The 43,539-nt window shown below is 73.9% G+C and carries 28 protein-coding genes (1 of these 28 cut by a window edge); 14 read left to right on the top strand and 14 right to left on the bottom strand.

What is annotated here, in order from left to right:
- The 5 genes in view from ACF059_RS12090 to ACF059_RS12110 are tightly spaced (at most 6 nt apart) and all read right to left on the bottom strand, a layout consistent with a single transcriptional unit that may run on beyond the window.
- On the bottom strand, positions 1-13 hold the 5' portion of the coding sequence (locus ACF059_RS12090) for a glycosyltransferase (protein ID WP_392054970.1). It extends 1,157 nt beyond the left edge of the window; only the first 13 of its 1,170 coding nucleotides appear in the window; the start codon lies at positions 11-13; its stop codon lies beyond the left edge, outside the window.
- Positions 10-876: an alpha/beta fold hydrolase gene (locus ACF059_RS12095; protein ID WP_392054973.1), complete on the bottom strand. Its 867-nt coding sequence runs from the start codon at positions 874-876 to the stop codon at positions 10-12. Before ACF059_RS12095 ends, ACF059_RS12090 begins: the two co-directional genes overlap by 4 nt.
- Positions 877-882: 6 nt before the next feature.
- A complete protein-coding gene (locus tag ACF059_RS12100) occupies positions 883-1,206 on the bottom strand; it encodes an acyl carrier protein (RefSeq protein WP_361952739.1) in 324 nt (107 codons plus the stop codon).
- Positions 1,196-5,893, bottom strand: coding sequence for a beta-ketoacyl synthase N-terminal-like domain-containing protein (locus ACF059_RS12105; protein WP_392054977.1), 4,698 nt, complete (start codon positions 5,891-5,893; stop codon positions 1,196-1,198). The genes ACF059_RS12100 and ACF059_RS12105 overlap by 11 nt, the downstream gene beginning before the upstream one ends.
- On the bottom strand, positions 5,886-12,782 hold the full coding sequence (locus ACF059_RS12110; RefSeq protein ID WP_392054980.1) for an SDR family NAD(P)-dependent oxidoreductase: 6,897 nt from the start codon (positions 12,780-12,782) through the stop codon (positions 5,886-5,888). Before ACF059_RS12110 ends, ACF059_RS12105 begins: the two co-directional genes overlap by 8 nt.
- Before the next feature lie 551 nt (positions 12,783-13,333).
- Here ACF059_RS12110 and ACF059_RS12115 point away from each other — a divergent pair.
- From ACF059_RS12115 to ACF059_RS12130, 4 genes are all read left to right on the top strand, one after another.
- Entirely contained in the window at positions 13,334-14,227 is an 894-nt protein-coding gene (locus tag ACF059_RS12115) for a LysR family transcriptional regulator (RefSeq protein ID WP_392054982.1), read from the top strand.
- Positions 14,228-14,317: 90 nt separating this feature from the next.
- Entirely contained in the window at positions 14,318-15,604 is a 1,287-nt protein-coding gene (locus ACF059_RS12120) for a putative Ig domain-containing protein (RefSeq protein ID WP_392054984.1), read from the top strand.
- Between the two features lie 92 nt (positions 15,605-15,696).
- Complete coding sequence (locus ACF059_RS12125; protein WP_392054987.1) at positions 15,697-16,941, top strand: cytochrome P450; 1,245 nt, start codon at positions 15,697-15,699, stop codon at positions 16,939-16,941.
- A 190-nt stretch (positions 16,942-17,131) separates the two neighbouring features.
- On the top strand, positions 17,132-20,095 hold the full coding sequence (locus ACF059_RS12130) for a tetratricopeptide repeat protein (protein ID WP_392054990.1): 2,964 nt from the start codon (positions 17,132-17,134) through the stop codon (positions 20,093-20,095).
- A 28-nt stretch (positions 20,096-20,123) separates the two neighbouring features.
- Here ACF059_RS12130 and ACF059_RS12135 read toward each other — a convergent pair whose 3' ends face one another.
- The gene (locus ACF059_RS12135; protein WP_392054993.1) at positions 20,124-20,543 is read right to left on the bottom strand and encodes a hypothetical protein; all 420 of its coding nucleotides are present in this window, start codon (positions 20,541-20,543) and stop codon (positions 20,124-20,126) included.
- A 143-nt stretch (positions 20,544-20,686) separates the two neighbouring features.
- On the opposite strand from ACF059_RS12135, the gene ACF059_RS12140 reads away from it, so the two are divergent.
- Entirely contained in the window at positions 20,687-21,277 is a 591-nt protein-coding gene (locus tag ACF059_RS12140; RefSeq protein WP_392054996.1) for a TetR/AcrR family transcriptional regulator, read from the top strand.
- Between the two features lie 56 nt (positions 21,278-21,333).
- On the opposite strand, the gene ACF059_RS12145 is transcribed toward ACF059_RS12140, so the two are convergent.
- From ACF059_RS12145 to ACF059_RS12160, 4 genes are all read right to left on the bottom strand, one after another.
- Positions 21,334-22,404, bottom strand: a complete 1,071-nt coding sequence (locus ACF059_RS12145; protein ID WP_392054999.1) for an alpha/beta hydrolase — start codon at positions 22,402-22,404, stop codon at positions 21,334-21,336.
- A complete protein-coding gene (locus tag ACF059_RS12150; protein WP_392055002.1) occupies positions 22,395-24,029 on the bottom strand; it encodes a molybdopterin-dependent oxidoreductase in 1,635 nt (544 codons plus the stop codon). Before ACF059_RS12150 ends, ACF059_RS12145 begins: the two co-directional genes overlap by 10 nt.
- The gene (locus ACF059_RS12155) at positions 24,026-26,308 is read right to left on the bottom strand and encodes an alpha-N-acetylglucosaminidase (protein WP_392055005.1); all 2,283 of its coding nucleotides are present in this window, start codon (positions 26,306-26,308) and stop codon (positions 24,026-24,028) included. Before ACF059_RS12155 ends, ACF059_RS12150 begins: the two co-directional genes overlap by 4 nt.
- A gap of 137 nt (positions 26,309-26,445) precedes the next feature.
- The gene (locus tag ACF059_RS12160; protein ID WP_392055008.1) at positions 26,446-28,137 is read right to left on the bottom strand and encodes a ricin-type beta-trefoil lectin domain protein; all 1,692 of its coding nucleotides are present in this window, start codon (positions 28,135-28,137) and stop codon (positions 26,446-26,448) included.
- 168 nt (positions 28,138-28,305) lie between these two features.
- Here ACF059_RS12160 and ACF059_RS12165 point away from each other — a divergent pair, with 168 nt between their 5' ends.
- Complete coding sequence (locus tag ACF059_RS12165) at positions 28,306-28,959, top strand: TetR/AcrR family transcriptional regulator (RefSeq protein ID WP_392055011.1); 654 nt, start codon at positions 28,306-28,308, stop codon at positions 28,957-28,959.
- 80 nt (positions 28,960-29,039) lie between these two features.
- The gene (locus ACF059_RS12170; protein WP_392055014.1) at positions 29,040-29,966 is read left to right on the top strand and encodes a serine/threonine dehydratase; all 927 of its coding nucleotides are present in this window, start codon (positions 29,040-29,042) and stop codon (positions 29,964-29,966) included.
- Positions 29,967-30,034: 68 nt separating this feature from the next.
- On the opposite strand, the gene ACF059_RS12175 is transcribed toward ACF059_RS12170, so the two are convergent.
- On the bottom strand, positions 30,035-30,505 hold the full coding sequence (locus ACF059_RS12175) for a universal stress protein (protein WP_361951288.1): 471 nt from the start codon (positions 30,503-30,505) through the stop codon (positions 30,035-30,037).
- Between the two features lie 190 nt (positions 30,506-30,695).
- On the opposite strand from ACF059_RS12175, the gene ACF059_RS12180 reads away from it, so the two are divergent.
- Positions 30,696-31,061: a hypothetical protein gene (locus tag ACF059_RS12180; protein WP_392055017.1), complete on the top strand. Its 366-nt coding sequence runs from the start codon at positions 30,696-30,698 to the stop codon at positions 31,059-31,061.
- 12 nt (positions 31,062-31,073) lie between these two features.
- Here the strand turns inward: ACF059_RS12180 and ACF059_RS12185 are convergent, their stop codons facing one another.
- Complete coding sequence (locus tag ACF059_RS12185; protein ID WP_392055020.1) at positions 31,074-31,766, bottom strand: hypothetical protein; 693 nt, start codon at positions 31,764-31,766, stop codon at positions 31,074-31,076.
- Between the two features lie 428 nt (positions 31,767-32,194).
- Here ACF059_RS12185 and ACF059_RS12190 point away from each other — a divergent pair, with 428 nt between their 5' ends.
- From ACF059_RS12190 to ACF059_RS12215, 6 genes are all read left to right on the top strand, one after another.
- Complete coding sequence (locus ACF059_RS12190) at positions 32,195-33,529, top strand: ABC transporter substrate-binding protein (RefSeq protein WP_392055023.1); 1,335 nt, start codon at positions 32,195-32,197, stop codon at positions 33,527-33,529.
- Positions 33,526-34,539, top strand: coding sequence for a carbohydrate ABC transporter permease (locus ACF059_RS12195; protein ID WP_392055026.1), 1,014 nt, complete (start codon positions 33,526-33,528; stop codon positions 34,537-34,539). The genes ACF059_RS12190 and ACF059_RS12195 overlap by 4 nt, the downstream gene beginning before the upstream one ends.
- Before the next feature lie 47 nt (positions 34,540-34,586).
- Positions 34,587-35,357: a carbohydrate ABC transporter permease gene (locus ACF059_RS12200; RefSeq protein ID WP_392056643.1), complete on the top strand. Its 771-nt coding sequence runs from the start codon at positions 34,587-34,589 to the stop codon at positions 35,355-35,357.
- A gap of 55 nt (positions 35,358-35,412) precedes the next feature.
- Positions 35,413-38,436, top strand: a complete 3,024-nt coding sequence (locus ACF059_RS12205; RefSeq protein ID WP_392055029.1) for an alpha-mannosidase — start codon at positions 35,413-35,415, stop codon at positions 38,434-38,436.
- A gap of 187 nt (positions 38,437-38,623) precedes the next feature.
- On the top strand, positions 38,624-40,657 hold the full coding sequence (locus ACF059_RS12210) for an FAD-dependent oxidoreductase (RefSeq protein ID WP_392055032.1): 2,034 nt from the start codon (positions 38,624-38,626) through the stop codon (positions 40,655-40,657).
- A gap of 58 nt (positions 40,658-40,715) precedes the next feature.
- A complete protein-coding gene (locus tag ACF059_RS12215; protein ID WP_392055035.1) occupies positions 40,716-41,129 on the top strand; it encodes a PaaI family thioesterase in 414 nt (137 codons plus the stop codon).
- Between the two features lie 70 nt (positions 41,130-41,199).
- Here ACF059_RS12215 and ACF059_RS12220 read toward each other — a convergent pair whose 3' ends face one another.
- A complete protein-coding gene (locus ACF059_RS12220) occupies positions 41,200-42,777 on the bottom strand; it encodes an alpha/beta hydrolase (protein ID WP_392055038.1) in 1,578 nt (525 codons plus the stop codon).
- A 147-nt stretch (positions 42,778-42,924) separates the two neighbouring features.
- The gene (locus tag ACF059_RS12225) at positions 42,925-43,383 is read right to left on the bottom strand and encodes a hypothetical protein (RefSeq protein WP_392055041.1); all 459 of its coding nucleotides are present in this window, start codon (positions 43,381-43,383) and stop codon (positions 42,925-42,927) included.
- Positions 43,384-43,539: the final 156 nt, after the last annotated feature.

Below are 43,539 nucleotides of genomic sequence, written 5' to 3' on the forward strand. Positions count from 1 at the left end.
ACAGCACCCTCATGGGACCAGCGCTCCCTTCCGCGCCGGGGCTCCCCTGCGCGGCGGAGCGCCCGCCCGCGGCCGCGCCGCCGCCCCGGCCGCCCGGTCGAGATGGGCGAGTACGGCCTCCCGCAGGGCCCCGCTGCTCTCCTTCAGGACGTCGTGCCCCAGCCCCGGCAGGATCCGCAGCTCGCCGTGCGGGGCGTGGTGGGCCAGCTCCCGGGCGCCGGGGACCAGTTCGGAGTGTTCGCCGCAGATGATCAGCGCCGGGCAGCGCAGCCGCGCATAGTCGGCCGGGGTGAAGGTGCGGCTCCCGGCGATGTCGTCGATGAGCGAGGTGCGGTTGAGGAGGTCGTCGGCGATCGAGGTGAGGTGGGCGGCCTTGCGCAGGCGCAGGGTGAGCAGCTCGGCGGGTACCGGACTGTCCTCCAGGCTCAGCGCGGCGGCCGACAGGGTGTCGAGCATGTTCTCCACCCAGGCTCCGCCGAGCGGGGGTTCGAGGAGCGTGAGCCCGGTGACGAGGTCGGGCCGGGCCAGGGCGGCGTGCAGGGCGAGGGTCCCGCCGTAGCTGTTGCCGACCAGGTGGACCGGGCGCTGCCCGAGGCCCAGCGCGCCGAGCAGGGAGAGGAGGTCCCGTACGGCGCTGCGGCTGTCGTAGCCGGTGGCCGGACGCTCGCTGCGGCCGTGGCCGCGCAGGTCGTAGAGGACGGCCTCGTGCCCGGCCCGGGCCACCGGGACGGCCAGGGGGCAGTAGAAGGAGGACAGGTTGTCGACGACCAGACCGTGCAGGAAGACGACCACGGGCCGGTCGGGGGCGTCGGCGCCGGCGGTGGCCGGGAGCCGCTGGACGTGGAAGCGCAGGGAGGAGGCGCGCACGAAGGCCATGGCGGATCAGCCGACGGTGGCGGTGCTGGAGGAGGGGGCCGCCGTGCGGGCCAGGGAGGCGTGCGTGATCCGGCCGATGTGCGTGACGAGTTCACCGACGGACATGGCCAGGATGGCGTCCATGTCCTTCTCGGCCAGGAAGCCCATCAGGTCCACCTCGGCGCCGTAGCGGTGGTGGAGGAGCTCGGCGAGGGCGACGAACTCGATGCTCTCCAGGGCGAGGTCCTCGTTGAACGTCGTCTTCATCGTGACCTCCTGCGCGAGCAGGTACTCGTCGCCGACGATCTCCACGAGCATGCCGGTGATCTCGGCGAGGATGTCAGGTGCCATGACGGGTCTCCGTGAGGGGGAAGGGAACGGGGGAGGGGGCCGGGGCCGCCGGGTGCGCGGTCCAGGCGACGACGTGGTCGAGTGGCGCGTCCCCGGTCCCGGCGCCGGTGGACAGGGCGGTGAGCCGGGTCGTACGGACGGGGTACGGCTGTCCGCCCGGGGACGTCACCAGCAGGGTGCCGGCCTCCGCGTCGCCGGTCACCCGCCAGTCCCGCGGCCGGCCGCGCAACCCGCCGCCCTCCGCCTTGGCGGCGGCCTCCTTGGCACACCACAGGGCGGTGAGCGCGGCCGGCAGACCGGTGCCCGCCCGGGCCGCCAGGCGCCCCGCGAGGCGCAGTTCGTCCGGCCCGAGCGCGATGCGGATCAGCGCGTCCGGGTCGCCGGTCACCGGCTCCACGTCGATGCCGACCGCCAGGCGCGGGTGGGCCAGAGCGACGGCGATACGGTCCTTGTGGGCGATCGACAGCCGGAAACCGCCGGTCAGCGGACCTTCGGCCAGCGGCCGGCCCTCCCGGTCGTTGCCGACCGGCACCTCGGCCGGGAACACCGGCCCCGCCCCGGCGTCCCACAGGAGCCCGCGCAGCGCGTCCTTGGCGGCGATCCGGCCCAGCAGCCAGGGCGCCCGGGCGCGCGGCGACAGCCGCTCGTAGACCGCGCGTTCGGCCGCGCCCAGGTAGCGGCGCATCACCAGCTCCTGCGAGGCGGGATCGCTCCAGCGGCGCCGGGCCAGGTACCAGCCCTCCGGGCGGGGCTCGCCGATCCCGCAGACCTCCGGGGTGAACTTCATCGGCCAGACCCGCTCGTCGGCACCGAACCGGCGGTACGTCCACCCCTCGATCCGCGCCCACACCTCTCCGGTGGCGCGGCGCAGTTCGAGATCGCCGCGCACGGTGACCTCCTGCACCTCGCGGATCCGGGCCGTGGCGCCGACCAGCTCCTGCGGTTCCGGCGCGGGACCGTGGAAGCGGATGCGGTCCACGGTGGCCGGGAACACCAGGCGGTCCACCGGGAGCCGCAGCTGCATCCAGTGGCCGAACAGCTGCCCGGCGGCGTCGAGCAGCGCGCCCGGGTCGGGCAGGGCCCGCAGGACGCCCTCGATGCCGTCCGAACCGACGGTCCGCACCTCGTGGACCCCCGCGAACCGCGGCCCGTGGAACATCCAGCGGTCCCGGTAGAGCGCCGCGGCGCTCACGGGCGCGGGCCCGGGGTCGCGCAGCGGAGCGCCGTCGGGCGCGGGCGGCCGCGCGTACCGCTCGCCGAGCAGCACGACCACGGAGGCGTACTCCCCGAGGCGGACGCGCATCCGGCGGGGCGGCCCGTCGCCCAGGGCCGTGACCTCGACGTCGACGTCGACGGCCGGCTCGACGGCGAGCCACCGCAGGGCCCGGACGTCCTCGTAGCCGACGACGGCGAAGCCGGGCGGGGCGTGGCGCCGGGCCGCGTCAGCGGCCAGTTCCAGCATGGTCGTCATGGGGACGACGGGAAACCGGTCGGAGTCCTGCGGCCAGCCGTCGGGCTGGAGGTAGACGCAGTGGTCCCGTACGTACGGCAGCGCGGCGAGCGAGAGCCGCAGGCGCTCCCTGGCCGGGGCGCTGCGAGCCGGGGGTCCCGCCGCCGACCAGGCCTCCGTGACGCTGCGGGCGGCCGCGGCGGTGTCGGCGAGCACCGCGTCCAGTGCGGACAGGAGGACCGGGCGGGGGCCGGGTGGCTCCGCCGGTGCGGGCGGTGTCGGCGGCGTCAGGAGGGCGCCCAGGGAGGCCCGGGCCGCCTCACCGAGCCGGACCAGCGGAGAGCCCAGGTCCAGCGGAACGGTACGGCCCGGACGTGCGGTACGTGCGGTACGTCCGGGGCCGGGTCCGCTACCGGTGGGGGCGTGGCCGGGGTTCGGGCCGTCCGCCGCGCCGCCCCCGGCACCGGCCTCGGCATCGGCCTCGGTCAGGCGGTCCCAGCGAGGGGCGTGTCCCTCCACCCACAGCGCGGCGCAGGTGCGGCTCAGCGCCGCCAGGCCGGTGAGGCGCGGGGACGAGGTGGACACCGAGAGGTGGGGGCGTTCGCGCAGGGTGTCCTCGACGAAGCCCGGCAGGCTGCCGGGGCCCAGCGTGACGAAGCAGCGCACGCCCTCGTCCTCGTACAACCGCAGGGTCAACGCGCGGAAACGGACCGGTTCGAGGAGGTGGCGCACCACCAACGCCCGTACCTCCTCGGGCGCGGAGGGGAACGGCGCACACGTGGTCGCCGACCAGACCGGCAGGGTGCCGGGCCGCAGCGGCAGCCGTCCGAAGGCGGCACGGACCTGACCCAGGTACGGCTCCCACATCGGCGTGTGGAAGCCGGAACGGAACGGCAGTTCCTGGCCGAGCACGCCGTCGGCCCGCAACCGCGCGACCACGGCCGCCACTTGCTCCGGATCGCCGCAGATCACCGACTGGTGCGGGCAGTTGTCATGGCTGACCACCACCCGGTCCATGCCGTGCAGCGCCGCCTCCGCACGCCGCGCTCCGCAGCCCAGCGCCGCGTACACGAGGTCCGGAACCCTCAGGTCGCCGGGGCGCAGCGAGTCCAGAAAGGCGTCGGCGGCCTCCTGCGGATACATCCCGGCGGCCACCATCGCCGCCCACTCACCCAGGCTGTGGCCGGCCAGTACGTCCGGCTCGATGCCGAGCCGCGGCAGGACCCGGGCGAAGAAGCGCCCCGTCGCCATCGCGTCCACGGCCCGCTCCACCAGCGACGCACCGCGGGTGAGCCGGGGCGCCGGCCATGCGAGGCGCTGCGCCACGTCGTCCACCACGGGTGCGAACTCCGGCTCCAGGCCGGGGAACAGGAAGGCCACCCGGCCACCCAGTGGCTCCGGCGCGAACCACACGTCGCCGCGGCCCCGCCACGGCCGGCCGCGCGCCACGGCCTTGGCGGCCAGTGCGAGCCGCTGCGGGGTCGGCCCGACCACCGCGACCCGGCAGGGACCGTCGCCGCCGGACACCGGGGCACCGGCGGCCAGCCTGGCCGACAGCTCCGCCGGCGTGTCCGCGGCCATCAGGAGTACGCCGTGCCCCGCGGCCGGCCCGGCCCCGCTCCTCAGCCCGACAGCCCCGATCGGCCGCGCCGGTCCCGGCCTCGGCTCCGGCCCGACCGGTGTGCCCGCGGCCGCGAGCGGCAGGAAGCGCCGCACCGGAGCGGCCGGGCCCCGCGCCGCCCCGGGCCGGGCGCGGGTCCCCGGAGCCTCCTCCAGCACCACGTGCGCGTTGATCCCGCCGAAGCCGAAGGCGTTGACCCCGGCCCGACGGGGCTCCCGCCCGAAGCGTTCCCACGGTTCCGCCGCCGTCAGGGGCCGCATCCGGGTCGCGGCCAGGTCCGGGTGCGGCTCCTCAAGGTGCAGGGTCGGCGGCAACACCCCCTCGTGCACCGCGAGCGCGGCCTTGATCAGCCCCGCCATGCCCGAGGCCTGCATGGTGTGACCGAGCATGGACTTCACCGAGCCGAAGCCGATCCCCGGGCCGTTCCCTGACCGGTTCCCCGGCCCGTTCCCCGGCCCGCGCCCCGGCTCGGGACGCCCGAACACCTCGGCCAGCGTGACTAGTTCGGCCACGTCCCCGACCGGCGTGCCGGTGCCGTGCGCCTCCAGCAGCCCCAGGGCGCCCGGGGCGCGCGGATCCAGACCGGCCTCCCGCCAGGCCCGCTCCAGTGCCCGTACCTGTCCCGCGACGAGAGGGCTCATCAGGCTCGCCGCGCGGCCGTCCCCGGCCACGCCCGTCCCGCGGATCACCGCGTACACGCGGTCGCCGTCCCGCTCCGCGTCCGCCAGCCGCTTCAGCAGCACCACCCCGGTGCCCTCGGACAGCAGGGTCCCGTCGGCCCGGCGGTCGAAGGGCCGGATCCGTTCGCTCGGGCTGAGCGCCCGCAGCTGGGTGAACACGCTCCACAGCGTCGCGATGTGGCAGTGGTGGACCGCCCCGGCGACCACCGCGTCGCAGCGCCCCGAGGCCAGCAGCCCCACGGCCTGGTCCACCGCCAGGAGCGAGGAGGCGCAGGCCGCGTCCAGGGTGTAGGCGGGCCCGCGGAAGTCCAGCCTGTTCGCCGTCCGGGCCGCGGTGAAGCTCGGCACCAGCCCGATCGACGCGTCCGGCCGCTCCGGACCGAGCGCCTCCTGGAACGCCGACCGCACCGCCGCGATCCGCCGCTCGCCCAGCTCCGGCGCCAGCTCCCGCAGGGTCTGCGCCAACTGGTGGGCCGTCCGCACGCGTTGGTCCAGACGCGCGGTGGCCACGCCCATGAACCCGCCGCGCCCCAGCACCACCCCGATCCGCGAGCGGTCGCACGGCAGGCGTTCCTCACCGCCCGCGTCGGCGATGGCCTCGGCCGTCGCGTGCAGGGCCAGCATCTGGTCCGGCTCGGCCCCCTCCACGGCGGCTGGCATGATCCCGAACCGGGTCGGGTCGAAGGCGGCGAGGCCGTCGACGAAGCCGCCGCGCCGGCAGTAGAACCGGTCGCCGGTGGCCGGTCCGGTAGCGCCGTCCGGGTCGTAGTACACCTCCGGATCCCAGCGCCCCGGCGGGACGTCACCGATGCAGTCCTTGCCCGCGAGGAGGTTGCGCCGGTACCCGGCCAGATCGCCGGCCCCCGGGAAGACGGCGCCCATCCCGACGATCGCCGCGTCGGTGGGGCGCGGTCCGCGCCGCCGTGACTCACTCATCGCCGCAGCCCTCCTGCGCCATCAGGACCACCTGTACGTCGTTGCCGTGGGCGAGCTCGTCGAGGAACGCGGCCGTGCCGGCCTCCGGGGCGATGAGGGGGATGCCGCGTCGGGCGTACGCGCGCTCCAGCTCGGGGGTGACCATCCCGCCCGACTGCGCCGCCCAGGGGCCCCAGTCGACGGACAGCACCCGGCCGGGGAAGGACTCCGCCCAGGTGTGGGCCAGGGCGTCGAGGGCGTCGTTGGCCGCGGCGTAGTCGCTCTGGCCGCGGTTGCCGTACACCCCCGCGACACTGCCGAACAGCGCCAGGAACCGGGGCGCGGGCGCCGTACCGTGCTCGGCCGCCGCGGAGGCCAGGTGGCGGGCGCCGGCCACCTTGGTGGTGAACACCGCGGCGAAGTCGGCCGGTTGCTTGTCGCTCAGCAGTCCGTCACGCAGGATCCCGGCGCCGTGCACGATGCCGTCGAGCCGGCCGTGCCGGGCCCGTACGTCGGCCACCACCGCCCGTACGGCCCGCTCGTCGGTGACGTCCGCGCAGTGGTAGCGGACCGAGGCCGCCGCCGTGGCGAGGGCGGACAGGGTGGCCCGTACCTCGCGCCCGGCGAGGATCCGCGAGGCCGTCGCCTCGATCTCGGCGGGCGTACGGAGCCCTGCTGCGATCAGGGCCGCGCGCAGCGCGACCCGGTCATGGGCCTGCGCGAAGTCGTCCGCCGCGGCGGAGGGTTCGGGCGTACGGCCGATCAACTCGATGTGGCATCCGGTGGCGCGGGCCAGCGCCACGGCGGTGCGGGCGGTGATCCCGCGGGCCCCGCCGGTGAGCAGGACCACGGCGTCACGGTCGAGCGGCGGTTCGCCCGCGGCCCGGCGGGTGAGCGGTGCGGGTACCGGGGTGCGGGTGGTGCGGGTTCCCTCGGGCGTGTACCCGACGGAGGCGGGGCCGTCGGGCGAGTCGTGGCTCAACTCGGCGAGGAGCTGCGCGGCGAGATGCTCGGGGGCCTCCTTGGGCTGGATCTGCACCGCGCGGATCAGGGTGCCGGGGAATTCGAGGGCCGCGCTGCGGGCGAAGCCGTGCAGGCCGGCGCCTTGTACGCCCGCGCTGGGGGTGCCGGGGGCGGTGACGAGGAGCAGGCGGTGCGTCCCGCCGGTCAGTGTGCGCCGCAGGCCCGTAAAGGCGTCGGGCAGCACGGGCTCGGGTCCCGGCCGCAGCGCGGTCAGGTCGACGATGCCGTCGAACCCGGGCTCGGGGGCGGGCAGGAGCTTCGCCTCGGCGCCTTGCGCGTCCAGGGCCGCGAGGAGGGCGGGGGCGAGGGCTTGGCCGTCGTCGACGATGCCGATGCGGAGGCCGTGGAGGCCGTGGAGGCTGCGCAGGCTGGGCGGGTGGGGTAGGTCGCGCGGGTCGCCTGGGGTCGGTGGGTTCGGGGCCGGTAGTGGGGCGGGGAGTGTGTCCACCCGGAGCCGGGTTACGGGGGGTGTCGGGGGTGTCGGGGGTGCGGAGGGGGCGGGGGCCGCGGTGGGGGGTGCGGAGGCTGGTGTGTGGGTGGTGAGCCAGTCGACTATGCCGCGCAGGGTCTTGATGCGGGACAGCTCCTCCACCGCGGACTCCGTGGAGCCGCCCGGGTCGCGGGGGAGGCCGATGCGGTCGGCCAGGGCTCCGATGATCTCCACGCGTTTGATGGAGTCGATGGAGAGGTCGGCTTCGAGGTCGAGTGCGGGGTCGAGCATGTCCCGGGGGTAGCCGGTCCGGGTGTGGACGAGCTCCAGGACGGCCTCCATGAGCTGTTCGGCGGTGCGGGGGGTCGGAGGGGGCGGGGCGGGGGTGGTTCCGACGGGGCCGGGCGCGCGCCGGGGCGTCTCCTCGGGCGCCGAACGTGGCGAGGGGTCGGGGGGTGCGGCGGCGGTGTGTTCGGCGCCCTGCGGGGATCGCCCCGGCACACTCCCGGCCCCGCCGGAACCACCCGGGGTGACGGGCCGGGGCTGCTCACCTGCGGGCGTGCCCAGATAGCCGAGCATGACGTGCCGCTGGGCCTCGACCAGTTCGCGGGTGCTGCGGAGGTATTCAAGGATCGTCGCCTCACGGCCGTCCGCCGACATGGCCGGGCTCGTTGTCGGAGCCGCGCCCGTGGGCGGGGCCGGCCGTGGGGAAACCCGGCGGGGTGGTTGGAGGCCTCCTGTGATCGGGGTGCCGTCCGTCGTGCGGACGAGGTGGCCGTCCACCAGCCAGCCCGGGCGGCGCGGGGCGTGGTCCGGGAGGGGGGAGGTACGGCCGCGGAACAGGGCCTGCGGGTCGATCGGCACGCCCGCCGCCATGAGTTCCGCCAGCGCCGTGACGAGCCGGGTCAGGCCGTGCTCGCCCGGTACGTCCAGGGGGACCACCGTGTGCGGGCGCTGGGCGAGGATCCGGCCGATCAGGGAGCTGAGGACCCGTCCGGGTCCCGCCTCCACGAACGTCCGGACCCCGGCCGCGTACATGGCCTCCACCTCCTCGACGAACCGGACCGGCTCCGCGACCTGGCGGGCCGCGAGGTCCCGTACACCGTCGGCGGACGGCGGATAGGGAGCGGCCGTCGTGTTCGACCAGACGGGGAGGCGGGGCGCGGACACCTCCGTGCGCGCCAGTTCCGTGGTGAGGGCGGTCGCCGCCGCGGCGACCACCTCGCTGTGGAAGGCGCAGGCCACGGGGATCGGCTCCGCCGACAGGCCCGCCCCGCGCAGCGCCGACACCGCGGTGGAGACGGCTGTGGTCGGTCCTGAGATCACGCACTGGCGGGGGGCGTTGTGGTTCGCCACCACGCACCCGGCGCCGGCCGCGATCTCCCGTACCTCGTCCGGCGGGGCCGACACCGCCGCCATCGTCCCGGGATCGGCCCCGGCGGCCTCCAGGATCGCTTCGGCACGGCGTGCGCTCAGCCGTAACAGGCTCTCGGTGTCGTAGACGCCCGCCGCCCACAGTGCGGTCAGCTCGCCGTACGAGTGCCCGGCCACGCAGTCCGGCCGTACGCCCATGTCGGCGAGGAGCAGATGTGCCGCCGCGCCCGCCAGTCCGAGGGCCGGCTGGGCCACGCGGGTGTCGGTGACGGCCGCCCGCTGCGCCGCCCGCCCAGGCGCGCTGAAGGCCGCCGGGGGGAACATCGCCGACACCACCGGGGCCGGAGCCGCGTCCAGGAGCTCTCGCAGCGAGGGGAAGGCCATGAACAACTCGCCCAGCATTCCGGGACGTTGACTGCCCTGACCGGGGAAGAGGAACGCCGTCAGGCCCGGGTCCGCCGCGTCGCCCTTCACGTGGACGCCCGGGCCGGGGGCGAAGGCGCGGGCCCCTTCCAGCCGGGACGCCAGTTCGTCGAGATCGGCGGCCACGACCGCCACCTGGACCGGGCCGCGGTCCCCGGCGGCCTCCGCCGCGAGGTCCCGCAGGGGCCAGGGGCGCCCGGCCGCGTCGTTCTCCTCCAGCCGGGTCGCCAGCCGCGCCATGGCCCGGCCGGCCGCCTCGCGGTCCTCGCCGCGGAAGCAGACCAGCTCGGCGGGCCACTCCTCCAGGGCGTGCCGGGGCTCCGCGCTTCCTGCGTAACCGGCCAGTACGGCGTGGTAGTTGGTGCCGCCGAATCCGAAGGCGCTCACCCCGGCGATGCGCCGCTCCGCGGGCGCCGCCCAGGGCCGGGCCTCGGTGTCGAACGAGAAGGGGCTGCTCTCCGCGTGCCAGGCCGGGTTCGGTGTGTCGAGGTGCAGGGTCGGTGGCCGTACGCCCGCGTGGACGGCCCGGGCCGCCTTGATGAGCCCGGCCAGTCCGGCGGCGCACTTGGTGTGCCCGAGCTGGGATTTCACGGAGCCCAGGGAGCAGGACCCGGCCGCGGCCCCGGAGGCGGTGAACAGCTCGGTGAGGACGGCCAGTTCGGTGCTGTCACCGACCACCGTGCCCGTACCGTGCGCCTCGACCAGGCCCACTTCGCCGGGGGAGACGCCGGCCCGTGCGTAGGCCCGTTCCAGGGCCCGTCGCTGACCTTCGGGCCGTGGCGCGGTCAGACCGAGGGACCGGCCGTCGCTGGCGGCGCCGACCGCCTTGATCACGGCGTACACCCGGTCGCCGTCCCGCTCCGCGTCCGCGAGCCGTTTCAGGACGAGCGCGCCCACTCCCTCCCCGAGGGCGATCCCGTCGGCGGCCGCGTCGAAGGGCCGGCAGCGGCCGCCGGGGGACAGGGCGCGGACGGAGGAGAACATCAGGTAGTCGTTGATGCCGTTGTGGACGTCGGCGCCGCCGCAGATCACCATGTCGCTGTCCCGGTCGCGCAGTTGGCGGCAGGCCAGGTCCAGGGCGGCCAGGGAGGAGGCGCAGGCGGCGTCGACCGTGCAGTTCGCGCCGCCCAGGTCGAGGCGGTTGGCGACCCGGCCCGCGATGACGTTGGCGAGGATCCCGGGGAAGGAGTCCTCGGTGAGCCGCGGCAGCTGCTCGTCCAGGGCGGCCGGCAGCTCGCCCAGGTAGGCGGGGTGCAGGGCGCGCAGCCCGTACGCGCCCGCCAGTTCGGTACCGGCCTCGGCGCCGAAGACCACCGAGGTGCGGCTGCGGTCGAAGGCGCGGTCCTTGCCGTAGCCCGCGTCATCGAGGGCCCGCGCGGAGATCTCCAGGGCCAGCAGCTGGACCGGCTCGATCCCCGTGAGCGAGGCGGGCGGGATGCCGTGCGCGAGGGCGTCGAAGGGCACCGGCCCGAGGAACCCGCCCCAGCGGGAGGGGGTGCGCTCACCGGCCCGGGCCGGGTCGGCGTCGTAGTAGAGCTCCGGGTCCCAGCGCTCGGCCGGCACTTCGGTGACGGCGTCCGTCCCGGCGAGCACCATGGCCCAGTAGGCGGCGAGGTCGGGGGCGCCGGGATAGGCGCAGGCCATGCCGACGATGGCGATGTCGAGCGGATCGGCCTGCGGCTGCGGCGGGGCGGTGAAGTCCTGGGCCCGCCGCGCCAGCAGAGCGGTCGCGCCATCAGTGACCTGCGCGTGCAGCGCGGCGACCGTGGTGGTCTCCGTGCGCAGGGTCGCGGCCTGCCCGAGCATGAACAGACCTTGCGCGTACTGCTGTTCCTCGGTGACGGGCTCCAGCCGGTCCCCGTCCGCCCGCGGGCGGTCACCGGGCCCGGCCCGCCGCAGGCCCTTGGAGGCGATGCGCAGACGGCCCAGGTTCAGACGTTCGAGCTCCTCCCAGACCTCCCGCGGCGCGGCTCCGCTCTCCGCGAGGCGCCGCCGGGTCGCCTCGAAGGCCTCGGCGTACGGGGTGGCCGCGCACCGGGTGGCGTGGCCGGGGGCGGTCCGCAGCAGCACGGTGTCCGTGCACTCCACCGCCGCCCGCTGGAAGCCCGGCAGGACCGCGCCGGCCGCCACGGCCTCCTCGGTGAACAGGTACGCGGTGCCCATCAGCACCCCGATCCGCGCCCCCCGTTCGGCCAGCGGGGCGGCGGCCGCCACCGCCATCGCGGCGGACCGCTCGTCGTGGATCCCGCCCGCGAACAGCACGTCCAGGTCCTGCGGTTCGGGACAGGACAGCAGCCGCTCGACCTGCTCCTCCCACAGCGGGAACGACGCGCGCGGACCGACGTGGCCGCCACACTCCAGCCCCTCGAAGACGAAGCGGCGGGCGCCCTCGGCCAGGTACCGCTCCAGCAGGCCCGGCGAGGGCACGTGCAGATGGGTACGGATCCCGGCCGCCTCCAGCGGGGCCGCCTGCGCCGGGGTGCCCCCGGCGATGACGGCGTGCGGCGGTCGGGCGTCGGTCACGGCCGCCAGCTGCTCCCGCCGCAGTTCGGGCGGGGCGAAGCCGAGCAGGCCCACGCCCCACGGGAGCTCACCGAGTCGCTCGGCGGTCTCGGCCAGCAACCGGCGTACGTCGGGCCCCTCCATCACGGCCAGGGCCAGATACGGCACGCCGCCCGCGGCGGCCACCGCTGCGGCGAAGGCCGCCTGGTCGCTGACCCGGGTCATCGGCCCCTGGGCGACGGGCCGGGGCCGCTGGAGCGGCCGGGCCCGTACGACGGCCGCCAGGTGCTCGGGGATCGCGGCCCGTACGGCTTGCAGGACGCCGCCGGTCGTCCGGTACCGCGCGGCCAGCCGGGCCGCCAGGGCCCCGTCCTGCCCGACCGGCAGCAGCTGCGCGCGCAGGTCCCGGGCGCCGAGCAGGGCGGGTACCGGTCCTTCGGGCGAAGTCAGGTCGGGGCGCGCGAACACCCGGTGGCCCCCGGCCAGCCGCGTCTCGGAGCCGTCCATCGACCGGAGCGCGGCCACGACGTCCCGGGGCAGCCCCTCCTCGCCCTCGGCCGTCAGGGCCAGCTGTACGTCGAGCAGCACTCCGGCGGCTCCGCCCGCGACGGCCGCGGGCGCGGTGTGCGGGCCGATGCCGCCGTAGGCCCGTACGGGGACGCGGATCTCGGGGTCGCCGAGGAGGTGCTGGAGCAGCACGAAGGTGGTGGCGTCGCCCACCCGGCCCCCGGCCTCGTGGCCCTTGGCGACGAGCGCGTCCGCCCGGGCGGCGACGGCGGTGGCGGCCTCCGCCGGGCTGACGACCTCCGCCCACACCCGGGGCCGCCCGGCCGCCGCCGCCCACGCGGCCACCCGCTCCGGGGTGTGCGCTGCGGGGTCGGCGAGCAGGACCGTGTCCACCTCGGCGGGCAGGTCGCCGGGCCCGGCCGGGCAGCCGGCGGGCACCCGGACCCCGTACCGGCCACCGCTGCCGAGCCGGCGGCCCAGCTCGGCGACACCGCGCCGCGCGGCGTCGGCGTCCCGGCCGAGGTCGAGCAGCCCGAGGGCGCCGGCGCGCTCGGCGGCGATCACGATCCGCGGGTGCGGCTCCTCGAAGGGGCTGAGCGCGACGACGAGATCACGGGTGGCGGCGGGTTGCGCGTGCTGGGGGGTGGTCACGGGCGCTCCTCTTCCAGTGCTGTGTGACATGGCGCAATGCCGGACGGAAGAACGGAAGAACGGAAGATCGGGAGGTCGGGAGATCTGGAGACCTGGAGATCGGTGATCGGTGATCGGTGATCGGCTGTGCGCGAGCGCGGCGAGGCGGCAGGCGGGGGAGCGGCTCTCGCACGTCGGCCGGGGCTTCCCGCCGCGGGGACGACGGGCTTGAACGGTGGTCAAACACCCTCACGCCGCGATGCATCGTGCGGTGGCCGCCCCGCACTGTCAACAGCCATGCGGAGCGCGGTACTTCGCACCCTCGCCGCACCCGGGCCGCCCGGGACGCCCCCCGGCCGGAGTCACGGCGCACCGCTGCCCGGGCGGTGGCCTGCGGCGATGGCCGCCCGGGCGGGCCGACCCCGCCGCGCGGACCGGCGTACCGCATCCTCGCGGACATGCCGCACCGGCATGCGGATCCACCGACCGGGCATGAAAGCCCGCCGGGAGCCTGTCAGTTGTTCACCCGACGAGCCCTTACAGGTACAGCCTCACGCGGTTACCGTCCGGTCATGACCCCCACCCTCGCGCAGCTCCGCTACCTCGTCGCCGTCGCCGACTGCCGGTCCATCACGGGCGCCGCCGCCTCCGTCTTCGTCGCCCAGTCCGCCCTGTCCCGGGCCGTCCAGGCCATGGAACGCGATCTGGGAGTCGAACTTCTCGCCCGCCGGGGGAGGGGGGTGGACCTCACACCGGAGGGGGCCCGGGTCGTCCGGCTGGCCCGCACCGTCCTCAACGCGGTCGAGGCCATCGACGACATCGGGACCCCGCACGGCAAGGACAGCAGGGCCGTCCTGACCCTCGTCAGCACCCCCACCCTCGCCCTGGACCTGGCCACCGACCTGGTCGCGGCCTTCACCGAGCGGCACCCGACCGTCGACGTGCGGCTCCAGCAGCACGACAGCCGGGAGGCCCTGGTCGAGGAACTCACCCAGGGGCGCTCCGAGTTGGCGCTGGTGGACCTGCCGGTCGACAAGGAGCTCTCCACGCACTACATCCAGGAGCGCGAGGTCGTGCTGATCTCACCGCTCGGCTCCCGGCTGCCCCACCCCATGCCGTTGCGCATGCTCGACGGGCTGCCGATGGTGCTGCCCACCCCCGGCACCGGCCGGCGCACCGAGATGGAGGCCATGTTCAGCTGCCTCGGCGTGCGGCCCGTGCCCTCCCTGGAGGTCGACGAGCGCCTCGCCTGGGTGACGGGCGTGACGGACGGCCGGGGCTCGCTCATCTGGTACCGCGACGTGGTGCTGAGGGCCTTCGGCAGCCGGGCCGAGATCCGGTCCTTCACGCCGCCCCTGCTGCGGCCGGTGGGCATCGCGCACGCCAGGAGACCGCTGAGCCGCGCGGCCCGCGCCTTCATCGCGCAGGCCGGGCACAAGGGGCCCGTACGGGAGCCGGTGCGCTGACCGAGGCATGACCTGGCGGCATCGAACGATGCTCGAAGGGGAGGCGACCAGGCCTGGCGCCATCGACTGATGAGCCATCACATGGTGGGCATGTCCCCACTCCTCACACCCCCACGGGCCGCAGCGCTCGCGACCGCGGTCCTCGCCGCGACCCTGCCCGCCGTCGCCTGGATGACCAGCGCGACCGCCTCCCCGGCCCCGTCCGCCCCCGTGGCGGCCGCCGGAGCCCCGGCCCTCGCGGCGGAGAAGAAGTGCACCCTGCCCGGCGGCCTCGCCGAACTGAGCGGCCTGGCCATGAGCCGCAAACACCCCGGCGTGTTCTACGCCGTCAACGACAGCGGGAACACCAACCAGGTCTTCGCCGTCGACTGCACCACCGCCACCGGCCGGCTGCTGGCCACCTTCACCGTCTCCGGGGTCGGCAACACCGACTGGGAGGCCCTGGCCCTCGGCAAGGACGCCGGCGGCGGCCCGGCGATCCTGGTCGGCGACATCGGCGACAACTTCAGCGGGCGGGCGGAGATCACCGTGCACAGCCTCGCCGAACCCGACCGGCTCGCCGACGCGACCCTCACGCCGACCACCTACCGCTTCGCCTACGCCGACGGCAGGCACGACGCCGAGTCCCTCCTCGCGGACCCCGCCACCGGCCGGCTCTTCGTCGCGAGCAAGCTCATCGGAGCCCCCGGCCAGCTGTACCAGGCCCCGCTGCCGCCGGTGACCGGGCAGGTCAACACCCTCACCCCGGTGCGGCCCGGCCCCGTCTTCGCCACCGACGGCGCGTTCTCGCCGTCGGGTGCCTCGTACGCCCTGCGCAGCGGGGGACCCATGGGGGCCAACACCGCCTCCGTGTACGACACCGCGAGGGTCAAGCTCGCGGACGTCGCCCTGCCGGCCCAGTCGCAGGGCGAGACGGTGACGTACCTCGACTGCGCGAACCTGCTGGTCGGGTCGGAGAACGACACCCAGATCTGGCAGGTACCGCTACCGCCGGAGGCCACCCCCGGATGCGGCACCACGCCGACGCCCACACCGACCGCTACCCCCACCCCCACCCCCACGCCCACGCCCACGCCCACGCCGACTCCGACTCCGACCCCGACCCCCACGCCCGGTGGTCTGAAGCTCACGAACCCCGGCCCCCAGACGTGCAAGTTCAACCAGCCCTGCACCATCCAGCTCGCCACCACCGGGTCGAAGCCCCCCGTGCGGTACGCCGTCACGGGCCTGCCCTGGGGCCTGACCCTCGACAGCGCCACCGGACGCATCACCGGCAAGCCCTGGGGCAGCGGAACGGTCCAGGTCACCGCCACCGCGACCGACTCCACCGGAGCCACCGCGGGCACCGCCTTCGCACTGACCCTCACCTGGTTCTGAGAGGGGCCCGGCGGAGCGGTACCGGGCTTGTCCAACCCGCCCCCGAGGCCGCACTGTTGACCGGTACTCACCACCAGGTCAGGAGATCCGGCTTGTCGTCCTTCACCGAACCCGTCCCGCACGTGATCGACCCCGCCGGGGGCTGCCCGCACGCCCTCAACGCCCGGCTGCGCGCCGAGCAGGGCGCGGTGGCGCAGGTCGTGCTCCCCGGCGGGGTGCCCGGAGCGGTCGTCCTGGGGCACGAGGCGCTCAAGGAGTTCCTCGCCCATCCCGACGTCGCCAAGGACTCCCGGCACTTCCCGGCCCTGCACGACGGCACCATCCCCGCCGACTGGCCGCTACGGGTCTTCGCCGACGCCCGGGGCATGCACACGGCCGACGACGCCGACCACCGCCGGCTGCGATCGCTGGTCGGCAAGGCCTTCACGGCCCGGCAGGTGGAGCGCCTGCGGCCGCGCGTGGAGGAGCTGACCGCCGAGCTCCTCGACGACCTCGGCCGGGCCGCGGCCGCGGCCCCCGACGGGGTGGCCGACCTGTACACGCACTTCGCGCTCCCGCTCCCCATGAACGTCATCTGCGAGCTGCTCGGCGTGGACCCCGAGCACCGGGGGCGACTGCACCACCTGACCAATACGGTGATCATCGCGACCGACATCACCCCGGCCGAGAAGATGGCCGCCCTCCAGGAGCTCGTCGCCCTGATCGGCACGATCGCGGCCACCCGGCGCGCCGCTCCGGGGGAGGACCTCACCAGCGCCCTGATAGCCGCCCGCGAGGACGACGGCGACCGGCTCAGCGAGGCCGAACTGATCGGCACCATGCGGCTGATGCTCGTCGCGGGGCACGAGACCACGCTGAACCTCGTCACGAACGCGGTCCGCGCCCTGTGCGCCCACCGCGACCAGCTCGCCCTCGTCCTGGACGGCAAGGCGACCTGGTCCGACGTGGTGGACGAGACCCTGCGCTGGGACGGTCCGGTCAGCTGGTTCCCCTTCCGCTACCCCACCCGCGACCTGACCGTGGACGGCACCGTGATCCCGCGGGGCACCCCGGTGCTCGCCGGGTACACGGCGGCCGGTCGCGACGAGGCCTTCCACGGCCCGGACGCCGGCCGTTTCGACCTCACGCGCCCCACGGCGGCCCGCCACCTCTCCTTCGGCCACGGCGCCCACTACTGCATGGGCGCCCCGCTCGCCCGGCTCGAAGCCACGATCGCACTGGAGCGGCTCTTCACCCGGTTCCCCGACCTCGACCTCGCCCTCCCCGAGACCGAACTCCCGTACCAGCGCAGCTTCATCAGCAACAACGTACGGTCGCTGCCGGTCCGCCCGGCCTGACGCACCGGACGCCACCTAGCATGGTCGGGTTGTTGGGCAGCCCGGCCGGACGGCCTGTCGGCGGTCTGCCCAAAGATCTCACGGACGTGGAGGCGGTCCTGCCGGTGATCGGGAACCAGAGGCCACCGGCGCCCGCGGCCGGGCGGAACCGCGGGCTCACCGAGGTGCGGTCCGGTGGCGGTGAGGGCGAGTGACCAGCCCGGAGCCGTGGGCCGCTGAGGGGCGGGGGGCGCGCACCGTCCAGAACGTGTACGCCTTCGGCGGCTTCGCCTACGGCGCGATCAATGCCGACGTGCACGTCCACGGCGATGGCCACCCGGTCTACCTGCTGGAGGAGCACCGGCCCCCCGCCGGGATACCGGGGCCCGCCTGGGTGAACCAGCCCAGCCGGCTGCTCAACGCCCGCAGTGCGGTTGTACCGTTCACCGGCCGCGAGGCCGAGTTGCGCGCCCTGGAAGACTGGCGCGACGACGACGGCGATGACCCGGTCCTGAGCGTGCGGTGGCTCTTCGGACCGGGCGGTCGGGGCAAGAGCCGCCTGGCCGATCACTTCGCCGCGGCGTCCACGGCGCGCGGTTGGAAGACCGTGGTGGCCAGGCACGGCAGCAGCGTGTCCTGGGAGGCGCAGGGCAGCCACGACGCACGCCCCGGCGACCGTACGGGGTTGTTGGTGCTGGTGGACTACGCCGACCGCTGGCCCCTGCACGACCTGACCTGGCTGTTCGCCAACAGCCTGTTCCCGAACAGCCTGCGCCGCGGCGTTCCGGTGCGGGTGCTCCTGCTGGCCCGCACCGTCGAACCCTGGCCCGCGGTGCAGAGCATGCTTGGTGACCGCGCCGTCGCGTCAGCGTGGGAACTGGGGGCCGTGCCCGACACCCCGGGCGCCCGCGAGCGGGTGTTCGCCGCGGCCCGGTCGCGATTCGCCGAGCTGTACCGGCTGCCGGAAGCCGCCTCCACTGCTCTGCCGCTGCCGCACGACCACCCGGACTCGGGGCTCTTCCTCACCCTGCACATGGCCGCCCTGGCCGGGGTGGACGCGCTGGCGCACGGCCGTCGGCCGCCGAAGGACCCGGCCGGGTTGACAGCCTATCTTCTGCACCGGGAACGCGAGTGGTGGGAGCGGCTGAGCGAAGGCGGCGCTGGTGGCGCCGGTTCCACGACCGAGGCGCTCGCCGGCGCCGCGTTCGTCGCGGCGCTGACCGGCGCGACGGACTGGGACCACGGCGCCGAAGCACTGGCCAAGGCCCGGCTCGCGGACGATCCGGCCGCCGCTCGGTCCCTGCTGGCCGATCACGCGCGCTGCTATCCGCCGCTCGACCCCGCGACGGTGCTGGAACCCCTCTACCCCGACCGGCTCGCGGAGGACTTCGTCGCGCTCTGCCTCCCCGGCCACGACGTCGCGGGCTACCGGGCGGACCCGTGGGCGGCAGCCGTGCCGGCGGCGCTCCTGACCGGCGAACAGGTGCCCGCGTACGCGCTGCGGGCCATGACGTTCCTGGCGGCTGCGGCCGAACGCTGGCCCCACGTCCGCACGACGGTCTTCCACCCGCTCGTCCTGGCGGATCCCCGGCTGGCACTGCCGACCCACCCCACGGCCCTCGCGCCGGACTCCCCGTCCCATGCCCTCGGCGAGCAGAGCACCGCGGACTTCATCACCGGACAGCTGGAGATCATGGACAGCCAGTCGATGGAGGGGATCCGGCCGGAGCGCGCGTGGGACTTCGCCTACTACGCCGTCCACCTGCACGAACGCCGCCTGGCCGACGCGCCTGACGAGCGGGCCCGCGCGAAGCTCCACCTCAGCCTCGCGACCCGCCTCGCCAGGATCGGCCGGTACCAGGAAGCGGTCGCCTTCTGTACGCAGGCCGTTGCCCGCTACCGCGACCGGGACCCGGCAGACCTTTCCGCGACCGTCGAACTCACCGACGCGCTGACCGAGCTCGCCCGAGACCTGGCGGGAGTAGGCCGCAGTGCCGAGGCCGTCGAAGCCGCCGCCGAGGCGGTCGGAACATGGCGCGCCCACGCCGTACCGCCGCTCACCGACGGGCTGGTCGCGCAGACGCTGGCTACGTACGGCGATCTGCTCCGGGAGACCGGGCAACGGGACGAGGCGGTGCGGGTCACCGAGGAAGCCGTCGCTCTGTACCGCTCGCACGTTCATGGTGATTTCGCGGACGTCAAGCCCGGGAGGTGGATCTCCACAGTCCGCTTCGCCTCCGCCCTGAGCAGCCTGGGGGTCATGCTGCGCGACACCGGCGGACAGCGCCCTGCCCTGGAGGCGTGCGAGGAGGCCGTGGGCATCTTCCGTCGGCTGGAGCTGTCCGTCCTGGCTCAGCACCGTGATGCCTACGCCCGTGCACTCGCCCACCTCAGCGGCGCACTGCTGCACGCAGGGAGGGATGCAGAGGCCGTGGATCCGGCGCGCGAGGCTGCCGAGATCTACCGGCGACTGGCGGCGAACAGCCCGGAGGCCCACGAAGCACCTCTCGCCGGCGCCCTGCTCACTCTCGCCACCTGCCTGAGCGACCCCCAGGAGGCCCTGGCCGCCGCCGAGGAAGCCGCCGAGATGTTCCAGCGGCTCGCGCCCGCCAGGCCCGCGGAGTTCATGCCCCCGCTGGAAACCGCGCGAGACCTCGTGGACCAGCTCCTCTGGAAGGCCGAAGAAGAACGGGGCGCCCGGACCACCCTCCCCCCGGTCACTCCCGAAACCAGGCCGCACTCGCGCGACGCCGACGCCGTACTCCTCGTGGAGAGCGGTCCTCCTCCCACTGACCCGTTCGAGCGGCGGGTCGCCCGCCTCGTCGACCTGTGGGACTCGGACGGGCGACACGACGGGTGGCTGGTCACCGGCACGGCGTTCTTCATTCTGAACTGCTGGTTCATGGACTCAGAGCGACGAGACGACCCTCCCGGTCAACGCAGGTCCTCGCTCCTGGGCTCCCCCGCCGTCCAGGACTACGTCACGGCCTGCCGAACCGCCGTCGAGGCCGCTCACGGATGGGCCGCGATGCTGCGCGAGCGCCGCCGGTGCCCGGGGTGCGGTCACACCTGGCGGCTGGAGAACCTCCAGGCGTGCGCCGGCTGCTCCCGCTACACGTGCTACGAATGCCAAGGGATCGACCATCGAGGAGAGTTCTGCGAGATCGTGGGCTGACGGAAGCCGTCACGCCACGGGTGCTTCGTCAGCCGGTCAGGATCACGGAGGCGACCGTCCGCCATCCCGCGTCGGTACGGGCGGCCAGGTAGAGCACACGGACACGCTGGAACTCCCGCCCCTGGCTGTCCTGGCGCGCCCAGGTCACCTCGATGTGCGCGGACCGCTCGTTGAGCGCGCGTACCACCGGGTCGAGGGCCTTGCTGCCCCCGTAGTCGGCGTCGCGCAGTGCGCGCAGCTCGTGTGCGAGTCCCTGGGAGAGCGCCTCGGCGGAAGTGAGAGTGGTGTGGGCCGTGCCCGTGGTCATGCTGATCGGCACCGAGAAGTAGTCGAGGAGCGGCGCGGGATCGGTGCTCCCCTGTGCTGCCAGTCCGATGAACGTCTCGACGTAGCTGTCGAACCATGCCTGTGCTTCGTTCGCGACGGCGGCCAGATCGGTATGCGTCATGATTCCGTGTTCCTTCTTGCAGAGATTTCGCCGTCGCCCCCCGGTCAACGCCGCAAACGGGGAGTTCCCCGGTTGGTCATGACGGTAAGCGGGGAACTCCCCGGTTGTCCAGTTAGACTGGTCCCTCGATGACGGGAGCAGCCTTGACCACCAAGCCGAGCGTGTTGCGCGCCGATGCCCGCCGCAACCGGGAGCGCATCCTCGAAGCGGCCGTACGCGCCTTCTCGGAGAAGGGCCCGGACGTCCCGATCGACACGATCGCCAAGGCCGCGGGCGTCGGCTCGGCCACGCTCTACCGCCACTTCCCCACGCGCGAGGCGCTGGTCGAGGCGGCCTACCGCAACGAGCTGGCCCGCGTCTGCGACAGCGCCGCGCAGCTGCTGGCCGACAACCCGCCCGACCGGGCGATCCGCCTGTGGATGGACGACTTCATCGACTACCTGGCTGCCAAGCAAGGCATGGCGGACGCGCTGCGAGCCGCGGTCGCATCCGGTGCGGACCCCTTCGCCGAGACCCTCGACAAGCTCGCCACCGCGCTGGGCACCCTGCTGCACGCCGGGGCCGACGCCGGTCTCCTGCGCCCGGGCATCGACCCCGTCGACGTCGGCTTCAGCCTGGCCGGCATCGGGCTGATCACCAGCGCTCCCGACCAGCGCGAACGGGCCGGACGCCTCCTCGACCTGCTCCTCGACGGCCTCCGGTACGGAGCGGACGGATCGGCGCCCAGCTCGTGACCCGGCTTCGGCCGCGCAACAGGCACTGAATCGGTTGCGGGCCCACCGGACACCACCTAGGCCCCCGGCGGCGCCAGCTCCGTGCTCAGCCAGCCCAGCGCGTCCGGGTACATGCCGGTCCAGGTCCGGAAGTTGTGGCCGCCGGCCGGGCGGATCAGCGTCTTGACGCGGACGCCGGTGTTCGCCGCGGCGGCGGCCGCGGCGAAGGCCGCCAGCTGCCTGGGTGGACTGTCCTTGTCCTGCGCGGACGTGGCGAGGAACAGTCCCACGTCCGCCTTGCGCGCGTGCCCGACCAGCCACATCGGGCTGTTGCGCTCGCGCAGCCTCGGATCCGCCAGCACCTGCGGGTCGCCCGTCAAGGGGTCCGGGTCCAGGGCCGCGCCCGCCCGGAACACCTTCGGGTACTGGAGCGGCAGCTTCGCCGCGCAGAAGCCGCCGGTGGAGACGCCCATCAGGCCCCAGCCGCGCGGGGACGGCAGCGTACGGAAGTTGCGTGCGACCAGCTCCGGCACGTCCCGCGCGAGCCAGTCGGCGGTCTTGCGCTGCGGGGTGTTGCTGCAGTCGGTGTTCACTCCGCCCGGGGAGATCTCCGGGATCACCACGATGAAGGGGTGCGCCGCGCCCAGCTCCATCAGGTCGGCCACCGCGCCGGGCACGTCACCGAGGTCGATCCAGGTGCGAGGCGTGCCCGGGTGGCCGTGCAGGAGCATCAGCACCGGGAAGCGGGTCCGCTCCGCGCCCGGCGCGCCGTACTCCGGGGGAGTCCACACGATCACCTGCCCGGCGAGTTTCGAGTGCGAGCCCCGGAAGTAGGTGGTGCGGGTGCCGTCCCCGCCCTGCGTGAAGGTGGCCCGGCCCGCCGACGGTCCGGTCATCGCGCCCGCGTCCCGGGCGGCGCCGGTGCCCAGCAGCTCGTCCCAGGAGGAGTAGAGCCCGTAGCTGCCGTTGATCCAGGTGGCCACCACGCAGATGGCGGTGAGCTGGCACAGCCCGATCATCAGCAGCCGCCCGGGCCACCGCACCCACCCCGGGCCGGGGATCCTGTTCCACAGGAGCAGTGCACCGAGCACGGCCAGCACGGTCAGGACGAGCAGCGCGACGAGGAAGGAGGCGCTGGTCAGCTCCACGGACGCCCCGCCCCTTCGGGCAGCGGCCGCACGCGCACCTCGACCGCGTGCCAACCCGTCGCCCCGTCGGGGACGGTTCCGGCGCGCTCGCCCGTCTGGACGGCGCCCGTACGGTCCGTGGCCCGCACCTCCAGCGTGTGCCGGCCCGGAGTCGCCTCCCACGGCCACACCCACTGCCGCCAGGTGTCGTTCCCGTCGGCCGCCGCGAGCCGCGCCTGCTGCCACGGCCCCGCGTCCACCCGTACCTCCACCCGCTCGATCCCCCGGTGCTGCGCCCACGCCACCCCGGCGACCGCCACCCGGCCCGGCGCCAGATCGGCGTGCGCGCGCGGCGTGTCGATCCGTGACTGGGTCTTGACGGGGGCCTGCTGCGCCCACGAGCGGCGCACCCAGTAGGCGTCGTACGCGGCGAAGGTGGTCAGCCGCAGCTCGGTCAGCCACTTGCACGCGGAGACGTACCCGTACAGGCCCGGGACGACCATCCGGACCGGGAACCCGTGCGCGAAGGGCAGCGGTTCGCCGTTCATCCCGACGGCCAGCAGTGCGTCCCGGCCGTCCATGACGGCCTCGACGGGCGTCCCGATGGTCATGCCGTCCACCGAGCGCGCCACCAGCTGGTCGGCGCGGCCGCCGTGGGACGGCGGCCGTACGCCCGCTTCGCGCAGCAGGTCCGCGAGGCGCACGCCGAACCAGCGGGCGTTGCCCGCGTACGGGCCCCCGACCTCGTTGGAGACACAGGTGAGGGTGATGTCGCGCTCGACCAGCGGGCGGTCCAGCAGGTCCCGCAGACCGAGCGTGAGCGGCCGGGTCACCCCCTCGCCGTGGATGCGCAGGTGCCAGGTGTCCGCGTCGACGCGCGGGACGACCAGCGCGGTGTCCACCCGGTAGAAGTCCCGGTTCGGGGTGAGGAAGGGCGACAGCCCGGGGACCTTCAGGTCCGCCCCGGCGGGCACCGGCGGCGCGGGCACGGCGGGCCGGGGGAGTACGAAACGGGCCCGGGAGGCCGTCGCGCCCGCCGAGCCGTGGGCGCCGAGCCGCCGCCCGGCGACACCGGCCGCGGCCGAGAAGGCCAGGACCGCGGCGACCAGCCGGCCGAAGCCGCGCCGGTCCATCGCCCAGGTCGCTCCCCGGGAGGGGGTCCCGGAGGGTCCCTTGGGCGGCGCCCCGGCCGGGCGGGGCCGGTTCGCCGCCCTGACCAGCAGGTACAGCACACCGCCCGCGGCCACCGCGCCCGTCAGCGACGGCAGGGCGTCGCGCCAGGACGCCTCCGGCCGGCTGAGCGCGGCCGCGGCGCCGACCAGCCCGAAGCCGGCCGCGACCGCGATCCCGCCGGGCAGGTGGCGCAGGGCCAGCATCCCGGCCCCGGCGGCGACGACGGCCAGTACCGCCAGGATGCCGAGGGCCAGCACCAGCTTGTCGGCGGTGCCGAACAGCCGGATCGCCCACTCCCGCAGCCCCACCGGGGTCAGGTCCACGAAGGCCCCGCCCACGGCGGTGACGGGCGCCGCCTCCGGCCGTACCGCCGCCGCGGCCAGCTCCGCCAGCGCCAGCCCGGCGCAGGCGGCGACCAGCCCGCTGACGGCGCCGAGCAGAAACCGCGGGCGTCCGGCGCCGGGACGGGTCATCCGGCCGCCGGGGGCAGGGCCGCGGCGATCCCGGCCGCCAGGGCGTACGGGTCACCGCTCGGCCGGTTCGGGTGCCGGGTGGTCCGCGAGGCCCACTCCTCCTCGAAGGCGGGCCAGTCGACGGGCCGCGGTGACGTCCCCGAAACCAGCGCCTGCTCCAGCGAATCGAAGTAGAGCGCCCACCGCCGGGCGTACAACTCCGAGATCAGGCCGCTCCACTCGCGGTTCGCGTAGTCGTGCAGGAAGCCGCCCTCGCTGGTACTGCGGCGGCCCCACACGCTGAGGATCGAGCGGGCGTCGTACTCGTACCGGTCCTGCTCGGCCCGGTCGGCGCCCCGGGACCGGGCCCCGGCGAGCCAGCTGCCGAGGAGGAAGTTCGGGTCGGCTCCGGTGACCGCGTCCAACTTCCGCTCGGCGTCACGCCATTGGGCGGTCAGATCCCGGAAGCGGGTCAGGTCCTTGGTCTCGTACGCCGCCTTGATCTTCGGCAGCAGCACCCGCGAGTGGTTGGCGAGGGCCTGCCGGGCGGTGTCCACCAGGTCGAAGCGGTAGGCGCTGGAGCCGCGCAGCCGCGGATCCACCTTCAGCAGGTGGTCCAGGGCCCTGCGCACCGAACCCGCCGGATAGCGCATCGACTTGGGGCTCCAGTACGCCGCCCCCGTCGCGCTCAGGGCCGGCCGGGCGGTGAACAGGCTGTCCTGCGACTCCGACCAGAGCCCCGAGGAGGTGCTGTACGGGCCCTTGCGCAGCTCCTCCCAGGCCGCGGCGGCCGCGGCGTCCGGCCGGCCATAGCGGCGGGCCGCGAAGTCGGCGAACCACCGGCGCTGGTCGATCGGTCCGGGCTCCCAGGCCAGGTCGGTGAAGAGGTCGAAGGCGGCGGGATTGGTGCCGGTCGCCTCCGGCAGGTAGGCGATCCCGGCGAGCGCGCTGTTGCTCTTGTCGCGCCAGGGGCCGAACCGCTCGATCCACACCGAGGTGTTCGCACCGATCGTGGTGTGCCCGCCGAAGTTGTAGATGGTGCCCATCGCGTACGGGGTGCCGCCCCAACGCGCCTCGCGGTCGAGGCGGTTGTAGCGGTCGGAGAGCCCGTCGAGGATCAGCAGCTTCGAGGTGTCCACCCCGGCGAGGAGCTCGGCCGTCGGATCGTCCTGCCAGCCCAGCACCGCCCACAGCGCGCCGGGGTGGGCGGCGTGCAGGGCGTCCTGGATGGCGCCCGCGGCGGCGCTCACGTCGACCGAGCCGGTCTGCCCGCCCTCGTGCAGCGGGCTCATCCGGTACATCGAGCTGTCCCCGAACACCGCGCGCTGCTGCGCGTAGTAGGCGGCGGCCAGCCTCCCGAACACCGGCGAGGCGGGATCCAGCCAGTCCGGGCGGTCGAAGCCCGCCCAGTCGCCCTGCGCCACCGTGGCCGCCCCCGGGTTGCGCGCGGCGAACTCCGGCGGCACGGTCCCGAAGAAGCCGGGCAGCACCGGGGTCATGCCGAGGCCGCGCAGCTGCTCGGCGATCCGGCCGCCCAGCTCGGCGCGCTCGCGCATCAGCCGCTCGGACACCGGCCCCCCGAAGCCGCTCAGGTTCTGCAGCAGCCACCAGCTCTGGTGTCCGGGGCCGGGGATCCACTGCCGCAGCTCCTCGGCCGAGTAGCCGAAGTCCTGGAGCGCCCGGTAGTACGGATACTCCGCGCCCACCTGCACGAACACCTCGTTGATGCCGTGCAGGGCGAGCAGGTCGATCTGCCGCTGGTGCTGCTCGAAGGTGCGGTACGGGCCGGAGTACCCGTCGTCGGTGTCGTTGAGCGCGTACCGGTGCGGGACCTGGGCACGGCGGGTGACCGCCGCGGGGACGCCCGGCAGCCGGTCGGGCAGCATGCCGATGCTGTCGCCGGGCCAGCCGATGTCGGCCCCGGCGACGTGCTGGAGGTACCAGCCGACACCCGTGAGCAGGGTGGCGCCGGTGCTGCCGCGCACGGTGATCGCACCGACGGTCCCGGACACGGTGAAGGTGTCGGAGCCGCCTGCCGTCTCGGGCACCAGGGTGAACTGCCCGGCGTGCCGCGGAAGCAGCCGTTCCAGGGCGGCCCGCGCCGGCCCGGCGTCGAAGGTCGCCCGCGGCGCCCCCGGCCGCTCGACGGCCGTGGCCCCGGCCGCTGCGGGCGAGCCGGCCCCCGGGGCGGTGGCCCCGGGCGCGGGCCCCGCGCAGATCACGGCCAGCAGGGCCGCGGGAAGGGCGGTCAGGGCCACCGGGCGGCGGGCGAGCAGGCGGCGGCGTCCGCTTCGTTGCATGGGCTTCCTCATCGGTTCCTCAACGGGTCCTCATCGGCTTCCGCACCTTCCGCACGGCTTCCGCGCCGACTTCCTGATCGGCTTGCGCACGAATTCCTGTGGGCTTCCGCGCCGCCGTCGTCATCGGCCGTCGGACGTCAGACCGGCAGGGCCCAGGTCTGGTCGACCCGGTGGTCGCCGCAGGGCTCCAGCCGCAGCCGTTCGGCCGGGGCGTCGGGGGTGGCGACCGCGGCCGGAGCCGTCAGGCACAACCCGCTCACCCGCTCGACGAGGGCGCCGTCGCGGCGGTGCGACCAGCTCTGCCCGGGCTGCTCCGCCGGCCGCGGCGAGCAGTCGGCCAGCTCCACCACACGGTCCTCGCCCGCCGACAGGCACTCGCCGGCCAGCCGCACGCGCTCGTCCTCGCCGAGGCTCCACCGCTGGTCGGGGGCTCCGGTGCAGGGCGCGAGCACGACCGCGCCGACGCCCGTGGTGTTGGCACCGTCCGCGCACGTGACGCCGTTGCCGACGATCTGGCCGGTGGGGACGGCCGTGGCGCAGCCGCCGCCCGGCGTGAGACGCCAGACCCCCGTGTCGTGGGCGGCCACCTTCCCCGTCAACGTGCCGGCGAGCTCGCGCCGCCCTCCGCTCCACAGGTCCTGCGCGTCGACCGTGCAGGACGGCAGCCCGACCTCCGCGAGCGGTACGGCGATGTCGCGTGCGGTGGCGGAGCGGTTGAGCACGGCGACGGCGCGGTCGCCGTTCGCGAGGTCGCGGACCAGGATCTCGAAGGTGGCGTTGGAGGAGACCACGGCCCCCTGACGGCCCATCGGGTCCTGGTCGAGCTCGATCATCCGGGTGTTGCCGAGGGCCGCGAGACCGGCCTTGTTCAGCTGGGAGACCTCGGAGGACAGGATGAAGGGGGCCGCCATCATGGCCCAGAGGGCGACCTGGCTGCGGCTTTCCGCCGCCGTGAGCCCGGGGGCGCCCGCGATCAGGAAGTCGGGGTCGTTCCAGTTGCCGGGGCCCGCGTACCGGCCGAGCCAGCGGTTGTAGCCGTAGTTGCCCAGCACCGAACTCCACCGCGAGGTGGCGGGCGTGGCCGGGTTGTACACCTTGATGTCCCGGCCCTCGCGCCACAGCTGGCCCGTCTCGCCGACCCAGCCGAGGACCTTGTGCCAGTCGGACCCGCCCCACTCGCCCTGCTGGAAGTAGGCGGGCGCGGAGGCCGACAGGACCATGTCCCGGCCGCTGGTGCGCAGGGCGTTCGCGACGGCGTTGTACGCGTCACGGTAGGCCTGCTCCTTGGTGCGGCCCTCCGGCACCCACAGGTTGCAGCCGTCCATCTTGACGTAGTCCACCTTCCAGGAGGCGAACTGCCGGGCGTCCTGCTCGTAGTGGTCCGCGCCGCCGCCCTGGGGGGCTCCGCTGCCGGGGTACTTCTCACAGGTGAGGGAGCCGGCGTCCTGGTAGATGCCGAACTTCAGGCCCTTGGCGTGCAGGTACTCGCCGAGCCAGGCCATGCCGTGCGGGAACTTCGCCGTGTCGACGACCAGACGGCCCTGCGTGTCGCGGCTCTTGGTCATCCAGCAGTCGTCGACGGTCACCGTGTCGTAGCCCTTGGCGGCCAGTCCGGTGGACACGAGCGCGTCGGCGTTGGCGACCACCTTGGCCTCGTCGATGTCGCACATGTAGTGCGCCCAGTTGTTCCAGCCCATGGGCGGGGTGAGCGCGAGCGGGGTGTCCGAGGTCGCCCGGGGCTCGGCCGCGACCGGGGCGGGGGAGAGCGCGAGGGCGAAGAGGGCGGCCGCGGTCAGGCAGGGGAGCGTTGCGCGCAGGCGAGGCGGCACGGAGTCTCCTTGACGAGGGGGCAGTCGTGCGCCCAGTGCAGCGATACGACTACCCACTGTCAACGCAAGTCGCTGATTGTCGGCCGATCGCCAGCAATATGGCTGCAATCCGTGTCACACGAAAGAGTTGATACGTCGTATGTGACAGCGGCTGATACGGTGTATCACATGCCTAGGAGATCTCCCGCCCTCGACCTGGCCACCCCCGAGGCCATCGCCGTGGCCGCCCTGCGGATCCTCGACGAGGACGGGCCGGAACACCTCAGCTTCCGCACCCTCGCCGACCGGCTCGGCATCTCCCACGCCACCGTCCAGCGCCGCTGCGCCGACCTCGCCGGGCTGCTCGACCTGTGCACCGAGCACCTCGCCGCGCAGCTCCCGGAGATCCCCGCCGGCACGGACTGGGCCGAGGCCACCGAGCAGCGCTTCCGCGCGCTGTACCTGCTGCTCACCGCACACCCCGGCCTGCTGGTGCTGCGTGGCGGCCGGCCCTGGCTCGGGCGGCAGTTGCTGGCCCGGCTCGTCGAGCCGGCCCTCGCCGACAGCGTGGCCGCGGGCATGACCGCGGCCGAGGCGATGACCGCCTACCGCCGCATGTACCTGCTCACCCTGGGCAGCGCGGCCTTCGTCGACCACCGGGACCCGGCCGGAGCCACCGCCGCGTCGCGGGCGGCCCTGGCCGCGCTGGATCCGGAGCGCTTCCCCGTGCTCGGCGGCGCGCTGACCGACGTACTGCCGCCGCTGACCGACCACGAGGTGTACTACGGCGCCCTGCGGCAGCTGATCGAGGCGGCCCGGCCGTCGCCGGAGCCGGCCGCCTGAGCCCGCCGTACGGGTCCGTCGCGCGCCCGCGCGCAGGTCCGCCCGCCCCTTGAGTTCCCCGCCTGAAAGGCAGTCCGTCCATGGAACAGCAGCTCGACTACGCCGCCGTGCGCGCCGCCGCCGACCGGATCGCGGGCGGCATACGGCCCGTCGCCGTGGTCCCCGCGGCGGAGGGAGTCTGGTACGCGCTGGAACACCTCCAGCACACCGGCTCCTTCAAGGCCCGCGGGGCCCGCAACTTCCTCGCCGCCCACCACCGGGCGGGCCTGCTGCCGGCCGCCGGTGTCACCATCGCCTCCGGCGGCAACGCCGGGCTCGCCTGCGCCTGGGCGGCCCGCGCGCTGTCCGTGCCCGCGACCGTGTTCGTGCCCGAGAGCGCCCCGCGGGTGAAGGTGGACCGGCTGCGCGGATACGGGGCCGAGGTCCGGCTCGTCGGCGACCGGTACGCCCAAGCCCTGGCCGCCTGCCGGGAGTTCGCCGCCGATAGCGGCGCCCTGAGCAGCCACGCCTACGACCACCCGCTCATCGCGGCGGGCGCCGGGACCCTGCTCGACGAGATCCGTGCCGCCTTGCCGGGCTTGGACACCGTGGTCGTCGCGGTCGGCGGCGGCGGACTGTTCGCCGGGGTCGCCACCGCCGCACGCGAGCACGGCGTACGGGTGATCGCGGCCGAGCCGGAGCACTGCCGGGCCCTGAACGCGGCCCTGGATGCCGGCCGGGTCGTGGACGTGCCCGTGGACTCCGTGGCCGCCGACTCCCTGGGGGCCACCCGGGTCTCGGCGGACGCGCTGGCCGCCGCCCAGGAGGAGAACGTCACGTCGGTCCTCGTGCCCGACGAGGCGATCACCGCTGCCCGGCGGGCGCTGTGGGAGGAGCACCGGATCGTCGTCGAGGCGGGCGCGGCCACGGCCCTCGCGGCGCTGCGCCGCGCGCCGCGGCCGCCGGGCGAGCGGGTCGCCGTCATCCTCTGCGGGGCGAACACGGACCCCGGGGACCTGGCGCGCTGACCCCGGGGGAGGGCTCGCCTTCCACCGGCCCCTCGGCCGTCCTCAGCCCCCTTGGCCCCGTCGGGTCGTCAGTCCAGGTCGTCCTCGGCCTCGCGGACGACCACGACGGTGCCGGCGCAGTACTGCACGACCTGCTGGCTCACCGAGCCCAGCAAAGCGCCCTTGAAGCCGCCGTACCCGCGGGTGCCGACCACCGTCAGGTCCGCCTCCTTCGAAGCGTCGACCAGTACCTGAGCCGGGGATCCCTGTTCGACGCGACGGAACACCGGAACGCCCGGCGAGGCGCCGACGGCCGCGGTGACGGTGTCGGCCAGCTTGCGCCGCGCCGCCTCCTCGACGCTCACCGCCGCACGCTCGGCCGCCTGTTCGGGCGCCCAGGCGATGGCGAAGGGATTGCGGTTCCACTCCCAGGCCATCACCGCGTGCACCCGGCCGCCCACCATTCCGGCCTGCGCGACCGCCCAGCGCAGGGCCTCCTTGGAGTGGTTCGAACCGTCCACGCCGACGACGATCAGAGGCTCGATGGGGTGCTCGCTCACGGTGATTCCTCTCACTTCGCCCGAAGAGTCGATCTCCTCCCTGTATACCCCGACCCGGGGCCCCCGCCTCGAACGACGATCGTTGCGGGGGCCGACGACTTTCGGGGACAGCCCCCGGCGGCCGCTCCTTGCGAGGGTGTGGGTGTCCAGGCGATCGCCGCCGGACGCGAAACGACACGGAGGAACGGGCGTGGCTCAGCGCAAGGGTTGTCTGATCGGGTGCGCGGTGGCGCTGGTGCTGGGCGTGGGTCTCCTCGTGGTCCTGGTCTTCGGCATGGGGAAGGTCCTCGACATGGCCGACAAGACCCTGGCCGACCCCGCGGTCTACGAAGCCGCGAAGATCGGCGACCCGGAGAGCGAGCTCCGCGGCAAGCTCCCCTCGGGTGAGAGCTTCGTCAAGAGCGCTCTCAAGGAAGGCGGCCCGGCCGAGCCCGAGGGCAGCGTCTGCGCCTGGTACCTCTCCAGCGACGAGAGCGAGATCGGCAAGGAAACGGTGCTCCGCTTCTGCTTCAAGGACGGCAAGCTCGCCGAGAAGGCCTCGTATCCCATGAAGTAGGCCCGCCGCCGGTCAGCCGCAGTCGCGGACCGAGCACAGCTCGACCTCGGTGATGCCGGGCAGTTGCTCGATCTGTCGTTTCAGCTCTGCGCGCTGTTCCTGGGAGAGGTCGTCGGGGAAGCGGACCTCCAGGAAGGAAAGGCGGTCCGACCCCGACCCCGATCCGTACACCGTCGTCGCGCCGTACGGCCCCAGCCGCTGATCGGCGTCCCCGAGCCCGTCGTGGAACCACCCCGGGTCGACCGGCGCCCGGTACGTGTGGGGCCGGGCCGTCGCGGGCCCGACGTAGAAGTGCCAGGTGAAGTAGGCGCTCAGCGCGACGACTCCCGCGAGCAGCAGGGCGCCGACGGCCGCCGACACCCGCGCCACGACCGGGCGCTTGCGCGGATCCGCGATCGCGGCCAGCAGGAGGACGAGCGCCGACGGCCAGAAGAGGAACAGCCCCACGAAGACACCCAGCACGCCCCAGGGGATCAGCGACACTCCCACGATCACGCAGGCGCGCACGAAGGCCTTCGCGCGGCGCACGAAGAACAGGGGAGCCGCGACGCACGGACCGGTCACGAGGTACAGGGCGGCCGTGTACTCGTCGCGCAGGCCCCACAGCGTGAAGGGCACGGCCGCGAGGGCGGCACCCACCGCGAGGGCCCGCTGCGCCCTGTGGGCGGGCCGGACCCGCGCACCGCTTACCGTGATGGCACTCATGGCCGCCCCCCTACCATTCCTGAACGCGTTCAACTGAACGTGTTCAACCTAGCAGACCATCGCGTGGGGGAGCGGGGGGCGGGTCCCGGTACGCCCTCCTCCCGCCGTCTGAACGCCGGAACGGTCGACGGGTAAAGCGCATTAGCGCATAACGGCCGGCGAACCGTCGACAAAGAGCCACATCCCGCCGGTCCGCCCACTCCGTCATCGCCTCGATATCGGCCTCGATGACGTGTATCTAAAGCGCATTAGTCCAGGTGGAAGGCCTAGAGACGGTAATCGCCGAAGAGGGCGGGGCATTGCCGCGTGATGCCGCACCAATGCCTCCCCGGCCACCACCGAATGTGCCTCATTGACGAGGTCTTGCTTTCCGGCGACCGTGGGCACGCCTCCGGCAATGAGGCCGGACTTCCGTGAAGGCGGCGACGATGACGCACGCGAACGTGACCCGTACGGCTGTGGCGACGCTGGTGACCGGCGCCCTCCTCTCGACCGCCGCGTGCGGCCTGAGCGGCGGCGCCGCGGACGCCGGGGAAGCGGTGAGGACGGGCCGGGTGTCCGGGCAGATCACCTTCCGGACCCTCCAGCTCAAGCCCACCTTCACCGGGTACGTGCAGGCGGTCATCGACGCCTTCGAGGCGAAGTACCCCGAGGCCGAGGTCAACTGGGAGGACGTCCCCGGTGACGGCTACAACGAGAAGCTGGTGGCCGACGCCCAGGCCGGCGCCCTTCCGGACGTGGTCAACCTGTCCACCGACTCCTTCCAGCTCCTCGCCGACCGGGGCATGCTCGCCGACGTCGCCAAGCTCGACGGCCCCCTCGCCAAGGAGTACGTGCCCGGCGCCTGGGAGCAGTTCAAGCTGCCCGGCAAGGGCGACAGCGTGTACGCCTACCCCTGGTACGTGACCCCGGAGATCCTCACGTACAACAGAGAGCTCTTCGAGAAGGCCGGCCTGGATCCGGCCGCGCCGCCGACCAGCGTGGAGCAGTTCTTCGACTACGCCGAGCAGATCGCCGCGCGGTCCGGCGGGCAGTTCTCCGCCTTCATGGCCGACCCCAAGGGCCGGCTGCCCGGGGACTGGCAGAAGATGGGCATCCCGATCCTCAGTGCGCAGCAGGACCGGTTCACCTTCGACACCGACCGGGCCGTCGCCTGGGTCGAGCGGATGAAGGACCTGTACGCCAAGGGCGCCATGCCCAAGGAGTCCCTGCTCAAGTCCGACGACATCAACCAGCTCTACGGCGGCGGCAAGCTCGTCTTCGGCCCCGGCTCCCCGGGTTTCGTCAAGGACATCAAGCAGAACGCCCCGCAGGTCTACGCCAAGACCCAGGTCGCGGGAGCCGTCACCGGCAGGCTCGGCCACATCGGCATCTACGCGCAGTCGCTCGGCGTCAGGAAGGACACCAAGCACCTCGACGCGGCGACCGAGTTCGCGAAGTGGGTCACCAACGGCCCCAACCAGGTGGAGTTCTCCCGGAAGGCCACCATCTACCCGTCCCACGCCCAGGGCCTCGCCGACCCCTACTTCGCGGACAAGGGGGACGGCAAGGACGCGCAGACCCTCGCCCGCGCGGTCGGCGCCGAGCAGCTGAAGACCGCCGCGCTCGACGCCAACACCCCCGTCCAGTGGACCAACCAGGTCGGTGACGCCGTCGTACGGGAGGTGCAGAAGGCCATCACCGGCGAGCAGGACCCCCGGACGGCGGTGAAGAAGGCCCAGGAGGCGGCGAACAAGCTCCTGTCCGACGCGGCGGCGAAGTGACCGGCCTCCGCGCCCCCGCCGCCGGCCCCGCCATCGCCCCTGCCGACACCACCACCGCCGCACCACCATCCCGGAGCCGCCGCGAGAAGCGGCGCCGCAGGGCGTCCCTGCGGGCCATGGAGGCCGAGACGGGACTGCGCCACCGCGCGTGGTGGACCCCGTACCTCTTCCTCGCCCCGGCGCTGGCGATGGTGACGCTGTTCAGCCTCTGGCCGTTCGTCAACACCGTCATCCTCTCCTTCACCGACGCCCGGATCCTGCGCGGCGGCACCTTCGTCGGCCTCGCCAACTACCGCCGCGCCCTCGACGACCCCGACTTCTGGGTCGCGACCGGCAACAGCGTCGCCTACCTCGCGGTCGTCGTACCGTGCCTGGTCCTCCTGCCGCTGGCCCTCGCGGTCCTCGTCCAGACCAAGGTCCCCGGCATCGGGTTCTTCCGCTCCGCCTTCTACACGCCCGTGATCGCCTCGGCCGTGGTCGTCGGACTGATGTGGCAGTGGGTGCTGCGCAGCGACGGCCTGGTGAACACCGTCTTCCAGAAGCTGCACGTCATTTCGGAGCCGGTCCCGTTCCTCACGGACAGCACGATGCTGCTGGTCTCCGCCATGATCGTCACCGTGTGGAAGGGCCTCGGCTACTACATGGTCTTCTACCTGGCGGCCCTCGGGAACGTCCCCGTCTCCCTCTACGAGGCGGCCGCGATCGACGGCGCCGGTCCCGTCCGCCGCTTCTTCAGCATCACCGTGCCGCAGGTGAAGCCGATGATGCTGCTGGTCGGGACCCTCTCCGCCATCTCGGCCCTGCGCGTCTTCACCGAGATCTACATCCTCGGAGGCGAGAGCGGCGGACCGGGCGGCGGCGCCCGCACGCTGCCCTTCCTCATCCGGCAGGTCGGCCTCGGCTTCTCGGGCGAGACCGGCTACGCCTCCGCGATCTCCATCCTGCTGTTCCTCCTGACGCTGGTCTTCAGCCTGCTGGGCCGTCGTCTGTCGAAGGGAGACGAGCGGTGAGGCGCCCCTGGCTCGGCCTGGCAGGCCGGTACGCGACGCTGACCACGATGCTCGTGGTCATGCTCGGCCCGATCGTCTGGCAGTTCCTGACCTCGATCCGGGGCCGCACCGAGAACGTGTACGACGGCGTGCTCCCCTCGCAGCCGACCCTGGACAACTACGCCCGGGTCGCCGACTCCTTCCCCCTGCTCCAGTACGTCGGCAACACCCTCACCGTCGCCGCGCTCGCGGTCACCTCGAACCTGCTCTTCTCGGCGATGGGCGGATACGCCCTGTCCCGGGCCGCGTGGAAGGGCCGTCAGGTGGTGTTCACCGTGCTGGTGGCGACCCTGATGTTCCCCTTCGAATCCGTGATGATCTCGATGTTCCTCACGGTCCGCGAGATGGGCCTGGTCGACACCCTCATCGGCGTCTGGCTGCCGGGCGCGGTCTCCGTGCTCAACATCATGATCATGCGGGCGGCCTTCCTGGCCGTGCCGAAGGAGGTCGAGGAGGCCGCGGTCCTGGACGGTGCGGGCGAGTGGACCCGCTTCACCCGGGTGTTCCTGCCCGCCGTCAAGGGCGCCCTGGCCGTCGTCTGCATCACCAGCTTCATGGGCGCCTGGGACGACTTCCTCTGGCCCCTGCTGGTCCTCACCGACAGCGACCACTACACCCTGCAGCTGGGCCTGAAGACGCTGGCGGGCGCCACCACCGTCAACGACCAGCGGCTCATCGCGGCGGGCGCGATGGCCGCGCTCCTCCCGATGATGCTCCTCTTCTTCGCCCTCCAGCGTTTCTTCTTCAAGGGCGTGGGCGAGGGAGCCGTCAAGACCTGAGCCGCCGCGCTACGACCTCACCTGTACCGACCACCCCTCCTCAGGAGCAGCCGTCATGCACGATGACCGCAGCATCACCGAACACCGCCTGCGCCGGGTCCTCCAGGAGCGCATCAAGCCCGCCGTGCACTCCCGTCCCGTCCCGCTGACCGTCGAGCGCTGGCAGGCTCCGGACGAACCCGTCCCCGTGGCCGAGGGCCTGGCCGCGACGTACGAGCCCTGCGCGATCGGCGACGCGTGGGGCCCGGCCTGGGGCACCACCTGGTTCAAGGTCACCGGCACCGTCCCCGCGCAGTGGGCCGGCCGCACGGTGGAGGCGGTCCTCGACCTCGGTTTCGACCGGATGATGCCGGGCTTCCAGTGCGAGGGCCTGGTCCACCGGGCCGACGGCAGCGAGATCAAGGCGCTGAACCCGTACAACGACTGGGTGCGCGTGGCCGACCGGGCCGAGGGCGGCGAGCAGGTCCACTGGTACGTCGAGGCCGCCTCCAATCCGGTCCTGGTCGACCACGTGCCCACGTACGAGGGCGACAGGTGGACCAGCGGCGACCAGCCCCTCTACCGGCTCGCCCGGATGGACCTCACCGTCTTCGAGGCCGAGGTCTGGGAGCTGGTCCAGGACCTCGAAGTGCTCTACGGCCTGATGACGCAGCTCCCCACCGAGGACGCCCGGCGCTACGAGATCCTGCGCGCCCTCGAATCCGCCCTGGACGACCTGGACCTGACCGACGTCCCCGGCACGGCGGCCGCCGCCCGCGAACGCCTCGCCGGGGTGCTCCGCGCCCCTGCCCACGCCTCCGCCCACCGGATCAGCGCGGTCGGCCACGCCCACATCGACTCGGCGTGGCTGTGGCCGCTGCGCGAGACGGTGCGCAAGGTCTCCCGTACGGCGTCCAACGTGGTCGACCTGATGGACCGGCATCCCGAGTTCGTCTTCGCGATGTCGCAGGCACAGCAGCTCGACTGGATCAAGACCCACCGGCCCGGGCTCTTCGAGCGCGTCAAGAAGAAGATCGTGGACGGGCAGTTCGTGCCCGTCGGCGGCATGTGGGTGGAGTCCGACACCAACATGGTCGGGGGCGAGGCCATGGTCCGCCAGTTCCTCTACGGCAAGAAGTTCTTCCTCGACGAGTTCGGCATCGAGACGCACAACGTGTGGCTGCCCGACTCCTTCGGTTACACCGCCGCGATGCCCCAGATCGTCAAGCTCTCCGGCTCCCGGTGGTTCCTGACCCAGAAGATCTGCTGGTCCCAGGTCAACGCGTTTCCCCACCACACCTTCTGGTGGGAGGGCATCGACGGCAGCCGCGTCTTCACGCACTTCCCGCCCGTGGACACGTACAACTCCGATCTGGGCGGGGCGCAGATGGCTCACGCTGCCCGCAACTACCGTGACAAGGGGCGTGGTTCGCGCTCGTTGGTCCCCTTCGGCTGGGGCGACGGCGGTGGCGGCCCCACCCGCGAGCACCTCGCCCGCGCCAGGCGGCAGCGGGACCTGGAGGGCTCCCCGCGGGTGGAGATCGAGCGGCCCGACGCCTTCTTCGAGAAGGCCCACGCCGAGTACGAGGACGCGCCCGTCTGGGCCGGCGAGCTCTACCTGGAGCTGCACCGCGGCACCTACACCTCCCAGGCCAAGACGAAGCAGGGCAACCGCCGCAGCGAATCGCTGCTGCGCGAGGCGGAGTTGTGGGCGGCGACGGCCGCCGTGCGCGTCCCGGGCTTCGCCTACCCGTTCGCGGACCTGGAGCGCATCTGGAAGACGGTGCTGCTGCACCAGTTCCACGACATCCTGCCGGGCTCCTCCATCGCCTGGGTGCACCGCGAGGCGCGCGAGACGTACGCGCGGGTGCGCGAGGAGCTCCAGGGCATCATCCTCGCCGCGCAGCGGGCCCTCGCGGGGGAGGGCAGCGAGGAACTGGTCTTCAACTGCGCCCCGCACGCCCGGCGCGGCGTCCCCGCGGGCGGCGCGGGACGCCCGGCCGAGCCGGGGCGGCCCGTCACGGTCGAGGAGCGGCGCGGCGGCGGGTACGTCCTGGCCAACGGCCGGCTGCGGGTGGAGATCGACGACCGCGGCCTGATCGTGCGCGCCTACGACCTGGAGGGCCGCCGGGAGTCGATCGCACCGGGGGGCGCGGCGAACCTCCTGCAGATCCATCCCGACCACCCCAACATGTGGGACGCCTGGGACGTCGACGAGTTCTACCGCCACCGGGTCACGGACCTCGTGGACCTGGACCGCCTGGAGCTCGCCGAGAGCGGTCCCGCGGCCGTCACCGTCCGGGTCACCCGCTCCTTCGGTGCCTCCAAGGCGGTCCAGTCCCTCACCCTGCGGGCCGGGGCCAAGACCGTCGACATCGTCACGGAGGTGGACTGGCACGAGACGGAGAAGTTCCTCAAGGCCGCCTTCCCGCTGGACGTGAAGGCCGAACGAACCGCCTCCGAGACGCAGTTCGGGCACGTCTTCCGCGCCACGCACACGAACACCTCGTGGGAGGCGGCGAAGTTCGAGATCTGCGCCCACCGCTGGATCCACGCCCAGGAGCCCGGCTGGGGCGTCGCGCTGCTCAACGACTCCACGTACGGACACGACGTGACCCGCGACGTACGGGCCGACGGCGGCCAGACGACCACCGTCCGCCTGTCCCTCCTGCGGGCCCCGCGCTACCCCGACCCGGAGACCGACCAGGGCCACCACACCCTGCGCTACTGCCTCGCGCCGGGCGCGGAGATCGCGGACGCGGTCCGCGAGGGCCACGCCCTGAACCTGCCGGAGCGCACCCTGACCGGCGCGGCCCCGGTCGCCCCGCTGCTGGTGGTGGACAACGAGGCGGTCGTCGTCGAGTCCGTCAAGCTCGCCGAGGACCGCGGCGGCGACGTCGTCGTGCGCCTCTACGAATCCCTCGGGGGCCGCGCCACGGCCACCCTCACGGCGGACTTCCCGATCACGGCGGCGGTCGAGAGCGACCTGCTGGAACGCCCCCTGGAGGGGTCCGCCGTCGCCACCCCGGCGGCCGACGGCACGGTCCAGCTCACCCTGCGCCCGTTCCAGATCCTCACCGTCCGCCTCCACCGCGCCTGACGGCACCGGCCGCGCCCCCGCCCCCGGCCCCACGGCGACGGAGGCGGGCGTGAACTCCACCACAAGGAGGGCCCGCCTCCCCCGGGAATCCGGGGAGGCGGGCCCCGCCTGGTTTTGCACCTAGTTGCAAAACAGGGCCTCCCTCGCTAGAACAGGTTCATCACCCCGCGCGAGGAGGCACACCCCGATGAGTCCGCAGAGTTCCCAGAGCCGCTACCCGCACCTGCTGAGCCCCCTGGACCTCGGTTTCACCACCCTGCCCAACCGCGTGATCATGGGCTCCATGCACACCGGCCTCGAAGAGCACGAGGGCGGCTTCGAGCGCCTCGCCGCCTTCTACGCCGAGCGCGCCCGCGGCGGCGCCGGGCTCATCGTCACCGGAGGCATCGCCCCCAACGACGCGGGCCGGCCCTTCGAGGGCGGCTCCCGCCTCACCACCGAGGACGAGGCCGCCGAGCACCGGGTGATCACCGAGGCGGTGCACGCCGAGGGCGGGAAGATCGCGATGCAGATCCTCCACTTCGGCCGCTACGCCTACCACAAGGACCTCGTCGCCCCCAGCGCCCTCCAGGCCCCCATCAGCCCCTTCGTACCGAACGAGCTCACCGACACCGAGGTCGAGCGCACGGTCGAGGACTTCGTCCGCGCCGCCCGCCTCGCCCAGCTCGCGGGCTACGACGGCGTCGAGATCATGGGCTCCGAGGGCTACCTGATCAACGAGTTCATCGCCGCCGCCACCAACCGGCGCACCGACCGCTGGGGCGGCGCGTACGAGAACCGCGTCCGCTTCCCGCTGGAGATCGTCCGGCGCACCCGCGAGGCCGTCGGGGACGACTTCATCCTCATCTACCGCCTCTCCATGCTCGACCTCATCCCCGGCGGCTCCACCCTCGACGAGGTCGTCCACCTCGCCAAGGAGATCGAGGCGGCCGGCGCCACCATCATCAACACCGGCATCGGCTGGCACGAGGCCCGCATCCCCACCATCGCCACCTCCGTTCCGCGCGGCGCCTACACCTGGGTCACCAAGCGCCTGATGGGCGCGGTGAGCATCCCCCTCGTCACCAGCAACCGCATCAACACCCCGGAGATCGCCGAGGAACTGCTCGCCGACGGCCGCGCCGACCTGGTGTCGCTGGCCCGCCCCTTCCTCGCCGACGCCGACTTCGTCGCCAAGGCAGCCGCGGGCCGCTCCGAGACCATCAACACCTGCATCGGCTGCAACCAGGCCTGCCTGGACCACACCTTCAGCGGCAAGATCACCAGCTGCCTGGTCAACCCGCGCGCCTGCCACGAGACCGAACTCGTCCTGTCCGCCACCCAGTTGAAGAAGCGCATCGCCGTCGTCGGCGCCGGCCCGGCCGGCCTCGCCTGCGCCGTCTCCGCCGCCGGACGCGGCCACGCCGTCACCCTCTTCGAGGCCTCCGGCCACATCGGCGGCCAGCTCGACATCGCCCGCCGCATCCCCGGCAAGGAGGAGTTCGAGGAGACCATCCGCTACTACGGCACCCAGCTCGTGGAGAGCGGCGTGGACGTCCGCCTGAACACCCGCGCCGACGTGGACACCCTCCAGGGCTACGACGAGGTCGTCGTCGCCACCGGCGTCACCCCCCGCACCCCCGACATCGAGGGCGTGGACCACCCCCACGTCGTCAGCTATCTCGACGTGCTGCGCGACGGCGCCCCCGTCGGCGAGCGCGTTGCCGTCGTCGGCGCCGGCGGCATCGGCTTCGACGTCGCCGAGTACCTCACCGACAGCGGCGAGGGCGCCTCCCAGGACCCCGACGTCTACTTCCGCCACTGGGGCGTCGACACCGCCTACACCGGGCCCGGCGGCCTGACCGAGGCGTCCCGCCCCGCGTCGCCGCGCCAGGTCCACCTGCTCCAGCGCAAGCCCACCAAGGTCGGCGCCGGCCTCGGCACCACCACCGGCTGGATCCACCGCGCCGAGATGAAGCACCGCGGCGTCGTGTCCGTCGCGGGCGCCACGTACGACCGCATCGACGACGAGGGCCTGCACATCACCGTCGGCGGCGAGCAGCGCCTCGTACCGGCCGACACCGTGGTGCTGTGCACCGGCCAGGAGCCGCGCCGCGACCTCTACGAGGCCCTGCGCGCGGCCGGCGTCGAGGCCCACCTGATCGGCGGCGCCGACGTGGCCGCCGAGCTCGACGCCAAGCGGGCCATCCGGCAGGGCACGGAGCTGGCCGCCACCCTCTGACCGGGATCCGTGATCGAAGGGGATTGTGGCGGCCCGCCCGGGCCGCCACAATCTCCCGGTGACGTTCTCACCCGCAGACGCAGACAAGATCCTCGCCGACCACTTCGCCCCCTGGGTGCTCGCCCTCGGCCTCACCGTCCAGGAGACGGGCGAGCGGCACGCCGTACTGCGGCTGCCCTGGTCCGGGGAACTGGCCCGGGACGGCGGCGGCCTGTCCGGGCAGGCCATGATGGCGGCCGCCGACACCGCCACCGTCATCGCGATCTCCGCCGCGCGCGGCGGGTACGGGCCCATGACCACCGTCCAGCAGTCGACGAGCTTCCAGCGGCCGGTCGTCGACGCCGACGTGCTCGTTCACGTACGGGTCACCAAGCTCGGCAAGCGGATGGCCTTCGCCGACATCACCCTGACCCCCGAGGGCGCGGCGGAGCCGGCCGCCACCGCCTCCACCGTCTACGCCCTGCTGGGCTGAGGCCGAGCCGCGCGGTACGGGGCCCCGGCGGTCAGACCGACCGCCGGGGCCCCGTCTCAGGCCGGCCGGCTCAGAACCGGCCCGGCCCGCCCGGGAAGGGCAGCCGGCCCGAGGGGGCCGCGGACCCGCCCCGCTCCGCCGCGGCCGGCGGCTGCGGGTTCCGGCAGGTCACGTCCTGGTCGGGCAGCACACCCGTGGTCAGGTAGGCGTCGACCGTCGCGTTGGCGCAGGAGCCGGGGTCGAAGACGTACACGCCGTGCCCCTCACCCCCGGCGGCCAGCACCATCCGCGAGCCCTTGAGCGCCCGGTGCAGGCCCTGCCCGCTGCTCAGCGGGGTCTGCGAATCCCACTCGTTCTGCACGGTCAGCACGTTCGCCCGGGTCCGCATCGGCGTGGCGGCCTCCACCGGCCGCTGCCAGAAGGCGCACGGCTTGATGTTGGACGCGAAGTCCCCGTACAGCGGGTACTTGGCCTTGTCCCTGGCCGCGTCCCGCTCGTACTGCTCGGTGTAGCGCGGCCACGTGCCCGTGTCCCCGCACAGCACGGCCCAGAACACGGCCGTGCCGTTGTCCGAGGCGGGCTCCTCGCCCCCGCCCCTGAGCATCTTCTTCAGCTCCGTGGCGTCGGCGCCCGCGGGCAGCGGCTTGCCCTCGGCCGCGGCCTTCAGCGCCGTGACGAGCCCGGAGGCCTGCGCCGGGTAGAAGAAGTACGGCCGCGCCGTGCGGATGGCGTCGCCCGTCAGCTTCACCCCCTGGAAGTCGATCGGCTCCCGGTCGGCGCGCGCCACCAGCCCCCAGAAGGTGTCGGACACCGCCTTCGGGCTGTCACCCAGGCCGTACTCGGCCGACCGCTCCGCCGCCCACTGCGTCCAGCGCGCGAAGGCGGGCTCGCCCTCCTCGGCCCACACCTGGATCATCCCGCGCCAGACCCGCTTCGGATCCACGGCACTGTCGAGCACGAAGCGGTCCGTGCGCTCGGGGAACATCTGCGAGTACACCGCGCCGAGGTAGGTCCCGTACGAGTACCCCAGGTACGAGAGCTTGCGCTCGCCCAGCACCGCGCGGACCGTGTCCATGTCGCGCGCCGTGTTGCGGGTGGTGATGTACGGCAGCACCGCACCGGCCTTCTCGCGGCACTTGTCGGCGACGGTCTGCGCCCACGCCACGTCGGAGGCGTAGGTCTCCGGACGGTACGGCCGCTCGAAGTTCTGCTCCGTCGCATTGAGGCCGCAGGTGATCGGGCTGCTGCGGCCGACCCCGCGCGGGTCGAAGCCGATGAGGTCGTACTGCTCGCGCACGTCCTTGGGCAGCGATTCGTTCATCAGCAGCGGCAGGTCGAGCCCGCCACCGCCCGGGCCACCGGGGTTGAGGAGCATGACGCCGTGGCGCTTGGCCGGGTTCTCGCTCTTCATCCGGGATATGGCGAGGTCGAGGGTGGGCCCGTCGGGGCGCCGGTAGTCCAGCGGGACCTTGAGCGTGGCGCATTCGTACGAGGCCGGCTGTTCGGGACTGCAGCGCTGCCAAGCCGGTTTCTGCCGCAGGTGGTCCGCGGCCGGGGCGGCGGAGACCTGCGTCGCGGTCAGCAACGGCACGGTGGCCGCCATGAGTCCGGCGGCGGCCAGCAGCGGCGCGGAGCGTGTCAGGCGCACGAAGCCTTCCTTTCGGTCAATTCGCTTACGTGTCCACCCTGTTGCATGGCGGGCGGGGGCGAATCATCCCGAAGGGTCGTGCCTGCTGCTCCTCACGAATGAGCCGATAACCGGACAAGTGGCCGACACGCCGCAGTTACACGGCGGTCATGACCCCGAGGGCGAGTGGTGGCCGTGGGGGACCGGGTGCTCGCCGTGCTGGGAACCGGTCTCGACGGCGCCGCCGAGCCGGTCCCGCAGCGGCGTCAGGGCCTGCGCCGTCCCGGCGGTGACCACCCACCGGTCCCCGACGAGATAGGTGCCGCCGTACATCCGGGCCTCGGTCAGCCAGGAGCGCAGGCCCCGGTCGTCGGCGAAGGTGACGATGCGGTACGCGCCCTCCCCGGTCCCGCAGCCGCCCTGACGCAACTCCTCGGCGTCGACGCTGACTTCGGGGGTGCAGCCGAGGGCGGCGGCGATCTCCTCGATGGAGGTGCCGGGCGGCTCCTCGGCCCGCGCTCCGGCGCAGCCGCCGCACAGCAGGGCGACGGCGCACACCGCGACGGCGGCGGGCAGGGACGTGCGGAACCGGCGGGTGGGGGAGGTGCGGCGGTAGGGGAGCGGCATGGCGACCTCACGGGCTGATCGGGGTCCGGCGCGGTCGTGGGGGGCGGGGGGGGGGGGGGGGCCCGGCCCCCCCGGGGGGGGGGGGGGGCGGCCCCCCCCCCCCCGCGGTCGAGGAGGCCGCCTTCGCCTTATTTACCGTGTGCGGGGAGGCGCACC

Origin of the sequence: Streptomyces sp. NPDC016562, from assembly GCF_043076955.1 — a bacterium.
Taxonomy (GTDB): domain Bacteria; phylum Actinomycetota; class Actinomycetes; order Streptomycetales; family Streptomycetaceae; genus Streptomyces.

What these genes read in the sequence shown, in the direction of transcription:
- ACF059_RS12095 (WP_392054973.1), bottom strand. Translation starts at nt 876, where the DNA reads ATGGCCTTCGTGCGCGCCTCCTCCCTGCGCTTCCACGTCCAGCGGCTC.
- ACF059_RS12185 (WP_392055020.1), bottom strand. Translation starts at nt 31,766, where the DNA reads ATGAGTGCCATCACGGTAAGCGGTGCGCGGGTCCGGCCCGCCCACAGG.
- ACF059_RS12190 (WP_392055023.1), top strand. Translation starts at nt 32,195, where the DNA reads ATGACGCACGCGAACGTGACCCGTACGGCTGTGGCGACGCTGGTGACC.
- ACF059_RS12210 (WP_392055032.1), top strand. Translation starts at nt 38,624, where the DNA reads ATGAGTCCGCAGAGTTCCCAGAGCCGCTACCCGCACCTGCTGAGCCCC.
- ACF059_RS12100 (WP_361952739.1), bottom strand. Translation starts at nt 1,206, where the DNA reads ATGGCACCTGACATCCTCGCCGAGATCACCGGCATGCTCGTGGAGATC.
- ACF059_RS12155 (WP_392055005.1), bottom strand. Translation starts at nt 26,308, where the DNA reads ATGCAACGAAGCGGACGCCGCCGCCTGCTCGCCCGCCGCCCGGTGGCC.
- ACF059_RS12170 (WP_392055014.1), top strand. Translation starts at nt 29,040, where the DNA reads ATGGAACAGCAGCTCGACTACGCCGCCGTGCGCGCCGCCGCCGACCGG.
- ACF059_RS12165 (WP_392055011.1), top strand. Translation starts at nt 28,306, where the DNA reads ATGCCTAGGAGATCTCCCGCCCTCGACCTGGCCACCCCCGAGGCCATC.
- ACF059_RS12115 (WP_392054982.1), top strand. Translation starts at nt 13,334, where the DNA reads ATGACCCCCACCCTCGCGCAGCTCCGCTACCTCGTCGCCGTCGCCGAC.
- ACF059_RS12225 (WP_392055041.1), bottom strand. Translation starts at nt 43,383, where the DNA reads ATGCCGCTCCCCTACCGCCGCACCTCCCCCACCCGCCGGTTCCGCACG.
- ACF059_RS12205 (WP_392055029.1), top strand. Translation starts at nt 35,413, where the DNA reads ATGCACGATGACCGCAGCATCACCGAACACCGCCTGCGCCGGGTCCTC.
- ACF059_RS12150 (WP_392055002.1), bottom strand. Translation starts at nt 24,029, where the DNA reads ATGACCCGTCCCGGCGCCGGACGCCCGCGGTTTCTGCTCGGCGCCGTC.
- ACF059_RS12120 (WP_392054984.1), top strand. Translation starts at nt 14,318, where the DNA reads ATGTCCCCACTCCTCACACCCCCACGGGCCGCAGCGCTCGCGACCGCG.
- ACF059_RS12105 (WP_392054977.1), bottom strand. Translation starts at nt 5,893, where the DNA reads ATGAGTGAGTCACGGCGGCGCGGACCGCGCCCCACCGACGCGGCGATC.
- ACF059_RS12135 (WP_392054993.1), bottom strand. Translation starts at nt 20,543, where the DNA reads ATGACGCATACCGATCTGGCCGCCGTCGCGAACGAAGCACAGGCATGG.
- ACF059_RS12200 (WP_392056643.1), top strand. Translation starts at nt 34,587, where the DNA reads ATGCTCGTGGTCATGCTCGGCCCGATCGTCTGGCAGTTCCTGACCTCG.